Origin of the sequence: Streptomyces sp. NPDC007095 (genome assembly GCF_040634475.1) — a bacterium.
GTDB lineage: Bacteria > Actinomycetota > Actinomycetes > Streptomycetales > Streptomycetaceae > Streptomyces.
In genome coordinates, this window is record NZ_JBEYFS010000069.1 from 1 (window position 1) to 53,129 (window position 53,129).

The 53,129-nt window shown below is 70.5% G+C and carries 52 protein-coding genes and 3 pseudogenes; 19 read left to right on the plus strand and 36 right to left on the minus strand.

Translation table 11 applies throughout. The features are described 5' to 3' along the window. The 6 genes from ABZ656_RS23660 to ABZ656_RS23685 form a co-directional block, all read right to left on the minus strand. On the minus strand, positions 1-109 hold a 109-nt coding region (locus ABZ656_RS23660; protein WP_360270341.1), incomplete at its 3' end, for a twin-arginine translocation signal domain-containing protein. 6 nt (positions 110-115) lie between these two features. Then, the gene (locus ABZ656_RS23665) at positions 116-2,869 is read right to left on the minus strand and encodes a bifunctional YncE family protein/alkaline phosphatase family protein (RefSeq protein ID WP_360270287.1); all 2,754 of its coding nucleotides are present in this window, start codon (positions 2,867-2,869) and stop codon (positions 116-118) included. Positions 2,870-2,873: 4 nt separating this feature from the next. After that, on the minus strand, positions 2,874-4,232 hold the full coding sequence (locus ABZ656_RS23670; protein ID WP_101403049.1) for an ABC transporter permease: 1,359 nt from the start codon (positions 4,230-4,232) through the stop codon (positions 2,874-2,876). Next, a complete protein-coding gene (locus ABZ656_RS23675) occupies positions 4,229-5,170 on the minus strand; it encodes an ABC transporter ATP-binding protein (protein WP_360270289.1) in 942 nt (313 codons plus the stop codon). Before ABZ656_RS23675 ends, ABZ656_RS23670 begins: the two co-directional genes overlap by 4 nt. Before the next feature lie 358 nt (positions 5,171-5,528). Further along, positions 5,529-5,810 carry a hypothetical protein gene (locus ABZ656_RS23680; protein WP_360270347.1) on the minus strand — a complete coding sequence of 94 codons (282 nt, stop codon included), beginning with the start codon at positions 5,808-5,810 and terminating at the stop codon, positions 5,529-5,531. A 621-nt stretch (positions 5,811-6,431) separates the two neighbouring features. Further along, positions 6,432-9,806, minus strand: a complete 3,375-nt coding sequence (locus tag ABZ656_RS23685; protein ID WP_360270291.1) for a pyruvate carboxylase — start codon at positions 9,804-9,806, stop codon at positions 6,432-6,434. Between the two features lie 378 nt (positions 9,807-10,184). Here ABZ656_RS23685 and ABZ656_RS23690 point away from each other — a divergent pair, with 378 nt between their 5' ends. The 6 genes and pseudogenes from ABZ656_RS23690 to ABZ656_RS23715 all read left to right on the plus strand — a co-directional run bounded on the left by ABZ656_RS23690 (position 10,185) and on the right by ABZ656_RS23715 (position 15,840). Further along, positions 10,185-10,658 (plus strand): hypothetical protein, encoded by a 474-nt coding sequence (locus tag ABZ656_RS23690; protein WP_360270293.1) that lies wholly within the window; start codon positions 10,185-10,187, stop codon positions 10,656-10,658. 175 nt (positions 10,659-10,833) lie between these two features. After that, positions 10,834-11,568, plus strand: coding sequence for a carbonic anhydrase (locus ABZ656_RS23695; RefSeq protein ID WP_180362277.1), 735 nt, complete (start codon positions 10,834-10,836; stop codon positions 11,566-11,568). A gap of 83 nt (positions 11,569-11,651) precedes the next feature. Then, positions 11,652-12,224 carry a hypothetical protein gene (locus ABZ656_RS23700; RefSeq protein ID WP_360270296.1) on the plus strand — a complete coding sequence of 191 codons (573 nt, stop codon included), beginning with the start codon at positions 11,652-11,654 and terminating at the stop codon, positions 12,222-12,224. A 144-nt stretch (positions 12,225-12,368) separates the two neighbouring features. After that, positions 12,369-13,041: pseudogene (locus ABZ656_RS23705) on the plus strand (hypothetical protein). Continuing rightward, positions 13,038-13,421, plus strand: a complete 384-nt coding sequence (locus ABZ656_RS23710; RefSeq protein ID WP_360270298.1) for a nuclear transport factor 2 family protein — start codon at positions 13,038-13,040, stop codon at positions 13,419-13,421. The pseudogene ABZ656_RS23705 and the gene ABZ656_RS23710 overlap by 4 nt, the downstream one beginning before the upstream one ends. A 127-nt stretch (positions 13,422-13,548) precedes the next feature. Then, positions 13,549-15,840: an FUSC family protein gene (locus ABZ656_RS23715; RefSeq protein WP_360270300.1), complete on the plus strand. Its 2,292-nt coding sequence runs from the start codon at positions 13,549-13,551 to the stop codon at positions 15,838-15,840. Positions 15,841-15,861: 21 nt separating this feature from the next. On the opposite strand, the gene ABZ656_RS23720 is transcribed toward ABZ656_RS23715, so the two are convergent. Then, positions 15,862-16,182: a hypothetical protein gene (locus tag ABZ656_RS23720; RefSeq protein WP_101403044.1), complete on the minus strand. Its 321-nt coding sequence runs from the start codon at positions 16,180-16,182 to the stop codon at positions 15,862-15,864. A gap of 41 nt (positions 16,183-16,223) precedes the next feature. Between ABZ656_RS23720 and ABZ656_RS23725 the strand changes: the two genes are divergently transcribed. From ABZ656_RS23725 to ABZ656_RS23740, 4 genes are all read left to right on the plus strand, one after another. Next, the gene (locus ABZ656_RS23725) at positions 16,224-16,427 is read left to right on the plus strand and encodes a hypothetical protein (protein WP_360270302.1); all 204 of its coding nucleotides are present in this window, start codon (positions 16,224-16,226) and stop codon (positions 16,425-16,427) included. A 30-nt stretch (positions 16,428-16,457) separates the two neighbouring features. After that, positions 16,458-17,204, plus strand: a complete 747-nt coding sequence (locus ABZ656_RS23730; protein WP_360270304.1) for an ATP-binding cassette domain-containing protein — start codon at positions 16,458-16,460, stop codon at positions 17,202-17,204. Positions 17,205-17,277: 73 nt separating this feature from the next. Then, positions 17,278-17,877, plus strand: coding sequence for a S26 family signal peptidase (locus ABZ656_RS23735; RefSeq protein ID WP_360270343.1), 600 nt, complete (start codon positions 17,278-17,280; stop codon positions 17,875-17,877). Further along, positions 17,874-18,170 (plus strand): hypothetical protein, encoded by a 297-nt coding sequence (locus ABZ656_RS23740; RefSeq protein ID WP_360270306.1) that lies wholly within the window; start codon positions 17,874-17,876, stop codon positions 18,168-18,170. Before ABZ656_RS23735 ends, ABZ656_RS23740 begins: the two co-directional genes overlap by 4 nt. A gap of 109 nt (positions 18,171-18,279) precedes the next feature. Here ABZ656_RS23740 and ABZ656_RS23745 read toward each other — a convergent pair whose 3' ends face one another. Continuing rightward, a complete protein-coding gene (locus tag ABZ656_RS23745; protein WP_101403040.1) occupies positions 18,280-18,783 on the minus strand; it encodes a MarR family transcriptional regulator in 504 nt (167 codons plus the stop codon). 128 nt (positions 18,784-18,911) lie between these two features. Between ABZ656_RS23745 and ABZ656_RS23750 the strand changes: the two genes are divergently transcribed. Then, positions 18,912-20,705, plus strand: a complete 1,794-nt coding sequence (locus ABZ656_RS23750) for an FAD-dependent oxidoreductase (RefSeq protein WP_360270308.1) — start codon at positions 18,912-18,914, stop codon at positions 20,703-20,705. A 172-nt stretch (positions 20,706-20,877) separates the two neighbouring features. Here the strand turns inward: ABZ656_RS23750 and ABZ656_RS23755 are convergent, their stop codons facing one another. Further along, complete coding sequence (locus tag ABZ656_RS23755; RefSeq protein ID WP_095850419.1) at positions 20,878-21,222, minus strand: MerR family transcriptional regulator; 345 nt, start codon at positions 21,220-21,222, stop codon at positions 20,878-20,880. Between the two features lie 546 nt (positions 21,223-21,768). Here ABZ656_RS23755 and ABZ656_RS23760 point away from each other — a divergent pair. Then, positions 21,769-22,143, plus strand: a complete 375-nt coding sequence (locus ABZ656_RS23760) for a hypothetical protein (RefSeq protein ID WP_101403038.1) — start codon at positions 21,769-21,771, stop codon at positions 22,141-22,143. Positions 22,144-22,268: 125 nt separating this feature from the next. Here ABZ656_RS23760 and ABZ656_RS23765 read toward each other — a convergent pair whose 3' ends face one another. From ABZ656_RS23765 to ABZ656_RS23780, 4 genes are all read right to left on the minus strand, one after another. Further along, on the minus strand, positions 22,269-22,598 hold the full coding sequence (locus ABZ656_RS23765; protein ID WP_101403037.1) for an SCO5918 family protein: 330 nt from the start codon (positions 22,596-22,598) through the stop codon (positions 22,269-22,271). A 66-nt stretch (positions 22,599-22,664) separates the two neighbouring features. Next, on the minus strand, positions 22,665-22,985 hold the full coding sequence (locus ABZ656_RS23770; protein ID WP_101403036.1) for a CBS domain-containing protein: 321 nt from the start codon (positions 22,983-22,985) through the stop codon (positions 22,665-22,667). Positions 22,986-23,031: 46 nt separating this feature from the next. Next, on the minus strand, positions 23,032-24,558 hold the full coding sequence (locus ABZ656_RS23775) for a DEAD/DEAH box helicase (protein ID WP_360270311.1): 1,527 nt from the start codon (positions 24,556-24,558) through the stop codon (positions 23,032-23,034). Between the two features lie 395 nt (positions 24,559-24,953). Continuing rightward, positions 24,954-25,157, minus strand: a complete 204-nt coding sequence (locus ABZ656_RS23780; protein WP_030872951.1) for a cold-shock protein — start codon at positions 25,155-25,157, stop codon at positions 24,954-24,956. 304 nt (positions 25,158-25,461) lie between these two features. Between ABZ656_RS23780 and ABZ656_RS23785 the strand changes: the two genes are divergently transcribed. Then, complete coding sequence (locus tag ABZ656_RS23785; protein ID WP_360270314.1) at positions 25,462-25,911, plus strand: cupin domain-containing protein; 450 nt, start codon at positions 25,462-25,464, stop codon at positions 25,909-25,911. Between the two features lie 54 nt (positions 25,912-25,965). On the opposite strand, the gene ABZ656_RS23790 is transcribed toward ABZ656_RS23785, so the two are convergent. Next, entirely contained in the window at positions 25,966-26,805 is an 840-nt protein-coding gene (locus tag ABZ656_RS23790; RefSeq protein WP_360270316.1) for an oxidoreductase, read from the minus strand. 144 nt (positions 26,806-26,949) lie between these two features. Between ABZ656_RS23790 and ABZ656_RS23795 the strand changes: the two genes are divergently transcribed. The 3 genes from ABZ656_RS23795 (at position 26,950) to ABZ656_RS23805 (ending at position 28,391) form a co-directional block, all read left to right on the plus strand. After that, positions 26,950-27,591 carry a TetR family transcriptional regulator gene (locus ABZ656_RS23795; RefSeq protein WP_101403033.1) on the plus strand — a complete coding sequence of 214 codons (642 nt, stop codon included), beginning with the start codon at positions 26,950-26,952 and terminating at the stop codon, positions 27,589-27,591. A gap of 144 nt (positions 27,592-27,735) precedes the next feature. Further along, positions 27,736-27,855, plus strand: coding sequence for an Ada metal-binding domain-containing protein (locus ABZ656_RS23800; protein WP_101403032.1), 120 nt, complete (start codon positions 27,736-27,738; stop codon positions 27,853-27,855). Beyond that, positions 27,852-28,391, plus strand: coding sequence for an ABC transporter substrate-binding protein (locus tag ABZ656_RS23805; protein WP_360270319.1), 540 nt, complete (start codon positions 27,852-27,854; stop codon positions 28,389-28,391). Before ABZ656_RS23800 ends, ABZ656_RS23805 begins: the two co-directional genes overlap by 4 nt. Positions 28,392-28,599: 208 nt before the next feature. Here ABZ656_RS23805 and ABZ656_RS23810 read toward each other — a convergent pair whose 3' ends face one another. The 12 genes from ABZ656_RS23810 to ABZ656_RS23865 all read right to left on the minus strand — a co-directional run bounded on the left by ABZ656_RS23810 (position 28,600) and on the right by ABZ656_RS23865 (position 41,099). Then, positions 28,600-29,526, minus strand: a complete 927-nt coding sequence (locus ABZ656_RS23810; RefSeq protein WP_360270321.1) for a DJ-1/PfpI family protein — start codon at positions 29,524-29,526, stop codon at positions 28,600-28,602. Next, positions 29,523-30,074 (minus strand): isochorismatase family protein, encoded by a 552-nt coding sequence (locus tag ABZ656_RS23815; RefSeq protein ID WP_101403029.1) that lies wholly within the window; start codon positions 30,072-30,074, stop codon positions 29,523-29,525. The genes ABZ656_RS23810 and ABZ656_RS23815 overlap by 4 nt, the downstream gene beginning before the upstream one ends. A gap of 127 nt (positions 30,075-30,201) precedes the next feature. Continuing rightward, a complete protein-coding gene (locus ABZ656_RS23820) occupies positions 30,202-30,399 on the minus strand; it encodes a hypothetical protein (RefSeq protein WP_075030871.1) in 198 nt (65 codons plus the stop codon). A gap of 197 nt (positions 30,400-30,596) precedes the next feature. Beyond that, the gene (gene pflA, locus ABZ656_RS23825) at positions 30,597-31,325 is read right to left on the minus strand and encodes a pyruvate formate-lyase-activating protein (protein ID WP_101403028.1); all 729 of its coding nucleotides are present in this window, start codon (positions 31,323-31,325) and stop codon (positions 30,597-30,599) included. 5 nt (positions 31,326-31,330) lie between these two features. Next, positions 31,331-33,589: a formate C-acetyltransferase gene (pflB, locus tag ABZ656_RS23830; RefSeq protein WP_101403027.1), complete on the minus strand. Its 2,259-nt coding sequence runs from the start codon at positions 33,587-33,589 to the stop codon at positions 31,331-31,333. Between the two features lie 145 nt (positions 33,590-33,734). Then, the gene (locus tag ABZ656_RS23835) at positions 33,735-34,658 is read right to left on the minus strand and encodes a carbamate kinase (RefSeq protein ID WP_360270324.1); all 924 of its coding nucleotides are present in this window, start codon (positions 34,656-34,658) and stop codon (positions 33,735-33,737) included. Between the two features lie 3 nt (positions 34,659-34,661). Continuing rightward, positions 34,662-35,663 carry an ornithine carbamoyltransferase gene (gene argF / locus ABZ656_RS23840; protein WP_360270326.1) on the minus strand — a complete coding sequence of 334 codons (1,002 nt, stop codon included), beginning with the start codon at positions 35,661-35,663 and terminating at the stop codon, positions 34,662-34,664. Positions 35,664-35,744: 81 nt separating this feature from the next. Next, a complete protein-coding gene (locus ABZ656_RS23845; protein WP_101403024.1) occupies positions 35,745-36,959 on the minus strand; it encodes an arginine deiminase in 1,215 nt (404 codons plus the stop codon). A gap of 52 nt (positions 36,960-37,011) precedes the next feature. Next, positions 37,012-38,421 (minus strand): amino acid permease, encoded by a 1,410-nt coding sequence (locus tag ABZ656_RS23850; RefSeq protein ID WP_360270345.1) that lies wholly within the window; start codon positions 38,419-38,421, stop codon positions 37,012-37,014. A 283-nt stretch (positions 38,422-38,704) separates the two neighbouring features. Further along, entirely contained in the window at positions 38,705-39,145 is a 441-nt protein-coding gene (locus ABZ656_RS23855; RefSeq protein ID WP_101403023.1) for a pyridoxamine 5'-phosphate oxidase family protein, read from the minus strand. Between the two features lie 160 nt (positions 39,146-39,305). Further along, the gene (locus ABZ656_RS23860) at positions 39,306-39,992 is read right to left on the minus strand and encodes a pyridoxamine 5'-phosphate oxidase family protein (RefSeq protein WP_101403022.1); all 687 of its coding nucleotides are present in this window, start codon (positions 39,990-39,992) and stop codon (positions 39,306-39,308) included. A 36-nt stretch (positions 39,993-40,028) separates the two neighbouring features. Further along, positions 40,029-41,099, minus strand: coding sequence for a zinc-dependent alcohol dehydrogenase family protein (locus ABZ656_RS23865; RefSeq protein WP_101404065.1), 1,071 nt, complete (start codon positions 41,097-41,099; stop codon positions 40,029-40,031). 309 nt (positions 41,100-41,408) lie between these two features. Here ABZ656_RS23865 and ABZ656_RS23870 point away from each other — a divergent pair, with 309 nt between their 5' ends. Continuing rightward, positions 41,409-41,993 carry a DUF3592 domain-containing protein gene (locus ABZ656_RS23870; protein ID WP_101403021.1) on the plus strand — a complete coding sequence of 195 codons (585 nt, stop codon included), beginning with the start codon at positions 41,409-41,411 and terminating at the stop codon, positions 41,991-41,993. 213 nt (positions 41,994-42,206) lie between these two features. On the opposite strand, the gene ABZ656_RS23875 is transcribed toward ABZ656_RS23870, so the two are convergent. Together ABZ656_RS23875 and ABZ656_RS23880 are read right to left on the minus strand one after the other, a co-directional pair. After that, positions 42,207-43,712, minus strand: a complete 1,506-nt coding sequence (locus ABZ656_RS23875) for an AAA family ATPase (protein ID WP_360270330.1) — start codon at positions 43,710-43,712, stop codon at positions 42,207-42,209. Further along, positions 43,705-44,580, minus strand: coding sequence for a universal stress protein (locus tag ABZ656_RS23880; RefSeq protein WP_101403020.1), 876 nt, complete (start codon positions 44,578-44,580; stop codon positions 43,705-43,707). Before ABZ656_RS23880 ends, ABZ656_RS23875 begins: the two co-directional genes overlap by 8 nt. A gap of 395 nt (positions 44,581-44,975) precedes the next feature. Here ABZ656_RS23880 and ABZ656_RS23885 point away from each other — a divergent pair, with 395 nt between their 5' ends. Further along, complete coding sequence (locus ABZ656_RS23885) at positions 44,976-45,932, plus strand: pyridoxamine 5'-phosphate oxidase family protein (RefSeq protein WP_360270332.1); 957 nt, start codon at positions 44,976-44,978, stop codon at positions 45,930-45,932. Between the two features lie 20 nt (positions 45,933-45,952). Then, a pseudogene (locus ABZ656_RS23890) lies at positions 45,953-46,158 on the plus strand (nitroreductase); the annotation flags it as partial. 61 nt (positions 46,159-46,219) lie between these two features. Here the strand turns inward: ABZ656_RS23890 and ABZ656_RS23895 are convergent. The 8 genes and pseudogenes from ABZ656_RS23895 to ABZ656_RS23930 all read right to left on the minus strand — a co-directional run. Then, complete coding sequence (locus ABZ656_RS23895; protein ID WP_360270334.1) at positions 46,220-46,900, minus strand: V-type ATP synthase subunit D; 681 nt, start codon at positions 46,898-46,900, stop codon at positions 46,220-46,222. Continuing rightward, positions 46,897-48,279 carry a V-type ATP synthase subunit B gene (locus ABZ656_RS23900; RefSeq protein WP_101403018.1) on the minus strand — a complete coding sequence of 461 codons (1,383 nt, stop codon included), beginning with the start codon at positions 48,277-48,279 and terminating at the stop codon, positions 46,897-46,899. The genes ABZ656_RS23895 and ABZ656_RS23900 overlap by 4 nt, the downstream gene beginning before the upstream one ends. Then, positions 48,276-50,108, minus strand: a complete 1,833-nt coding sequence (locus ABZ656_RS23905; RefSeq protein ID WP_360270336.1) for a V-type ATP synthase subunit A — start codon at positions 50,106-50,108, stop codon at positions 48,276-48,278. The genes ABZ656_RS23900 and ABZ656_RS23905 overlap by 4 nt, the downstream gene beginning before the upstream one ends. Further along, positions 50,096-50,620 carry a V-type ATP synthase subunit E gene (locus tag ABZ656_RS23910; RefSeq protein ID WP_101403017.1) on the minus strand — a complete coding sequence of 175 codons (525 nt, stop codon included), beginning with the start codon at positions 50,618-50,620 and terminating at the stop codon, positions 50,096-50,098. Before ABZ656_RS23910 ends, ABZ656_RS23905 begins: the two co-directional genes overlap by 13 nt. Continuing rightward, positions 50,617-50,838: a V-type ATP synthase subunit F gene (locus ABZ656_RS23915; protein ID WP_360270339.1), complete on the minus strand. Its 222-nt coding sequence runs from the start codon at positions 50,836-50,838 to the stop codon at positions 50,617-50,619. Before ABZ656_RS23915 ends, ABZ656_RS23910 begins: the two co-directional genes overlap by 4 nt. A gap of 11 nt (positions 50,839-50,849) precedes the next feature. Next, a complete protein-coding gene (locus ABZ656_RS23920) occupies positions 50,850-51,269 on the minus strand; it encodes an ATP synthase subunit C (RefSeq protein WP_101403016.1) in 420 nt (139 codons plus the stop codon). Beyond that, positions 51,266-52,687 carry a V-type ATPase 116kDa subunit family protein gene (locus ABZ656_RS23925; protein WP_218978009.1) on the minus strand — a complete coding sequence of 474 codons (1,422 nt, stop codon included), beginning with the start codon at positions 52,685-52,687 and terminating at the stop codon, positions 51,266-51,268. Before ABZ656_RS23925 ends, ABZ656_RS23920 begins: the two co-directional genes overlap by 4 nt. Next, positions 52,674-53,129: pseudogene (locus ABZ656_RS23930) on the minus strand (hypothetical protein); the annotation flags it as partial. The gene ABZ656_RS23925 and the pseudogene ABZ656_RS23930, both read right to left, overlap by 14 nt.

The following is a 53,129-nucleotide window of genomic DNA, read 5'->3' on the forward strand; positions in this document are numbered from 1 at the left end:
TGGGGCCCGCGCCACCCGTGAGACCCACGTGGCGCAGGAAGGAACGCCGGCTCGTGCCAGGACCGCGGGCCGGCGGTGACGCCGGCCAGGGGCCCCTTGACGCGATCAGCCTGCGTCAGCCGTCGGACTCCGAGGAGGGGATGTAGGCGCCCGGGACGTCCTTGGGCGCGAAGATCTTGTCCTCGCCGGGGTAGGGCTTCGTCCACCCGTGTGTCTGGTACCACGTGAAGTGGTTCATCTGTGCGGGGTTCGCGAAGTCGGGAATGGCGCCCGGCCCGGTCAGCCGCTGGTGCGTCTTCCATTCCTCCCACTTCGCCGCGAGTGCCTGCTTGTCCGCCGGCACCTTTGCCGAGGGCACGGCCGCCGCACTGGGGTCCTGCGGCGCCGGGGTGTCCACGCCGCAGGCGGGCGGGGTCTTCAGGCCGTCGGTCAGCGAGGTCCGGTTGGGCAGCGCCTTGAACGGCGTGAAGTCGGCGTGCTGGGTGAACGCCCCGCGCATCGGGCTGGCCGCGCTGTCCTTCTGGTTCATCGGATGGATCCCGAGGATCTGCTCGATGGTCCGGATCAGCGTGATCTGCGAGTAGTAGCGGCTGTCGACGGTGCCGTGCTGGGCCCAGGGGCTGATGATCTGGATCGGGGCACGGTGGCCGTCGACGTGGTCGAGGCCGGCCTGGGAGTCGTCCTCGACCACGAAGATCGCCGAGTCCTTCCAGTACTTGCTGTGCGAGATCTCGTCGACCATCCGGCCGACCGCGAGGTCGTTGTCCGCGACCTGAGCGGCCGCGTTCGCCGGACCGCCGGTGTGGTCGTTGGAGAGCCAGAACATGTTCAGGTTCGCCGGACCGTTCTTCTCGAAGTCCTGCTTCCAGATCTGCTCCTTGTAGATGTCCGGGATGCTGGTGTCGAACAGCGGGAAGCCGGGCACCGACACCTTGTTGAGCGACGGGATCGCCGAGCCCGTTTGAATGGGGTAGGCGGTGTCCTGCCCGGTCGCCTCCATGTTCTTGGTGTCGCAGTACAGGTTCTGCCAGGACGCGCCGGCCGGCTTGCTCTCGAACGACTGGAACTCGCCGAAGTCCTTGACGGACTTCCCAGCCGCCTGCGCACCGGTCCAGATGAAGCCGGACTTCTGGTGGCCGAGAGCGTCGTCCTCGGTGTCGTAGCTGCGCGTGTACTCACCGGCCGATGACTCGGTGTACTCCGGGTCGTCGGCCTGCATCAGCCAGTTGTGGCCCTCGGCGGAGTTCGTGCCGATGTCGTACGTGTTGTCGTACAACCCGAACTGCGAAGCCAGCGCGTGCTGGTTCGGCGTCACGTTCTCGCCGAACTGCGTCACCGACGGGTCGCCGTTGCCCTGCGGCATGTCACCGAAGACCTGGTCGTAGGTGCGGTTCTCCTTGACGATCATGAAGACGTGCTTGATCGTCGAGGGAGCGCCGAGCCGCGCCGGGACCGGCACCGGCCTCTGGTTGCCCTTGCCCTTGGACAGCGGGACCGAGCCGCGGGTCCAGCCGTTCTGTTTGAAGACCTTGCCCGTCTGGGACCTGATGACGCTGTCGTCCGGCAGTGTGAACTGGGTCAGGCTCGACGTCGTGTCGTGGGTGCCGTGCCCGGCTTTGCCGGTGGGGCGGCGGGCGTCGATACCACGGGTGTTGGAGACGACCACCTTCTTGCCCACGGTGGTGATCTCCGCGGGGAAGTAGTCCGTCGGGAGCAGGCCGACGTAACTGGCCGGCTCCTGCGGAGACTTGTACCGGTAGACGGCGACGGCGTTGGCGCGGCCGAGGGTGACCAGCAGACGACCGTCGTCCGTGAGCGTCACCGCGTTGGGCTCGTAGCCCACCGACGCCTCCGGCCACGGCTGGGTGGCGATGGTCTGCACGACCTTGTTCTTGCGGGTGTCGATGACCGACACATTGTTGTCGGCGGTGTTGGTGACGAACAACGCCCCGTTCTTCGCGTACAGGGCCGTCGGGTGCAGACCGACGTCGATGCTCCCGACGGCCGCAGTCGGGTCCGCCAGGTCGATGACACTGACCGTGCCGGTGGTGGTGGCACCGGTCTCCGGGTCGGCCGGAACCTGGGTGCCGTAGGAGTTGATCGTGGTGTCGCCGGCCTTGGCCGGACGCCCGCCCTCGTTGCTGACGTAGAGCTTGTTGCCGACCGCGGCGATGCCGCGGGGTGCGTTGCCAACGGCCCAGCTCTGCTTGATGGTCCCGGTCGCCGCGTCGATGGCGGCCACCCGGTTCTGGCCGTTGACCGCGCAGTACACGGTGGAGCCGTCGGCCGAGAACACCGCGGCACCCACCAGGGCGTGCTTGGAGCCGTCGGCCGGGATCGAGATGGTCGTCGGGTTGGCGAGGGTGCCGTCCGAGTTCACGGTGAACCTGGTGTAGCCGTCGCTCTGGCCCAACCACAGCTGCGACCCATCGGGCGAGTACGTCGGGCCCTCCTGGCCGACGGCGCCGCTCGTGATGCGCAGGTCGTCCGTCGAGGCGGTGCCGACGCGCTGCTTCACCTGCCCGGTCTTGAGGTCCATGACCACCAGCGACGCATCACCGTCGGCGATCGAGGCCGCGAGATGGCTGCCGTCCGGGCTGACCGAGGACGACATGATCTTGCCGTTGTTGATGACGGTGCGGCTGCCGTACGGGGCGATGTACTGGTCGCTCGAGATGACCTGGCCGTGATCGGTGACCTGGCCGACCTGCTGGGTGCCGAACTGGCTCGTCGAGGCAACAGCGGTGCCCGTGACGGCGAGGGCCACAGCGATGCCCGCCGCTACCAGAGTGCTCCGGCGGCCGACGCGTCTGCCAAAAAGGTTGATCTGTTCCTTCTCATTGCTCCGACGCTGCCGTGCTACCTGCATGGAGTTATCCCTTCGAGGCGGTGTCGAGCAGGTCGACGCTGCCGTCGAACTGCCAAAGCGGGTTGGGTGCGTCCCCGGTCGGGGTGCGGACCAGGAAGTAGCCGTTCACTTCCTTCGGTCCGTCACCGTCGGCCATGAAACGACCGTCAGGTGTGACGTCGAGCTGGTAGATCGCCGTCCCCACGACCTCGACGCCAGGGAGATGCCAGGACACGACGCAACGCCAGTCGTTGCCCGGCCCCTCGGCGGCGACCTTGACGCTGCCCTTGTCGCACGTCGCCGTGGCCTTCAACTGCGCTTCTGTGACGGCGGGACGGTTGAGCTGCTCGGTTTGCAGGCGATAGAGATGGGCGAACGCCGTGGCGACCGAGCGCTGGACTTTGTCCTGCTCGATCCCGGAGCCGGTGACCCCGGTCGCCGAGGCGAGCACCGCGACCGTGACGGCGACCAGCCCGACGAGCGGCAGGACTCCGGCGGTGACCGCGCGGCGCCCCGAGCCGTCGTAGGTCGGGTTGGTGAAGTCGCGCCGCAGGAATAGCACGTAGGCCAGCACGCTTGCGGTCACCGCCCACAGCAGGCTGACCACGATGCCGATCAGGAGCGGGCCGGGCTGCGTGGGGCTGGTGAACAGACCGTTCCAGGCGATGAAGGCGTAGCTGGGCAGGGCGAGGCGTACGGCGACGGGCAGCGGCATCACCTGGGCGAGCTGCATCGCGAGCGCGACGAGCGCGGGCAGCAGCAGTCCCATCGGGGACCGCCCCAGCGTGACGGACCCGAGCAGTCCGATCGCGGCGAGAGCCAGGGTCGGGGCGAGTACGCAGACCCAGGCGAGCAGGACCTTGCCGGCGGCGTCCGCCGGGGTCAGCAGGTGGCCGTCGAGGCCTGCCAGCGGCTGGTTGCCGACCGCGACGATCCCGCCGGCCGTGCTGGAACAGGCCAGCCCGGCCACGAGCAGCAGGATGACGGTGAGGCTGGCCAGTGCCTTGGCGGCGAAGATCCGCCCAGGCGAGCGCACCGCCACGAGCAGGTGGCGCCAGGTGCCGAGCCGGTCCTCGGAGGCGAACACGTCGCCGGCGACCACCGAGGTCAGCAGCGGGAGTGCCCAGGTGCCCGCGAAGCCGAGCATCACCAGCGCTCCGGCCCACCCGGTGGCGTGCATCCAGCGGCCGAAGAGGGTGTCGGAGGGTAGCGTGCTCTGCCGGCTCACCGCGGCGACGAAGAGCGCCGGCGCGATCCAGCAGGCGAGGACCAGCAGGCGGATCCGCCATTGCGAGACCAGCTTGACCAGCTCGAAGCGGTAGGCGCGCGGAACCGAGACGCGGCGGGCTGCGGCAACGTTGTCTTCGGCGATGGTCGCGGTCACCGGCCGTTCTCCTTCTGCTCGGTGAGGGCGAGGAACGCGGCTTCGAGCGGCGACACCAGGGGGGCGAGCTCGCGCAACGCGATGCCCGCCTGCACCAGCCGCACCACCAGTTCGTCGAGGGCGGGCACCGGCGCGCGCACGACGAGGACCTCGGCGTCGTGCCGTGCCCCGGTGTCGTCGACGACGCGGATTCCGGCCGTGCCGAGGGCCAGTTGGCGGGCGGCCTGCGGGTCGGAGGTGAGCAGCCGGTAGTCGAGTTCACGGTTCTCGGCGGCCAGCTTGCTCAGCGGGCCGGTGAAGACGACCCGTCCGGTGGCGACGATGGTGGCCTCGGAGCACAGTGCCTGGAGGTCGTCCATGCGGTGGCTGGAGAGCACGACGCTGGTTCCGTCCGCCGCGAGCCGGGTGAGGACACCGTGTACGTGCTTTTTGCCGGCCGGGTCAAGGCCGTTGGACGGTTCGTCGAGCACGAGCAGCCGGGGCTTGGTGAGCAGGGCGGCGGCAAGCCCGAGCCGCTGACGCATGCCGAGGGAGAAGCCGCGGGCCTGGTCGTCGGCGACATCGGTGAGCCCGACCTGGTCGAGCACGTCGTCGACCCCCGCGGTCCGCGCGTCGCGGCCTCGCAGAGCGGCCAGCGCGGCGAGGTTCTGCCGGGCGGTGAGCGAGGGGTAGAGGCCGGGCCCGTCCACGAAGCCGGCGACACCGTCGGGGGCGGCGAGCGCACGCCTGAGCGGCGTGCCCAGGATCTGGAGGCGGCCGCTGTCGGCGACGGCCAGGCCGAGCAGGAGACCGAGCAGCGTCGTCTTGCCGGCGCCGTTCGGTCCGACCAGGCCGTGGATCTGCCCCTGCGCCACCTCCAGATCGACGCCGTCGAGTGCCACGACGTCGCCGAAACACTTGGTGATCCCGCGAGCCTGGACTGCGAGTGGTGTGTCCATGAGCCCCTTCTTCCGAAACACTCAGGGACCTTAGGGACGGCACACAACGCGGGCACAGGCGACTGGTTGAACGTGCAGGAAACGGATCGTCAAGGCGTCGGCAAGTCCGGGTGCACAAAATAGCCAGCATCGAGCCAGAGTTGGGCAACCGTTCCTATGGGCTCAGTGGGAGTGAGTCCTGTTGAAGAAGGTGCGACGGTGTGCGCGGCCGGCCGGCCCGGCTTGCCGCGCGGGGGAGGCGGAAGTGCCGATCGCTCGCACCTGCCCGCTGGAGCGGGTGCCAGACGCGTTCCGCGAGCTGGAACGGCGGCACACCCGCGGCAAGATCGTGCTCGGGCCCCAGAAGCTGTCCGGCCGGTCATGCTTCCGTTCCGTGATCAGTCGCAGCCGCCGACTGCCCGGTTTCCCGCTGCGTGTTCTCCACCGGGAAGTGGATGGGGCTGATCAGGTACTGTGCCCGCTCAGGGCTCGGCCGGTTGGCCAGTCTCGGCGCGATGGCTGCGCGGAGCTCACCGGTCAGTTCTTCCAGCTCTGCTGGGCTGAGCCAGAGTGCGTGTTGCCGGTAACCCACTTGGTCGGCGACCGGGTCGGCCCCTTCGCGGGCGAGATAGGCGTTGAACTCGGCCAGCAGGGCGGTCATCGCGGTGGCGAATGTCTGGCGATGGTCCGCCGGACTGGCGGTGACAGCCTGTCGAGCGCAGGTAAGACCGGGACTCGTTCCGGCGCAGCGCGAAGAAGCAGGAAGCCACGGAATCCGCACCGGGGTTCGTGTCGCGCAGCGGCACAGCACCCGGTGCGGAAGACCGGAATCTCCCTGTTTCAGCAGGGGGAGCAAGTCAATACCGCGACGAGGCCGTCCAGCCGGGTGCCGGGTGGACCTGCGCGTCGAGTTCGGTGCCTGTTCCGTCGTCTGGTGGGTCAAGGGCGATCGCGCCTGCGCCGACCGGCGGGCGTGGGGAGGAGCTGGAACGCCTACCTCATCGTCAACCTGTCCGTCTGCGCCGGGCGTTACCACCCACCGTCGGTCCCCGGGGTCTCCGAGACGGCGTTCGAGGTGGCGCAGCCACTCGTCCACAGACCGAGCATGGTCGGCGACTGCCTCTGGCGTCGGCACACGACCGGCCGTGACACCGTCGCACCCCGCGCCCCGACGCCGTAGCACCTCGATTGCCGCCCGTCTGTCGAAGATCGGGCGGGCGGCCGCAGGTCGGTCCCGACGGAGCACGCGTGCTTCACGCACGCGTGCTCAGCGACACGAGCCTCAGCCGACCTCGATGAGCAGGTCGCCGCCTTCCACCTGCTGGATCCGGTTGATGGCCAGCCTGGTCACCCGGCCGGCCTTCGGGGCGGTGATGGAGGCTTCCATCTTCATCGCCTCGATGGTAGCCACGGTCGCACCGGCCTCCACCTCGTCGCCCTCGGCGACCGCGAGCGTCACCACACCGGCGAACGGCGCCGCCACGTGCCCGGGGTTGGCCCGGTCGGCCTTCTCGGTCACCGGTACGTCGGAAGCCGCCGCGTTGTCACGGACCTGGATCGGCCGCAGTTGGCCGTTCAGGGAGGACATCACGGTGCGCATACCGCGTTCGTCTGCCTCGCCGATGGCCTGGAGCTCGATGAGGAGCCGCACTCCGGGTTCGAGGTCGACGGCGTACTCCTTGGCGGGACGCAGCCCGTAGAAGAAGTCCTTGCTGTCCAGCACGCTCGTGTCGCCGTAGGCCTGGCGGCGGGTGTCGAAGTCGCGCGTCGGCCCGGGGAACAGCAGCCGGTTGAGGGTCGAACGCCGGGTCTTCTCCAGACCCGTACGGTCCTCTGCGGTCAGCTCAGGTACGGGCTTGGCCTCTGCACGGCCCTGGAGCGCCTTGGTGCGGAAGGGCTCCGGCCAGCCGCCGGGCGGGGTGCCCAGTTCGCCGCGCAGGAAGCCGATGACGGAGTCGGGGATGTCGAACCTGTCGGGTGTCGACTCGAAGTCCTCCGGCGCCACCCCGGCACCCACCAGGTGCAGGGCGAGGTCACCGACGACCTTGGAGGAGGGAGTGACCTTGACCAGGTGGCCCAGGATACGGTCGGCCGCCTCGTACATCGCCTCGATGTCCTCGAAGCGGTCACCGAGGCCGAGGGCGACCGCCTGGGTGCGCAGGTTGGACAACTGGCCGCCGGGGATCTCATGGTGGTAGACGCGTCCGGTAGGCGAGGCCAGGCCCGCCTCGAAGGGCGCGTAGATCCTTCGGACGCTCTCCCAGTACGGCTCCAGGTCACCGACGGCCCCCAGGTCCAGGCCGGTGGGCCGGTCGGAGTGGTCGGTGGCGGCGACGATCGCCGACAGCGACGGCTGTGAGGTGGTGCCCGCCATGGAGGCGACCGCGCCGTCCACCGCGTCGGCGCCGGCCTGGATCGCGGCGAGGTAGGTGGCGAGCTGACCGCCCGCGGTGTCGTGGGTGTGCAGGTGCACCGGCAGATCGAACTCGCGGCGCAGCGCCGACACGAGCGTGGCCGCGGCGGGTGCCCGCAGCAGACCGGCCATGTCCTTGACGGCAAGGACGTGCGCGCCGGCGTCCACGATCTGCTCCGCGAGGCGGAGGTAGTAGTCCAGGGTGTACAGCCGCTCCGACGGGTCGGACAGGTCGGAGGTGTAGCACAGGGCGACCTCGGCGATCGCCGTCCCGGTCTCCCGTACGGCGTCGATGGCCGGGCGCATCTGGCCGACGTCGTTGAGCGCGTCGAAGATGCGGAAGATGTCGATGCCGGTGGCCGCGGCCTCCTGGACGAAGGCGTCGGTCACCTCGGTCGGGTAGGGCGTGTAGCCGACGGTGTTGCGGCCGCGCAGCAGCATCTGGAGGCAGATGTTGGGCACGGCTTCGCGCAGGGCCGCCAGGCGTTCCCAGGGGTCCTCGGCGAGGAAGCGCAGGGCGACGTCGTAGGTGGCGCCGCCCCAGCATTCCAGGGACAGCAGCTCGGGCAGGGTCCGGGCCACGGTCGGGGCGACGGCCAGGAGGTCCTTGGTGCGCACCCGGGTGGCGAGCAGGGACTGGTGGGCGTCGCGGAAGGTGGTGTCGGTGACGCCGATGGTCGGCGACTCGCGCAGCTGCCGGGCGAAGCCCTCCGGGCCGAGTTCGACGAGGCGCTGCCGGGAACCCGCGGGCGGCTCACCGGCGGGCAGCGGTGGCAGTTTGGTGACGGGGTCGATCAGGTCGGGGCGTTCGCCGTGCGGCTTGTTCACCGTGACGTCGGCGAGGTAGGTGAGCAGCTTGGTGCCGCGGTCGGCGGAGTGGCGGGCGGTGAGCAGGTGGGGCCGCTGTTCGATGAACGACGTCGTGACCCGCCCGGCCTGGAAGTCGGGGTCGTCCAATACGGCTTGGAGGAACGGGATGTTCGTGGCGACGCCCCGGATGCGGAACTCGGCCACGGCACGCCGGGCCCGGCCGATCGCGGACTTGAAGTCCCGGCCCCGGCAGGTGAGCTTGACGAGCATCGAGTCGAAGTGCGCGCTGATCTCCGTACCCGCGTGGGTGGTACCGCCGTCCAGGCGGATACCCGAGCCGCCCGGCGAGCGGTAGGCGCTGATCCGGCCGGTGTCCGGGCGGAAGCCGTTCGCCGGATCCTCGGTGGTGATACGGCACTGGAGAGCGGCACCGCGCAGGGTGACCGTCTCCTGGGAGAGCCCGAGATCCGCCAGCGACTCGCCCGAGGCGATGCGCAGCTGGGCCTGGACGAGGTCGACGTCGGTGACCTCCTCCGTCACCGTGTGTTCCACCTGGATGCGCGGGTTCATCTCGATGAAGACGTGGTTGCCGTCGCGGTCGAGGAGGAACTCCACGGTGCCCGCGTTGCGGTAGCCGATCTCGCGGGCGAACCGCACCGCGTCGGCGCAGATCCGGTCCCGCAGCGCCGGATCGAGGTTCGGCGCGGGCGCCAGTTCGATCACCTTCTGGTGGCGGCGCTGCACCGAGCAGTCGCGCTCGAACAGGTGGATGACGTTGCCCTGTCCGTCGGCGAGGATCTGCACCTCGATGTGGCGCGGATCGATGACGGCCTTCTCGAGGAAGACGGTGGGGTCGCCGAACGCCGACGTCGCCTCGCGGGAGGCCGCCTCGATGGACTCACGCAGTGCGGCCGGGTCCTCGACCCGCCGCATGCCGCGCCCTCCGCCGCCCGCGACCGCCTTGACGAACACGGGAAAGCCGACGTCCTCGGCGGCGCGAACCAGTTCGTCGACGTCGTCGGAGGGCGCCGAGGAGCCGAGGACCGGCACGCCGGCCGCCCGGGCCGCCGCCACGGCGCGGGCCTTGTTTCCCGTCAGCTCGAGAGTGGCGGCGTCCGGGCCGACGAACGTGATGCCCGCCTCCTCGCAGGCGCGCGCCAGTTCCGGGTTCTCCGACAGGAACCCGTAGCCCGGGTAGACGGCGTCCGCACCCGCCTTGCGTGCGGCACGGACGACCTCCTCCACGGAGAGATAGGCCCGTACCGGGTGCCCCGGCTCGCCGATCTCGTAGGCCTCGTCGGCCTTCAGCCTGTGCAGCGAGTTGCGGTCCTCGTGAGGGAAGACGGCCACGGTTCGCGCGCCCAGTTCATAGCCTGCGCGGAACGCGCGAATCGCAATCTCGCCGCGGTTGGCGACCAGCACCTTGCGGAACATCCTGGATCCCTTCGGCCTGCCGGTGACGAGGACCATGCTGTCGGTGACGCCCCCGTTATGCCATGTGAACCGGGCCACTCCCGTCCATGTCCCGCTCGGAACACCGTGAATTCGGGGTGGGCCGTCCAGGGCGGACGTACGTCGTCGCCCGCACGGGTGGTTCCCGCCACCATCATGGTGCCCCGCGATCTCCGACGGATGCGTACCTTCCGCCGCGCGACGGGGTCTCGGGCGGCTTCCTGGTGAACCGGCGTCAAGAAGCAGCCGTCGGCCGCGGGTGGCAGATTGCCGCCGTTGACCCGTATGTACCGGACATGACAGCGTCGGCCCTGCCCGGGCGGCAGGCCCCGGACGCATCCGCAGAGGGGACCGATCAGCATGGGCGGCAGACGGGCCGTGTACACCGTGGCGGCGGCCGCAACAGCCGCACTGCTTCTCGGAGTCTCGGGCACGGCGGCCACGGCCGCCGCCGGACCTTCCCCGGCCGGGACACCCCTGGCAGCCCTGCACGCCTTCGGCCGGAGCGACTTCTCCCCGGAGGAGGAGGCGCACCTGCGGGAGGTGGCAGCCTCCATCTGGAACGCCGACCTGGCCGCCGGCTGGAACATGAACCCCGACGTCGCCGACGTCCTCTCCCAGGCGACCGGGGAGATCCTCCGGTGCTCCGAGGCCTTCGCGCTGGTACCCCGGCCGCCCGGTTTCCTCCCCGGCGTCGGCTATCTGCTCAGCTACTGGAAGAACCTCAAGGACTACTTCCTCGTCGTGAAGGACAACCGGCCCTACCGGGCCTGCGTGGTGACCGCGGCGGCGAACTACCGGTCGGCGATCGAGATGGCGTCGATGGGCATCTGACCTGCCGGCTGCGAAGCTCCGCCGCAGACCGTTCCAGGTCTCGCGGTCGTGGGCCATCGGTGGCAATGAGGCCTGCGCCCCCGTGTGCCTCCCGTCCGTTTCGATTACCGCACTGCACAATCGCCCCTGGTCAAGGCGTACGGAGACATCTCGGCGGACTGAGAGGTCAGGGCTGATGGACAGAGCGGGACATCCCGATCGCAGAGTTCTTCTCGTCGGCGGTCTCGCGGCCGCCACGGTCATACTTACGGGGTGTGTGCCGACGAGCGCCGCCCCGTCGGCGACCAGCGCCTCGCCGGAACCGCGGCCGACCACGCCCGCCTCGGCGTTCACCAGACTGATGGAAGGCAACAAGCGCTGGGTGAGCGGCGATCTTCGACATCCCGACCGGGATCCGGTCCGGCGCGAGTTCGTGGCCGAGAAGCAGGAGCCCTTCGCGGCGATCCTCTCCTGCATCGACTCCCGGGTGCCGCCCGAACTCCTCTTCGACACCGGGCTGGGTGACCTGTACGTGATGCGTACGGGCGGGGAGGCCATCGGCCCGGTGGTCACGGGTTCCGTGGAGTACGGGCCCATGACGAGCGGCACTCCGCTCATCGTGGTTCTCGGGCATCAACGCTGCGGCGCCGTCGAGGCGGCGTACAAGTCCATCCGTGACGGCAAACCGCTGCCCGGCAATCTGGAGGCGATCGCCAAGGCCCTGCGCCCGGCGTACGAGAAGGCGGTCCATATGGGCGGTGCCGACCCGGTGGACTCCATGGCCCGAGCGCAGGTGACGCTGACCGCTGCCGACCTGCGCTCCAATCAGGACCTGGCCCCCCTCGTGAAAAAGGGCGCGCTCGCCGTGGTCGGCGCCTACTACTCGCTCGACACCGGCAAGGTGGAAGTCCTGTCCGGAGCGCCCGCCTGACCGGTCCGAGCCGCTGGCGAAGGACACGGCCCGCATGACAGGGTCAGCCTGATCGGAAACAGGCGGGCGATGAGGGTGAGTTCATGGATGCACAGACGTGGGACGCGCTGGTGGAGTCGATGAAGAGCGCGTACGCCGCGGGGCTCGCCGAGGGCGCCGTGCCACGGCCGGTCATCATGCCCCTGGTGCGCGGCGAGTTGGTCGGCCTGATCTGGGTACGGCCGACCGAGCCCGGCAAGGACGCGCTCACCGGCATCGCCGAACTCGCGAACATCGCCGCGGCGGCCGGCGCCGACGAGGTCGTTCTCGCCTGGGAGACCCACGACGTCGCCACCGCCTGCCAGTTGCCGATCACCGGCCCGGTGCCGTGCCTGAACATGGTGCACGCCACGAAGGACGGCCATGTGCTCCATCAGTTCCCCTACACCGAGCAGCCCTCGGCCCGCTCCCCCGAGGGCCGGGACTCGACCGAGCCCGCATGGCAGCCCGCCATCGAGCCGCAACCGGGCGGCGAGTTGGTCCTTCCCGTCCAGGCCGCGGTCAACTACTCCTTCATCCCGCTCGAACTGGACCATCCCTCCCCGTTCGGCGTCACCGTCGTCCTCATGGAAGAAGACGGCTACAACGTCCGCCTGAACGAGGCGTTCGCTCGCTGACCGCGCTTCCGGCTCACTCGACAGCAGGAAGTCACCGCGTGCGCAAAATGACAGGCCGAGCTGTGCCGGGGAGCGCTGTTCGGGGGTGCGACAGGGCCCCTACATGCCTCCCGCGCCGGTCGAGGCGCCCGCAGACCGGGACGCATGACGAGTGAGCAGCAGAACGGCACCGAGCTGGGGCGCTTCCTGCGTGCCCGCCGGGCCCGGGTGACCCCGGAGGAGGCCGGGCTGACCGCCGGCGCCGGCCTGCGCCGCACGCCCGGGCCCCGCGCACGTCGTCAGCCGTACCAGCGACCTCCTCGCCACCAACCCCGCGGGGCTGCGACTGCTCACCGGCATCGAGGACTGGCCCGCCAGACAGCGCAACATCGCCCGGTACGTCTTCCCCCACCCCGTCTCACGCGACCTCTTCCACGACTGGGGCAACCAGGTCCGCGGCTGTGTCGCCCGCCTGCGCGCCCTGGCCGGCACCCACCCCGACTCCGCCGACCTGGCCCGGCTCGCCGGGGAACTCCTGCTGAAGAGCCCGGAGTTCGCCCGGCTGTGGGAGCGCTACGACGTGAAGGGAAGCACGCACGGTCGTAAGACCTTCCACCACCCCGAGGTCGGCGACCTCACCCTCGGCTACCGGTCCATGGAGCTGGAAGGCACCCCGGGCCACCGCCTCGTCGCGTACTACGCCGAACCCGGCACTCCCGACCACGACGCGATCGTCCTCCTCGACCTGCTCTGGCAGGAGCAGTACGCGGACCGGCCGGTGCCGGGCGACGGCGGGCCTGTTTCCGAACCCGGTACCGCCAAGGAGTCAAGCCGATGACGACGTGGACGAGCGACGAGCTCACCCGGATCGAGCACGCGGAAGTCGTCAACGCCTACCGCGCCCACCTTCAGGCGATGACCGACGGCGACACCGACACCCTCGACGACGGGTTCGCCCTCACCCACATCACCGGGTACGTGCAGCCCAAGGCCGAGTGGCTGTCGCAGATGCGCGCCGGACGGTTCGACTACCACCACGTCGACGAGAAGGACGTCACCGTGGGCATCGAGGGCGACACGGCACGTCTCGTCGGCCGGATCATCGCGGATGCGACGGTCTACGGCGCCCACGCGAACTGGCCACTGCGGCTGACCATGGACTACGCCCACGAGGGTGACACCTGGACCGCTCTCCGCTCCGTCGCCACGACCTGGTGATCCACCCGGTGCGGGCACACCCCGCCCGGGTGGATCACGAGCAGGGATCGCGTTCGGGTGACGTCGCTCCGGCACGGACGTCACACTCGGTGGGGCGTAGGCCTGTCGACAGGAGGTGGGCGGACACGTGCGGACATCCAGCCGAATCCGTCCCGGGTCGGTCGCGTCGTGGCTGCGCGACCGCGATCCCGAGCTTGCGGCGACCCGGCGTGCCGGGCGGACGGCGCTCGTCATGCCCGCGCTGTTCGCCCTGTGCAGCCAGGTCATCGGCTCACCGACGATGGCGACCTTCGCCGCGTTCGGTGCGTTCTCGATGCTGCTGCTCGTGGATTTCACCGGTCCGATGGTGCAGCGGCTACGCGCCCACCTCGGCCTCGCGGTGGCCTGGGCCGTCCTGATCTGTCTGGGTACGCTCGTGGCCGACGAGACCTGGCTCGCGGTTACCACCATGGTCGTCATCGGTTTCCTGGTGCTGTTCTCCGGGGTGGTCAGCTCGGTCCTCGCGGGCGCCTCGACCGCGCTGCTGTTGGCCTTCATCCTCCCGGTGACCTCGCCCGTCCCGTTCGCGGAGCTTCCCGCCCGGCTCGCGGGAGCGGGCCTCGCGGCAGCCGCCTCGATGCTCGCGGTCACCCTGCTGTGGCCCCGTCCCAGCAGGGACCCCCTCAGCGCACCCGCCGCCCGGGTCTGCTGTGCGGCCGCCGAACAGCTGCGCACCGACGCGTCCCTCCTGGCGGGCGGTCCTGCCGCGCCGAGCACAGGTCAGTGCCGTACCAGAGCCGACGAGGCCGCAGCCGCCGCGGCCGAGCTGCGCACCGTCTTCGACGCCACCCCGTACCGCCCCACCGGCCTGTCCACCAGCTCGCGCGCCCTCGTCCGCCTGGTCGACGAACTGACCTGGCTCAGCAGCATCCTGGCCGACAGCGCGCCCCCGCTCGACGGTCGAACGGCCTGCGACGTCGACGCCCAGTCCGTACGGCGGGCCGCCGCGGCCGTGCTCGACGAGGTGGCCGCGCTGCTCGACACCCCGCTCGGCTCGCCGGACGGGCTGCACGCGGCCTCGGAGAGTCTGCGCAAGGCCATGGCCGGCATGGAGCGCAACGCCACCACCCGGCTGCCCGTGCGCCAGGGCGGTGCCGGCACGCCTTCTCAGGTGCACCCCGTCATCGGGGCGCTGGACCTTTCGTTCCGCGCACAGGAGCTGGGTTTCGCGACGCTTCAGATCGCGGACAACGTGGCCCTGGCCGCAGCCGCCGAACGCCGCGGCTGGTTCGAACGCCTGCTGGGCCGCGAGCCCGATGCCGTGACCCGACCGCTGGCGGCGGCGCGCGAGCGGGCCGCCGCCCACCTTCAGCCGCAGTCCGTCTGGCTGCACAACAGCCTGCGGGGAGCGCTCGGCCTCGGCATCGCGGTCGGCCTCGCCAACGTGACCAGCGTCCAGCACTCGTTCTGGGTGCTCCTGGGAACCCTGTCGGTGCTGCGCTCGAACGCCCTCAACACCGGGCAGAACGCGGTCCGCGCCCTGGGCGGCACCCTCGCCGGTTCGATCATCGGCACCGGGCTGCTGCACCTCATCGGCCACCACGGCACGGCGCTCTGGTTCCTGTTGCCCCTCGCCGTGTTCGTCGCCGGTATCGCCCCCTCCGCCATCTCCTTCGCCGCCGGTCAGGCGTCCTTCACCATCACCCTCGTCATCCTGTTCAACATCGGCCAGGACCCCGACTGGCACATCGTGCTGCTGCGGATCCAGGACATCGCCATCGGCTGCGCGGTGAGTGTGCTGGTGGGCCTGTTCTTCTGGCCGCGCGGCGCCACGGCGGCCGTCGACCGGGCGCTCGCCGAGGCCTACACGGACAGCGCCCGGTATCTGGCGGGCGCGGTGCAGTACGCCATCGGCCACTGCGGCACCGCGCCCGTGTCGGACGAGGTCGCGCTGCGGGAGGGCGTCGAAGCGGCCGCCGCCGCACGCAGGCTCGACGACGCGTTCCGCAGCTATCTGGCCGAACGCGGCGCCAAACCGGTACCCCTGGCCGACATGACCACTCTGGTGACCGGCATCGTGGGGCTGCGCCTCGCGGCGGACGCGGTCCTCGGGCTGTGGAGACGCGCCGGCGAACTGGACAGCGCGCCGAACCGGGCGGAGGCCGGCCTCGTCCTGCTGAGCGCCGCCGGCCAGATCTCCAGCTGGTACCGGGATCTGGCCGCCGGTCTCGGGCACAACGCCTCCGTCCGGGATCCGCTGCCGCGCAACCCCGCGGCCGAGGCACAGCTGGTCGAATCCCTACGCCGAGATCTCAGCGACGAGCGCGGACAGGCCACGGACACGGCCGTCCGCGTCATCTGGACCGCCGACCACCTCGACGCCGCCCGCCGGCTCCAGCCGAGCCTGGCCGCCGCGGCGAGACCCGACGGTCCGTCCTGACCCGGGGGGCGGTGCCCGGGGTCAGACCGTGGCCTTCGAGGGCGCCGGCAGGCGGCCGGGGTCGAAGGCGGTGGCACTGAGGGTGCCGTCGACGGTGATCAGGCCGAAGACCGGGTACCCGGTGATGTCGAAGGCCTCGCCGAGCGGCCCGTCGCCCGGCTCGACCACGACATGGGCGACCTCGGACAGCGCCGCCACCTGCTCGCGAGCCTCCTCGTCGGTGCCGTGCACGACGGCGAGGACGCTGCGACCGGTCTCGCGGGCCGTGGTGCGCGCCTGCTCCACGAAGAGCGGCAGCCGCTCCTTGCAGGCCCGGCAGTCGGGCGAGAAGAAGCCCAGCATGGTCTCGCCGAGGCCCTCGCGGGTGATCCACGATCGGCGATGTGACGCTGTTCATCGCCGCCGCCGCGGGAGTGCAGGGGGCGTTCACCGGGATCGTGCTCCAGGCCGGATCGGCCGCGGAGGGCGTGCGGCTCTTCGGCCACTATCTCGACCTGCTCGACACCCCCGACGACCTGCCTCGGGGCGAGGCCCCCGCACCGGCCCTCACCGGACGAATCGAACTGCGCGACGTCTGGTTCCGCTAAGACACCTCCGGCCCCTGGGTACTGCGCGGGGTGAACCTGACCGTCCCGGCGGGCACCGCGATGGGCCTGGTGGGCCGCAACGGTGCCGGCAAGAGCACCCTCATCAAGCTGCTCTGCCGGTTCTACGACCCCGAACGCGGCGCGATCCTCTGGGACGGCACCGACATCCGGACCATGGACGTGGCCGAGCTGCGCCGTCGGATCGGCGTCACGTTCCAGGACTACATGACGTACGACCTCTCGGCGGCCGAGAACATCGGCATCGGCGATCTGCCGTACCGCGAGGACCTGGAGCACATCCGCGACAGCGCGCGGCTCGCCGGCATCGACGCGACCCTGCGCGGCCTCCCTGACGGGTACGAGACCCAGCTCAGCCGGGTCCACCTCGACGAGGAGGACGGCACCCCCGGGGTCACCCTTTCCGGCGGCCAGTGGCAACGGGTCGCGCTGGCCCGCTCGTTGATGCGCGGCGACGCCGATCTGCTGATCCTGGACGAGCCCAGCTCGGGCCTGGACCCGGAGGCCGAGCACGAGGTGCACCGCACACTCGGTCGCCACCGCCTGGGACGGACCGCGCTGTTGGTCTCACACCGGCTCGGCGCCCTGCGCGACGCGGACGCGATCGCCGTGCTGGTGGACGGCCGGATCGCCGAACTCGGCTCCCACGACGAGCTGATGGCACTGGGCGGCGGGCACTACGCCCGGCTGTTCGGCCTGCAGGCGGCGGGCTACGCCGAGCGCGGCGACCGCGGCAGAACCACGGAGGCGGCCACATGAGCCGCCCGGAACGGAAGGCGGCCACATGACGGGTGCGGGGCGGACGACGGTGGCGATGGCAACGAGCGCGGGCATGCTGCTCCTGTCCGTACGCGTACTGCGTTCACGCCTCGCCCTCATCAGGGTCACCGGGTCGAGCATGACCCCGGCCTTCGCGGACGGCGACCGGCTGCTCGTCCGCCGTACCACGCGCGTGCGACGCGGCGACGCGGTGGTCTTCCGCAACCCCGTCCCGTTCGGCGACGGCGACGACGCCCTGGCCTGGCTGGTCAAGCGGGTCTCCGCCCTGCCCGGCGATGCCGTGCCGCCCGATGTACGCGAGATCGTCGGGGCCCCGGACGGCGCACTGGTGCCCCCCCGGTTCCCTGATAGTCCGGGGCGACGCCGCCCGCACACAGGACTCCCGCCACTTCGGTTACGTCCCCCGGTCGTCCCTGCTGGGCGTGGTACTCACCCGCCCAACTCCCCTCGGCCGCTCCTGAACCCACTGCTCACGGCGGTGTCCGCTCGGCACATCCGCGGACTGCCGCGCTTTTCGTGTGCCCCTTGCATACGCGCTGAGCACACCCCCTTCTTTCACGACGTGAACTCACCTACACCGGAAGGGCTTTCCCGACTTCACCTCTTGACGTACGGAGTGACGGGGAGCACATTGTCCGCGCAGCTGCTGTGAGAGCGCTCTCACAAAGCGCCGGAGCGCTCTCAACCCCACCCGCGCTCCGCACTCCGCACCCGAAGAGGCACCCGTACGAGAAGAGCGGCCCGCTCTACGACACCCCGCACTTCTCCTACGTCATCGGCAGCGGGGGCGGCGGAGGGAGCGGAGGCGGCAGCTTCCTCCACACCGTCGGCCTCGACCGGCGCGCCTATGCCTTCCCCTACGACGACATCAACGACCAGTCGTCCGTGCAGATCCTGGACAACGCGAACCCGCCGACCAGGCTGACGCTCGGCATCGGCTGGTGATCCACACGCGGTGAAGAGGGGGCGGCCTCGCAGGTCCGGCGCCGGAGAGCCAGGCGTCGTCGCTCGAGCCGCCCCCTCCCCCAGCAGGAGCGGGTTCTCCGAGGCCCGGTCAGCGGGGTGCGGTGCGCAGGTCGATACCGCGGCGGTGGGCGTCGGAGGCCACGACCTGGGCCGCCAACTGGGACAGCCGCTGCCGGTCGGCGTCCGAGAGCGGCGCGACGGACAGCTCGATCCGCTCGGCGAACTGTGCCGCGAGCTGTTCGACGAGCTGTCGGCCGGCGTCAGTGATCGACACCTGGAACGCGCGGCGGTCGCTCGCGCTGACGGTGCGCGTGACCAGGCCGCGACGCTGCGCGCGGTCGACCAGGCCGCTGATCGAGGACTTGTCCAGGCCGAGCAGCCGACCGAGCTGGTTCATCGTCGGCTCCCGGTCCCGCAGTACCCCGAGCAGTCGCGTCTGGATGATCGACAAGTCATGCTGCCCGGCGATCTCGTCCAGGGCGCCGTGCACCAGAAACGACAGCTGGGCGAGGGCGTCCACGTCCACCGGCCCGGGATCCTCACCTGTGCGTGACGGTGCGACCGGGGGCGGCGTGCAGTTGGGCGAAGTCATACTCCGATTCTACTTGCAAAGGTTCGTGCCGCGAACTAGTTTAGTACGTGCCACGAACCAATCTTGGCGTGTGGCCTTCGGGCGTGCTGAAACCGCCCGGTCAACTACTGCCTACGGAGAGCTGAGCCATGACTCACACCCCGGACACCGACGTGATCATCTGCGGAACGGGAGCGGCCGGATTAACCCTCGCCATCGACCTCGCCCGCCGGAATGTCGGATTCCTGCTGATCGACAAGGCGGCGCATCCGTTCATCGGCTCCCGCGGCAAGGGCATTCAGCCCCGAAGCCAAGAGGTGTTCGAGGACCTCGGCGTGATCGACCGGATCGTCGCCTCCGGGGGTGAGTACCCCGTCCAGCGGTTCCACACCGCCGAGGGACCGGTCGACAAGGCCACCGTCGAGATGTCGGATCCGACGCCGGACGAGCCGTACCAGATTCCGCTGCTCGTCCCTCAGTTCCTCACCGAGCGCCGGCTGCGGGAACGGCTGACCGAGTTCGGCCACGCCCCGCACTACAGCCACGAACTCGTCGGCTTCGACCAGGATGCCGACGGCGTGACGGCACGGATCGCGACCCCTGACGGCGAGCGGACCGTGCGGGCCTCATACCTGATAGGCGCCGACGGCGGATCGAGCTTCGTCCGCAAGGCCCTCGGCATCGGCTTCCCCGGCAAGACCCTCGGCGTCCGGGCGGTCGTCGCGGACGTACTGGCCGATGGCGTCTCGTCGGACGCCTGGCACCGCTGGGGCGAGGACACGGCGGCGCAGGTGTCGATGTGCCCGCTCTACGGCACCGACATGTTCCAGCTCCAGGCCCCGATCCCCTTCGATGTCGACATCGACCTTTCGGCGGAGGGGCTCACCTCGTTCCTCGGCGAACGCACCGGCCGGAACGACGTCGTGATCCGTTCGGTGTCCTGGGCGTCCGCATTCGAGATGAACACCCGGCTGGCCGAAACCTACCAGCGCGAGCGGGTGTTCCTGACCGGGGACGCGGCACACTGCCATCCGCCGACCGGCGGACAGGGCCTCAACACGAGCGTCCAGGACGCCTACAACCTCGGCTGGAAACTCGCCGCCGTGCTCGACGGCGCTCCGGAATCGTTGCTGTCGACCTACGAGAAGGAGCGGCGGCCGATCGCCGAGGCCGTCCTCGGTCTCTCCGAGAGGCTGCTCGAAGCGGCCAAGAACCGAAACACCCACCGGGGCCGCGAGGTGAGTCAGCTCGATCTCGGCTACCTGGACTCACCCTTGTCGATGAGTGGTCCGGACCGCGACAACGGCGTCCGGGCCGGCGACCGCGCCCCCGACGCGCCCGTGACCGGCGCGGGCGGCCTCCCCACGCGCTTGTTCAGCCTGTTCCAGGGCCCCCACTGGACCCTGCTCGGCTACGACGTCGACGATGCACCGGCGCCGCGCCGTGGCCTGCACATCCACATCATCGGCGGTGGGGGCGACATCCTCGACACCGGCGGCCATGTCCACAGCGCATACGGGCTGTCGTCCGAGGAATGGGTGCTGGTCCGTCCGGACGGGTACGTCGCGGCCGTGGTCGGCACGGCCGACCTCGGCTCACTCGCCACCTACCTCGACGCCGTCGGCATCCGCCCCGTGACGGTGACGCAGCCGCACCACGTAGACACGAGCGCCGACATGCCCGCACCGAGCCCTTCGGCCGTCCCCCGCACCCGACGTGAGCACCGTCGGATCCGCAGCGCCGCCGAGCAGCGACTCGCCACCGCCCAACGCGAGCTCCATCAGCTCTCGCGCCAGGTCCAGCGCGACCTGCGCAGCGTCCGCAGGCAAGGGGAGACCACCGCGATCGTCGCCCGCTCGAACTTCGCCGAGCTCGCGGTCCAGAGCATCACCCGATTGGCGGCCAACCTCCGCACCGACCCCAGCGACCGGAACGGCCAGTAGCTCCTCGGCCGCCCCGGCGCCGACGAGGCGAATGCCCCATACGGGTGATCCTCCACACGGCGCGTCAACTCCGTTGCACTGCGCAGCCCACCACGGAGCACGGCCGTGGTCCCGTTGAGGGACCCACGGTTGGGCGTACGTGGTTGGGCATTCGTGACCGGGCCGTTCGCGCTCAGCCGGAACCGGAAGTGTCGGACACCTCGTTCGCGGCGCGACGGTACTCGGCGTTGATGCGCTGCGCTTCCTCGAGTTGGTCCTCGAGGATGACGATGCGGCAAGCGGCCTCGACGGGAGTCCCCCTGTCGACGAGCTCGCGGGCGCGAGCGGCGATCCGGAGTTGGTAGCGGGAGTACCTCCGGTGCCCACCCTCCGAGCGCAGCGGTGTGATCAGGCGGGCTTCGCCGATGGCCCGGAGGAAGCCGGGTGTCGTGCCGAGCATCTCGGCGGCCCGGCCCATCGTGTACGCGGGGTAGTCGTCGTCGTCCAGACGACCACTCAGTGGAGTATCTGCTGTCATTTCACCTCGTTGTGCAACGCGTCGAGGGGCCCCGATGCCGTACGGCACCAGGGCCCCGAAGGAAATTGAACACCATCTGTCGGCACTACCGCTCTGCCGACCTCTTGTTTCCGCTACCTGGCCCCAGTGCGGGGCGGGAATGCGGGGATCGCGGATGCGTGACCGGGGACCACCTTCCATTCCGGGGTCTTGCGGCACCCGACCTCGTGCTTGTCGGCCGGGCGATCCTGATGGCGTCGGCTCCTTCCGTTCCTCCGCTGGATCAACTCACTTGTCAGGCGGAGCGACCGTCCGTCTCGTCACCGTCCTACGGACAACTCGGCTTCGAGACTCCACAGTCACCCCGGCCTGCGAACTTCTGCACTACGAGAGAAACACTAATCATGCCACCGCCCAATGTCTACTCTGTCAAACATAGATTTTAGGTTGCCCAAGGCACGGATATTCTCTGTCGTGCGGGCCATATGAGCAGGTGGCAGTGGGGACGCGGCGATCGACTCGACCGACTCCAGCGCTCGGATCGCGCACCGAATAGAATCGGCTCTCATGTCGAACCCTGACGAGCTGCTCGTGGATCTCTGCGCCTTGGTGGAGTCCGAGCAGAGCAATCAGATGTCATTGACCGTGGTGGTCGGCGGTACCGTCATCACCGGGCGGCTGGCTCCCGAAGCCGTATGGAGGGAGCGCGTGTCGGAGGTCCTGAAGGACTCGGACCGCCTGGGCCCCTTCTCCGACGTCTTCTCCGCCGACCGGACAGTGGGCCGACCCGAACCCGGCCAGGCCCCCACACATCTACACTTCCACCTCGCCCGGATCCTGCAGGGCAACATCGGAATTCCCGAGACGGGCGGAATGTATCGCGTCGCGATCAAGGACGTCAGTGCCTGGACCGTGGGCGACTTCAGTTACTCCGACCAGTGAGGCACCGTACGCGGACCGCTCCGGCCGGCCGGGAGCCGTCGACCGGACGGTGACATGCGATGGGGCCCTGCCGACGCGCGTCGGCAGGGCCCCATCGCTGTCCTGGTGTCAGCTTCCGTCGGTTCTCACAGTCCCAGAGGCGTGGGGCTGCCGAGCATCGCCGACGCGGTCTGCAACGGCGTAAGGGTCCGCATGGCGGTCGCCGACTCACGGGTGGGCTCCTGAGTGCCTCGGCAGGTGAAGCCGAGGCGAGCCATGGCCCGGGTGACTTCCCCGCTGGTGAAGTCGCGGGGGTCCTGCCGGGTGATGACCACGCCCACCTGCTTGGCGGGGTAGTGGCGGCGGCCGATGAGAACGGACTCCCCCGTGATGGGCTCCGGCTTGACGCCCTTCATCGAGGCAAGTACCCCGCTCTTGGTGAGGTCGAAGGGGAACCGGGCGATGACGCAGCGCATGATGCCTCGCAGGGAAGGGAGAAGGGAGAGGGAGGAACGGGGCTGATGCCGATCGGGTGAGCCGGATCAGAGGGAGACGGTGCGGGCGAGGGCGCCAGGGCCGCGGCCATGCGGTCCGCCGGTGCCGAGGACGTCCCGTACACGGATCCGGTCCGTGTAGGCGGGGCTGTCACGGACCACGGCGAGTTGGGCCCGCGTGACCGAACCTGTGCAGTGTTCGTCCTGGTCGCAAAGGAGCAGGTACTCGACACGGGCACTGGCCATGAGGAACAGGGCCACCTCGACGGTGATGTCGTCACCGACTCGCGGTCCGGATGCGTCCAGGGCGTCGAACACGGTCGTGGGAGCGGGACCGACCAGGCGTTGCTGCGTCTGAACCAGTGTCAAAGGGGGCCTCCTGGATGGATGGGTGAGGTTTCCGATCACGAAGGTTCTAGGCCGCCGCAGTGGCTGCGGACGACCGCCGCGGCGTGCGGCGTGCCGCCTCGCCCGCGGATCGGCCCTGGCCGGTACGGCCGCGGCGGCCCCGGGACGGGGAAGAGGAGCCGCGCCGAGGACGTTCCACGACCGGCGCGGTGATGGTGACCGCGATCCCCGAGGGGGCCTGGGCGCCGGTGATGCGACTCAACTCGGCTTCACCCGAGCGCACTTGGGTGGTCTGGGGGGTGATCCCGGCGGCAGTCATCAGTCGGCTCATGTCGCGTCGCTGTTGAGGCGTCACCAGGGTGACGACGCTGCCGGACTCGCCGGCGCGGGCAGTACGGCCGCCCCGGTGCAGATAGTCCTTGGGGTCGCTGGGCGGGTCAACGTTCACGACCAGGTCGAGGTTGTCGACGTGGATCCCGCGCGCCGCGACATTGGTCGCCACGAGCACCGTCACATGCCCGGTCTTGAACTGGGCCAGGGTCCGTGTGCGCTGCGGCTGGGACTTGCCTCCGTGCAGGGCCGCGGCGCGGACGCCGCTGTTCAGCAGGTGTTCGGTCAGCCGGTCCACCGCGTGCTTGGTGTCCAGGAACATGATCACCCGGCCCTCGCGTGCCGCGATCTCGGTGGTCGTCCGCTGCTTGTCCGCGCCGTGCACGTGGAGTACGTGGTGCTCCATGGTGGTGACCGCACCCGCGGAAGGGTCGACGGAGTGGACCACGGGGTCGCTCAGGTAGCGGCGGACCAGGAGGTCGACGTTGCGGTCCAAGGTGGCCGAGAACAGCATCCGCTGCCCCTCGGGACTCACCTGGTCGAGCAGCGCGGTGACCTGGGGCATGAAGCCCATGTCGGCCATCTGGTCGGCCTCGTCGAGGACGGTGATGGCGACCTGGTCCAGACGGCATTCACCGCGGTCGATGAGGTCCTTGAGCCGGCCCGGCGTCGCTACGACGACCTCGGCCCCGCCGCGCAGCGCACTGGCCTGCCTGCCGATCGGCATCCCACCGACCACCGTGGCCAGACGCAGTCGCACGGAACGGGCGTACGGAGTGAGCGCGTCGGTGACCTGCTGGGCCAGCTCTCGGGTGGGTACGAGGACCAGGGCCAGCGGCAGCCGCGGCTCGGCGCGTCGACCGGCCGTACGGGCCAGCAGGGCGAGACCGAAGGCGAGGGTCTTGCCGGAGCCGGTGCGGCCACGGCCGAGTACGTCACGGCCCGCGACGGAGTTCGGCAGGGTCGCCGCCTGGATCGGGAACGGTACGGTCACACCTGCGCGGCCGAGCTCGGCCAGCAACGGCGTCGGCAGGGCGAGATCGGCGAACGCCTCGACGGCGGGCAACGCGGGCGTGATCGTCGTCGGCAGCGCGAACTCACCTTGCGGTGCGGCCTGTTGGCGTCCGTACCCCTTGGTACGGCTGGGGGCAGTGGAGCGGCTGGAGGACGCGGCTCCGAAGCGGCTGCCGCCCCTTTGGGAACCAGAGTTTCCGGTGCGGGTGCGGGTGCGGGCGAAGCGATCATTTGTGCGCGTGCGGTTCATGTGGAACCTTCCTTGATGTGGCACGTATCAAGGAATTCCCGCAGCGAATGAACAGCGCAGAGAATCGCAAGAACGAGCCGAAAGTAATGGGGAGCCGAATCGGTCGGATCGGTCAGATCGGTGGGATCAGTCGGATCAGTCGGATCGGCTGGGAATGGTCTCGGAATACGCCGCCGAAGAGAGCAGCGTGATCTCGACAGTGAGACCGGTCATTCCATGAGTGAGGCCTTGGCGGATTTGCATCCGGAGCGTTGGGGTGGAGCATCCCCGGGGAATTCGGAGGAGCTCGTGGGTGACATCACCACGGCCCTGAGGGAGCGACTGCGCCCCGGAAAGCGGCGAGCTGGGGCCCGCACCCCAAGGTGCGGGCCCCAGCTGCTAAGTACGTGTCAGCGTCAGGCGGGAACGATGTTCTCAGCCGTCGGGCCCTTCTGACCCTGCGCGATGTCGAAGGTCACCTTCTGGCCCTCCGACAGCTCGCGGAAGCCCTGGGCGGCGATGTTCGAGTAGTGGGCGAAGACGTCCGCGCCGCCGCCGTCCTGCTCGATGAAGCCGAAGCCCTTTTCCGCGTTGAACCACTTCACGGTACCGGCTGCCATGTAAAATCTCCTTCGGGACGGTGTTCGGAGTTTCGCACTGTGCGCACTCCGCGTCGCCGTGATGATTACCCCGCCGGAAAAATCACCGGAGCCGAAAAGAGCGCCACCGGCAGATGAAACCGGTGAGGGCACTTGCAAGATTTCGGGAACCACAACTGCAACTGGGATCTACAGTAGCACGTTGCGATCGATCACGTGCGGTAAATAACCGCGCTCCGCCTGTCGATACAGTAAACCTCGTTGTGCCTTCCGCCATTTTCTCACTTCACGGGCACAGATATTGGCTCGCCCCGAGGGGTGACGGATGACGCGGCCGGGGCTGCGGCTCCATCGAACGGTTCCTGCCGGAGCGCGACTGCCGCCCACGGCAGAAAAACCGGTGGGGCGGGACGACGTTCGGTTGATGGAGGAGCTGACACCGCTGACGCAGTACCCGGGTCGGGTGCAGGTGTTCAAGCAGGTACTGGCTCCCCGCGAGCCGGCGTTGGTGACCCATGACGGCTACGAGTGGCTCTACGTCCTCGCGGGCGAACTTCGCCTCATCCTCGGACAGCGGGACTGCACACTCCACCCGGGTGAAGTGGCCGAGTTCGACACCCGAGAACCGCACTGGTTCGGTCCGGCGAACAACAGCGGCGTCGAAATCCTGCACCTGTTCGGACCGCGAGGCGATCAAGCCGTGGTCCGCGCGAAACCGTCCGTATCCGATCCCGACCGAGCGAACGCCACAACCCCGCCGTCAACAACGTCATGAGTCGAGGCGCCGCGGGGGCGGATCCGGTGGACGCGCTCCGCCCCGTCACCTCCGTCATTCGCCTGCGGGAAAGTCCGCCGAGCGGCTGACGTCGGCCCATCGCTCGGCTTCGGCTGCACGCGTACGGGAGGCGGCGGCCGCCATCTCGACGGCTCCGGCGCCGAGCAGCAGGCGCAGCGGCGGCTCGTCGAGCCCGACGAGGTCGGTGATGATCCTGGCTGCCCGGGCCGGATCTCCGGGCCAGGTCGCGGCGGTCTGTTCGCGGTAGCGGTTCATCGCGCCAACGGTCCCTTCGTAGGCGGGTCTTACGGGCAGGGCGGTCATGGACGAGCCGCCCCAGTCGGTGCGGAAGCCACCGGGCTCGATGATGGTGACCTTGATACCGAGGGGCCCGACCTCGGCGTTGAGGACTTCGGAGAAGCCTTCGACGGCGAACTTCGCGGTCTGATAGGCGCTCAGGCCCGGTGATCCGCCCACGCGTCCGCCGATGGAGGAGAACTGGAGGAAGTGGCCGGAACCCTGTCGGCGCAGTACGGGCAGGGCAGCCTTGGTGACGTTGACGACGCCGAACAGGTTCGTCTCGATCTGGGCCCGGAAGTCCTCGTCCGGCATGTCCTCGATGGCGGCACTGTTGGCGTACCCGGCGTTGTTCACGACGACGTCGAGCCTGCCGAAGGCGTCAAGGGCGAGTTGCACGGCGGCGCGGGCGGCCGCCGGGTCGGTGACGTCGAGGGCGACGGCGCAGACTCGGTCGCCGTAGCGCTCGACGAGGTCCTTGAGCTGCTCAGGGCGGCGGGCCGTGGCCACGACACGGTGGCCGTTGTCGAGGACGTGGCGGGCGAGTGCCCTGCCGAAGCCGCGGGAGCTGCCGGTGATGAGCCAGGTCTTGGTCATGAGGTGTCTTCGCTTCCGGGAGGACGGTGGCTGGGGAAGGCCGGGAACCGCAGGGCGGGACCCTGCTAACTAAACAGTCATTTATATAGTGCGACCGCTCGTGGGGCGTGTCAAATAAACAGTTGGTTGCACTACTCTGGAGGCATGCGCCAGCACCAGCCCCCCGCCCGCCCCCGGGACTCCGAGGCTTCCAAGGCCCGCCTGCTCAAAGCCGCGACGGACGAGTTCGCGGCCCGCGGTATCGCCGGTGCCCGAGTGGATCGCATAGGCGCTGCGGCAGAGGTGAACAAGGCCCTCATCTACACGTACTTCGGCAACAAGGAGCAGTTGTTCGACGCCGTCATGGATGCGCATGTCGCCCGCGTCCTCGACGAGGTCCCGTTCACGCCCGAGGACCTGCCGGGCTACGCGGGCCGCCTGTTCGACTTCCTCCTCGCCAACCCGCACCAGCTCCGGCTGGCCACCTGGCACCGCCTCGAACGTTCGGGCACGGACCGCGAGCCTCAAGGGCTGGAAGCCTCCATGCGGCAGAAGACCGCTGCGATCACCCAGTCGCAGACCGACGGCCTGCTGACCACGGCCTTCTCCCCCGAAGACCTGCTCGTCTTCACCCTCGCCCTCGCCAACGCATGGATGCCCACCAGCCCCATGGCCACCAACGACCAGGCTGCCGAGCAGACCCGACAGCACCGCGACGCGGTCGTCGAGGCCGTCCGACGCCTCGTCGCGGGAACGTCGGCAACCCAGCCTCTTCAGGAACTGGGCACCGCCGTCTCCACAACGTGACGTCCGAATCCCGCCGGGCAAGGCGATCCACAAGGCGCAAGGTTGGGGGTGCGACACCACTTGTGACTTTGGACAGGGAGGGATCGAGGTCGATGACGCGCCCCGCCGCGCACCGCACGTACGCACTGCTCGGTCCGGACGGGCGTGTTCTTTCCGGACGAGGCCACCGCGATCGCGGCCGGATACCGGCCCTGCGCGGTCTGCCTGCCAGACGAGTACGCCCGCTGGAAAACGACCCGAGAAAGCAGTAGCGCGTCGTCATGAGCATCCTCTCCGAGCGGGAGCGGTCCCGCTCACCCCTGATCGGTGCCGCCGAGCTGGCCGAGTTCAACGACCTGCCCGCACCCACGCCGCACACTGACGCCGAACTCGCCGCCCTCATAGGCCTGTTGACCGTTCCGAAGTCACGGATCGAGACCGTGGCCATCGGTCACAGCCGCGACGCGAATTCCCTGGCGGCTGCCGAAGCCTTCGCCGCCGCGTGGGAGGCGCGTGGCGGAAAGGTCCTCGCGTCGGTGGACTGGCCGGAGACCGCCGCATCCTGGTTGCGCCCCGCCAGAAGGCTGACTGCCGAAGCACCCGACGCCTGGGTCATGGCCGGGGCCCCGCTCGGCTTCGCCCAACTCGCCCGCCGTCTGCGCCACTCCACCGACTGGGACCCGGCGCGCACCTTCGCCTTCGCCTCTCTGCGGGACTCCCGTCTCCCCGCGCTCGCAGGCCCGGACACCCTGCACGGCCTGCGCGCGGCGACCGCCGACGGCGGCGCCTGGCATGTCCGCCACCGCTGGGTCATGTCCTAGGTCCTGTCGTCAAATTCCCGTCGTCCGCCCGGAGGGCGGGCCCTGCGGCGTCAGGTGCGTGCTCTCGGCGTGCCGGGCACAGGCCCTCGTACTGGACGTACTCGGGTCTGTGCCTGGTGCGGTGAGAGTGCGTGCATGGCGTCGCGGGGCGGACGGGAATTTGACGACAGGGCCTAGGCCATGAGAGGCCGTGTCGAGCCGGAAAGGCTCACCCCGTCGTCTCGGAAGGGGCCCGGGAACGCAGACGGCGGAGCATCCGAACGTCCTGGAAGCCCACCTCGCGGGCCGCGGCTTCCACCGTTGTGCCGTGGCCGATCAGGTGCTCAGCGCGTTCCAGTCTCAGGGTCTGCTGGTAGCGCAGCGGGGTCAGGCCGCCGGTGGCGCGGTGGAACATCCGGGTCAGCGTGCGTTCGCTGACGCCGACGCTGGCGGCCACGTGGGCCAGCGGCAGTGGTTCGGCGAATCGCGCGTCGATGAGGTCCTGAGCACGGTGGACGGTGTCATCGAGGTGCGAGCGGTGCCGGAGCATGGCGCTGGCCTGCGGCTCGTGACCGTTGCGGCGGGCGTAGACCACCATGTCCCGCGCCACCTGGGCGGCGAGTGCGGGACCGTGGCGGACGGCCAGCAGGTGCAGAGCCAGGTCGATGCCACTGGCGATGCCGGCCGACGTCACCACCCGGTCGTCGGTGGTGAACAGCACATCCCGCACCACGATCGCCCGGGGATGGCGGGCCGCCAGCTCGTCCTGGAGGTGGTGGTGCGTGGTGCACCGGCGCCCGTCCAGCAGCCCGGCACGGCCCAGGGCCTCGGCCCCGGCGCACACGCTGGCGACAACGCCCCCGGCGGTGTGGTGGGCGCGCAGTCGCTCCAGCACGGACCGGCTCAGCTCCGGCCCGGCGCGCAGTGTGGACGCCCTCCACCCCGGCACCACCACCAGGTCGTCGGCGCCCAGCTCCGGCCACTGGGTGCGGGCGGCCAGCGGCAGGCCCTGGGCGCTGCACACCTGCTCCTGGTCGGCGACGTAGCTCAGCCGGTAGGGCTGTCCGAAGTCCCCCGCCATGCTGAAGACCTGGGCCGGTCCGGCGAGGTCGAGCAGGTGGACGCCGGGTACGAGGACGAAGACGACATGGCTCACGCCTCGGATGCTCCCAGCTCCGCCTCCCGCTCGGCCACCGTGGAGATCCGGGCGAACCGGTCGCGCAGGACGGCCTCCGTGCGCTCGATGATCGCGTCGGCGCTGAGCTCGCCGATCGGATTGGTGGTGGTGGCGTCGGTGACCAAGACCATCCGGTATCCGAGGTCGCTTCCCACCCGGGTGGTGGTTTCCACGCACTGCTCGGTACGGATGCCGCAGACCGTCAGCTCGCGCACGCCCGCCTCGGTGAGCAGTTGTTGCAGGTTGGTGGTGGTGAAGGCGTTGTGAGAGGTCTTGTGCAGGACCGGCTCACCGGACTGCGGCTGCTCCAGTTCGTCCAGCAGGCGGACATGCCCCTGGGCCGGGTCGAAGACGCCGCCGCTGCCGGGCTCGGTGTGGAGGACCCAGACGACCAGGTCGCCGTTGGCGCGGGCGAGTCGCACCAGACGGTTGACCGGCTCCGCGATCTTCGGATTGGCGATCTCCTCCCACAGCGGGCGGGCTCGGAAGGATTCCTGGACATCGATCACGATCAGCGCTCGGTTCATGTCTCCCATTCTGGCCTGGGCAGATGCCGGATCCGCAGGCCTGATCCAGGCCGGCACCGGAACGATCCGGTCACGGCCTGACATCCATGGCCGTGCATCGCGCCCCCGTCCGCCGGAGCTCAAGCCCTCAGTGTCCGACCGGCACACGACGGTCCTCGGGCGCCGGGCGGGGCAGCGCCTGGGCGGGGGGTTTGGGTGTACGACGGCGGAGCAACCGGACGGCAAGCGCGTCCAGTGCCGCCGTGGCGATGAACGTCACTCCCATCGCCGCCACCAGCAGTACGGAGAACAGCCTCCAGAACTCCGGCGTGAGACTCGTACCCACTGCCCTCACTCCCTTCGAGTCGTCGTCATTTCCTTCACTTTCAGTCAACTCCGTCACAGGCTTGGGCACATGAGCCGAGCGGCTCGACCTCAGGTCTGGTGGGTCCCTTGCGTGCCCCGGCCGAGGCGTTGCCACCAGGAACGTCGGCCCGTGTACGAGGCCAGTGGTCCGCGCGGCCTTCGACCCGGGTGCGCGGTTCAGTACGCGACGAGCCCGCACTCCCTGAACTGCTCTCGCACGCGCTCGGTCAGCCCCGGTTCGGGAACCGGGGTGTCGCGCAGCGGGAAGGGGATACCCAGGGCTCCGTACTTCGAGGCGCCCAGCTTGTGGAAGGGCAGGACGTCCACCCGCTCGACGTTGCCGAGGCCCGCGACGAAGCGGGCGAGCCCGGCGACGGCCTCCGGGGCATCGGTCCAGCCGGGGACGAGGACATAGCGGATCCACGTGGGGATGCCGAGGCGGTCCAGGCGGGTGGCGAAGTTGAGCGTGGGCGCCAGTTCTCCGCCGGTCAGTCTGCGGTACGTACGGATGTCGAAGGACTTGATGTCCAGGAGCACCAGGTCGGTGTCGGCGAGGAGTTGGTCGGTGGCCCGGGCGCCGAGGAAGCCGGAGGTGTCGAGGGCGGTGTGCAGGCCGGCCTCCTTGCAGCGGCGCAGGATTTCGGCGGTGAAGGCGGGCTGCAGCAGCGGTTCACCGCCCGTGACGGTCACCCCTCCCCCGGCCGTGGTGACGAAGGCCCGGCACTTCTCGATCTCGGCCATCACCGCCTCGACCGTGACCTCCTTCCCGTCCCTCATGTGCCAGGTGTCGGGGTTGGCGCAGTAGAGGCAGCGGAGGGGGCAGCCGCTGACGAAGAGGACGAACCGGGTCCCGGGGCCGTCCACGCCGGTGGACAGGTCCCAGGAGTGGATCCGGCCGGTCGCCATGGTCCTCACAGCGATCCGTGGAAGGTGCGGCTGATCACGTCGAGCTGCTGCTCACGGGTCAGACGGACGAAGTTGACGGCGTAGCCGGAGACACGGATGGTCAGCTCCGGGTACTTGTCGGGGTGTTCCATCGCGTCCTCCAGCGTCGCCCGGTCCAGGACGTTGACGTTCATGTGGAAGCCGCCGGAGGCCGTGTACGCGTCGAGGATGCCGACCAGGTTCCCGACTCGCTCGCCGGGCGCGTGCCCCAGCCCCTCCGGGGTGATCGTCGTCGTCAGGGAGATGCCGTCGCGGGCCTGCTCGTAAGGCAGTTTGGCGACGGAAAGGGCGGAGGCCGCCACACCGTGCCGGTCACGCCCGTTCATGGGGTTGGCCCCGGGTGCGAAGGGCTGTCCGGCGCGCCGGCCGTCGGGGGTGTTGCCGGTGTGCTTGCCGTAGACGACGTTCGAGGTGATCGTCAGTACGGACTGGGTGTGCTCGGCCTCCCGGTAGGTCGGGTGCCGGCGCACCTTCGCCATGAAGGACTCGACAAGGCCGACCGCGAGGGCATCGACACGGTCGTCGTTGTTCCCGTACGCCGGCCAGTCGCCCTCGGTCTCGAAGTCGACGGCCAGCCCGGTGACGTCCCGGATCACCTTCACCCGGGCGTGCCTGACGGCGGACAAGCTGTCGGCGGCGACCGACAGACCCGCGATGCCACAGGCCATGAAGCGGTGGACCGGGTGGTCGTGCAGCGCCATCTCGACGCGCTCGTAGGCGTACTTGTCGTGCATGTAGTGGATGACGTTGAGCGTGTTGACGTAGGTCGCGGCGAGCCAGTCCAGCATGCGGTCGTACGCCGTCGACAACTCCTCGTACTCCAGGTACTCCCCGGTCAGCGCGGGCGTCTCGGGGGCGATCTGCTCGCCGGTCAGCTCGTCCCGGCCGCCGTTGATCGCGTACAGCAGGGCCTTGGCGAGGTTGACCCGTGCCCCGAAGAACTGCATCTGGCGGCCGACCGCCATCGCGGACACACAGCAGGCGATCGCGGTGTCGTCCCCGGTGCGCGGACGCGTCAGCTCGTCGGACTCGTACTGGACGGCGCTGGTGTCGATGGACACTTTGGCGCAGAACTCCTTGAAGCCCGTGGGCAGCCGGGGCGACCAGAGCACGGTCAGGTTGGGTTCGGGGGCCGGGCCGAGGTTGTACAGGGTCTGCAGGAAGCGGAAGGAGGTGCGGGTGACCAGCGGCCTGCCGTCCGTGCCGATGCCGCCGAGGGACTCCGTCACCCAGGTCGGGTCGCCGGAGAACAGGGCGTCGTACTCGGGGGTGCGCAGGAACCGTACGATCCGCAGCTTGATCACGAAGTCGTCGACCAGCTCCTGGGCGCGGGTCTCGTCGAGGATCCCCTCCGCCAGGTCCCGTTGCAGGTACACGTCGAGGAAGGTGGAGGTGCGGCCGAGCGACATCGCGGCGCCGTTCTGTTCCTTCACGGCGGCGAGGTAGCCGAGGTAGAGCCACTGCACGGCCTCGTGGGCGGTGGTGGCGGGGCGGGAGACGTCGCAGCCGTACGTGGCCGCCATCCGCGTCAGTTCGTCCAACGCCCTGATCTGCTCGGCGAGTTCCTCACGATCGCGGATGACGTGCTCGGTCGAGGGCTCGGCGTCCAGCAGGGCGCGTTCGGCGCGCTTGGCCGCGGTCAGCCGGGTGGTGCCGTACAGCGCCACGCGCCGGTAGTCGCCGATGATCCGGCCGCGGCCGTAGGCGTCGGGCAGTCCGGTGATGATCCCGGCCTTGCGGGCGGCGCGCATCTCGGGGGTGTAGGCGTCGAAGACACCGTCGTTGTGGGTCTTGCGGTAGGTGCCGAAGACGCGGGTGACGAAGGGGTCGGGCTCGTAGCCGTACGCCTTCAGGCTGTTCTCGACCATCCGCAGGCCGCCGTTCGGCATGATCGCGCGCTTCAGCGGGGCGTCGGTCTGCAGGCCGACGATCAGCTCCCGCTCGCGGTCGATGTACCCGGGTGCGTGCGAGGTGATCGTCGAGGGGGTCGCCGGGTCGACGTCGAGGATGCCCCGGCGCCGCTCCTCCGGGAAGAGGGCGCTGACCTTGTCCCACACGGTGCGGGTGCGGTCCGTCGGTCCGGTCAGGAAGGCCGCGTCGCCCTCGTACGGCGTGTAGTTGGCCTGGATGAAGTCGCGTACGTCGACGTGCTCGCACCATCGCGTCCCGGCGAAGCCGCGCCAGGCCTCGGGGGCGCGCGTCCCGGCTGTCACTGTCGCTGTCATCGCCGCTTCTCTCCCTTGCTCCGCACTGGAATGTCTCCCTTTCGATACTCGTGCGACGCGATGGCCGCCGGGAGGGCCGGGCAGGGCCCGTGTCCTGGCCTTCCGGCCTTCGGCGAGGGCCGTTCGGCCCTCTGGTCACGGGCGTTCACGCGACGGTCAGGTCCGGCCTGACGAGGGTGCCCGACCTGCCGTGGACGATCTCGTACGCGGCGTCCAGCGATCCGATCGCGGCCAGTCCCCCGGTGCGTTCGACGAACCGGGCGGCGGCCTCGGTCTTGGGACCCATCGAGCCGTCGGGGAAGCCGCCGCGGCGCAGTTCGGCGGGGGTGGCGCCGAGGACGGGCCGCTGGTCGGGGGTGCCGTAGCCGGCGTAGACGCAGGGTACGTCGGTGAGGATGAGCAGGAAGTCGGCCTTGAGGTCCTCGGCGAGCAGCGCCGCGGTGAGGTCCTTGTCGATGACGGCCTCGGCACCGGTGAGTGCGCCGGTGTCCTGGTCGGCGGTGACAGGGACGCCTCCGCCGCCGGCGCAGATGACGAGTGTGCCGCTGTTCAGCAGTTCGTGGACGGTGTCGGTCTCCAGGATGCGTTCGGGTGCCGGCGAGGGGACGACGCGGCGCCAGCCGGTGGTGTCGGCTGCGATGTGCCAGCCGCGCTTTCTGGCGAGCGTGGAGGCGACTTCGTAGGGGTACACCTGGCCGACGAACTTGGTGGGGTGGTCGAAGGCCGGGTCGGCGGCGCGGACAAGGGTGTGGGTGACCAGCGCGGCGATCCGCCGTCCGGGCAGGGCGTCGTGCAGGGTGCGGGCCAGCAGGGAGCCGATCATGCCCTGGGTCTGGGCGCCGAGCAGGTCCAGCGGGTAGGGGGTGCTCAGGGCGGGGTCGGCGGCGCTCTCGACGGCGAGCAGACCGATCTGGGGGCCGTTTCCGTGGGTGATGACGATCTCGTGTTCCTGGGCGAGGGCGGCGATCGCGGTGGTCACCCGGTCGATGTTCGCCTCCTGGACGGCCGCGTCGGGGCGTTCACCGCGGTGCAGCAGGGCGTTGCCGCCGAGGGCGATGACGATGCGCATGGCTCAGTCCTCCAGGGTGGCGACGAGTACGGCCTTGATGGTGTGCAGCCGGTTCTCCGCCTGGTCGAAGACGACGGACGCGGGCGAGGAGAAGACCTCGTCGGTGACTTCGAGGCCGTCGAGGCCGTAGGTGTCGAGCAGTTCGCGGCCCAGGCGGGTGCTGTGGTCATGAAGGGCGGGCAGGCAGTGCATGAACCTGACGTCCGGGTTGCCGGTGAGGGCGAGCGTCTTGTCGTTGACCTGGTAGGGCGCCAGTAGTTCGATGCGCTCGCGCCAGGTGTCGGCCGGTTCGCCCATGGAGACCCAGACGTCGGTGTGCAGGAAGTCCGCGCCGCGTACTGCGGTCTCGACGTCCTCGGTGAGGGTGATCCGGGCCCCGCTGCCCTTGCCGAGCGCGCGGCAGGCGGCGACCAGCTCCGGCTCGGGCCACAGCGCCTTGGGCGCGGCGATCCGTACGTCCATGCCGAGCAGGGCACCCATCGACAGCAGGGAGTTGCCCATGTTGTTGCGGGCGTCGCCGAGGTAGCAGTAGCCGATGTCCTGCAGTGGTTTGGGGCTGTGCTCGTGCATGGTGAGGACGTCGCACAGGCTCTGGGTGGGGTGCGCGGTGTCGGTCAGGCCGTTGTAGACGGGGACACCGGAGCGGGCGGCGAGTTCGGTGACGATCGACTGGGCGGAGCCGCGGTACTCGATGGCGTCGAACATCCGGCCGAGGACGCGGGCGGTGTCGGCGATGGACTCCTTGCTGCCGACGTGGGTGTCGCCGGGGCCGAGGTAGGTGGTGGCGACGCCCTGGTCGGCGGCGGCGACCTCGAAGGCGCAGCGGGTGCGGGTGGAGGTCTTCTCGAAGATCAGCGCGAGATGCTTGCCGGTCAGCCGGGGCTGTTCGGTGCCGGAGTGTTTCGCCGCCTTGAGCTCGGCGGCCAGGTCGAGAAGGTGGTGGATCTCGGCGGCGGTGAAGTCGAGTTCGCTCAGGTAGGAGCGGCCTCGCAGGTCTGTGGTCATGGGGTTCCTCGCTGGTGCGGCTGGTGCGGGCGGGGGCCGGGGTGTCGTCGGGGCGTACGGCCGTGTCGGTGACGGCGTCGCTCAGTCGGCCGGGTCGCGTTCGATCGGGCAGCTCATGCAGCGCGGGCCGCCCCGGCCGCGGCCGAGTTCGGCGCCGGCGATGGTGACGATCTCGATGCCCTGCTTACGGAGGTAGGTGTTGGTGGTGACGTTTCGCTCGTAGCCGACGACGACTCCGGGCGCGAGGGCGAGGAAGTTGCTGCCGTCGTCCCACTGTTCGCGCTCGGCGCCCGCCATGTCCTGCGGCGCGGAGAGCATCCGCACCTTGTCGAGGTCGAGGGCCTCGGCGAGCGCGGTCGCCAGGTCGGAGTCGGGGGTGACGTCGAAGCCGGTCGCGTGGGATTCACTGGGCCGCAGGGTCCACGAAAGCAGGGCGTCGGCGAGGCCCGGGTAGATGGCGAAGGCGTCGCGGTCGAGCATGGTCAGCACGGTGTCGAGGTGCATGTACGCACGGGTGGAGGGGAGTTGGACGGCGATCAGCCGGGTGGCCGTGCCGTCGGCGAAGAGCCGCCCGGCCAGGTTCTCCACGGCCTGGGCGGTGGTCCGCTCCCCCATGCCGACCATGACGGCGCCGTTGCCGAGGACGTGCACGTCACCGCCTTCGAGCGTCCCCACGGGGCCGTCGAGGATCGGCTCGGGCGCGGCCGAGGCGAACATCGGGTGGAACCGGTAGATGGCCTCGGCGTGCAGGCTCTCGCGCCGCCGGGCGTGCTTGGCCATCGGGTTGACCGACAACCGGTCGTACATCCAGCAGGAGTTGTCGCGCGGGAAGAGGTGGTTGGGCAGTGGGGCGAGCGCGAAGGCGTCGGTGTCGAGCGCGTTCCAGACCAGGCTGTGCGGGGTGGCGAGCGGCAGGTCGCTCTTGAGCATGCCGCCGATCAGGTAGCCGGCGAGGGTCTCGCCGTCCAGCTCGGCGCAGTGCTCGCGCACCGGGTCCAGCAGGGCGGGGCCGACACTCGCGCGGGTGACGACCCGGTCCAGGAGCCAGTCGCGGGCCTCCGGGACGTCGAGGGTCTGGGCCAGCAGCTCGGCGAAGTAGTGCACACGGGCTCCGTGGTCGCGCAGGACCTGGGCGAAGGCGTCGTGCTCCTCGCGGGCCCGCTTGGCCCAGAGGATGTCGTCGAAGAGCAGGGCGTCGACGTTGCGCGGGGTCAGCCGGGAGAGTTCGAGTCCGGGGCGGTGCAGGATCACCTGGCGGAGACGGCCGACTTCGGAGTCGACGTGGAAGGTGTTCATGGCGGGGCTGCTCCTGTGGGCGTACGAATGCCGGGCGGGTGGAGTGGTGCGGTCAGTCGTGGTGGTCGAGGGGGCTCTTCAGGAAGCCGCCGGTCCGGCCCGCCCGCAGGCCGCGGGAGAGTCGCTTGGCCGTCACGGCGGTCTCCAGGGCCCGCACCTCAGCGGGTTCGGCCGCGAGCCGCGGGCCGCCGGTCTCGCCGTACTCTCCACGGTCGCGCTTCAGCCACACGTACACCGGCAGTCCGAGCAGCAGGACGAACAGCCCGTAGTAGACGGTCTGGTAGCCGCTGCCCTGGATCGACCAGTACGAGAAGGCCATCGCCAGCGCGGAGACGGTGACGTCCCGGGCCAGCCGCCGGGGAGTGAGGTTCTCGCGGCCTCGGACCAGCAGCCAGTACAGCTGGGCGGCGGCGGAGAAGAGGTACGGGATCACGGCGGTCAGCACGCTCAGCAGCACGATCTTGGTGAAGACGTCGTCGAAGCGGGTGTAGCTGAAGACGGTGATCAGCGAGGCGAGGACGGTGGAGGCGACGATGCCGAAGACCGGGACGCCGTTCTCACCGCGCAGCTTCGCGAAGGCCCTGGGGAAGAGTCCGTCGCGGGCGGCGGCGTACGGCATTTCGGCGCAGAGCATGGTCCAGCCGTTGAGGGCGCCGATGCCGGAGATGATGGCGGCCACCGCCACCGTGTCGCCGGCCCAGGTGCCGCCGAAGATGTTGTTGGCGGCGTCGGTGAACGGCGCGGTGGAGGCGCCGAGTTCGCTGTGTGACACGGTGCCGAAGACGGCGAGGGTGCCCAGGATGTAGATGACCGCACAGGCGAGGGTGCCGTACACGGTGGCGCGGGGCACGTTGCGGCCGGGCTCGCGGACCCGGCCGGCGACCACGGAGGCGGCCTCCAGGCCGAGGTAGCTGAACAGGGCGATGGCCGCGGCGGCCGAGATCGCTCCCAGCGCCGACTGACCGCCGGCGTTGAAGGAACCGAAGTTGTGCGCGTCCACGAACAGCAGCCCGACCGTGGCCATGAAGACCAGCGGGATGAACTTCAGCACGGTGGTGATCACCTGGAAGGCGCCGATGTTCCGTACCCCGGTGAGGTTGATCGCGGCCGGGATCCACAGCCCGACCAGCGCGATGAGCACCGACATCGCCGTGCGGTGGCCGGTGTTGACGAACACCTCGACGTATCCGACCCACGCCACCACGATGGCGGCGTTCCCGGCCCACGCGGTGATCCAGTACGACCAGGCGTTGAGGAAGCCGGCGAACTCGCCGAAGGCCTCACGGGCGTACACGTACGGCCCGCCGCTCGCCGGGACGCGCTTCGACAGCGCCCCGAAGGTGACCGCCAGCGCGAGCGCGCCGAGTGTGACGACCCCGAAAGCCACGAGCGAGATCGGCCCGTACGGTGCCAGGGCCGAGGGGAGTGCGAAGACTCCGGTGCCGATGATGCTGCCGATCACGAGGGCGGTCGCCGAGGGGAGGCCCAGTGCCGCCTTGGGGGTTGGTTTCTCGCCGCTGTTCGGGGTGCTGGACATGGCTGTGCTCCTTGCGCGGGTCGCCGGGGACGGGCTGCGGATGAGTCGATCCGGGAACGATCCTGCTGGGCTGCCGTGATCGTGGTCAGTGGCCACCCGTCCCCCACGGGGGCCATTGGTCCCTGCCGCGTCACCCCGAACGGCCCAGTGCGCCGCCCCCGTCGACCGGGGAGGCGGCGCACTGGGCCGTTGCGTGCGGCGGAGCAGCTCAGGAGGAGAGGTCGACGCCGTATACCGTGCGCCCTGCGACGAGTTGACGGCCGGTCACCAACTCGGGCTCGATGCGGATGAAGACCTCCTTGGGCGAGGCCACCCATGAGCGCGGGCCGATCCTCGTCAGCCGGCCGTGCTCCACGGGATCGGTGACCACCGTCGCGCGGCCGGTGACCACGACACTCCAGCCGGAGTGCGCCGCCGCATCCACCTCGTCCGCTTCGAAGGCGATCACCACGCCGTCGATCGCGGCGGCCAGTTCCGAGTCGGCGGACGTACGCATCAGTACCGCGTAGTCGATGTCCAGGCAGAAGTTGACCGGCAGGACGGCGGGCAGGGCGTGGCGCGTGTGGACGACGCGGCCGATCGGTGCCCGCTCCAGCAGACGCAGGCACTCCTCGCGGTCGAGTTCACGGAAGCCGTCGTTGGGATTCATCACCGGGTTCGACTTTCACGGGGTGGACGGGCTCAGCCGTCACGGGGTACAGCGGTACGCATTCCATCCTGCGGGGGACGGGGGACAGGGGGCGAGGGCCGTTCGGTCCAGGGCGGCCTGAGAGCGGCCACCCTTTTGTGCCCACAACCGACCCATCACGTCACCGCACGGCGATTCGGCGCCCGGTGATGTCCGCGGGCTCGATGCGCACCCATACGTCACGCTCGCCGCCCGCCCATGGACCGCTGTACGCGAGCTCCGTCAGCCGACGTACGGCGTCAGGGTCCGTGACGGCCCGGGCGAAGCCGCGGATGAGCACGCTCCAGCCCTGGCTGAGCGCCTCGTCGATGTGGTCGACCTCGAAGGCGACGTGCGCCCCGACGGCTGTGGCGGGCACGGCGTCAGGCGCCGTCCTGAACATGACCGCATCATCGATCACGGTGTAGTTCAGGGGGACGACGATCGGCCCGTCGGGCGTGTCCATCGCGATCCTGCCGACACCGTGCATGGAGAGCCGTGTGCGGCACTCCTCGGCGCTGAGTTCGACCAGCTCGGGGTGGAGAGCGGCCCGGCCCACGCCGGGTGGCAGATCGGCGTCGCCTCCGCGCAGGGCCGTCACACTCGTGCTCAGCGCGTCCGCGAGCCGGATGAGGACGGCGGTCCCGGGCATCGCGGTGGACTGTTCCTCCAGGTACTGGACGTAGCCGGGAGCCGTGCCCGCCCGGGAGGCCGTCTCCTCCCGGGTCAGTCCCAGTTCCTCACGTCGCTGAGCGATGCGACGTCCGATGTCGCCCTGTGCGCTGTCCGCGGTGGCGGACGCGGCGTTCGGAGATGTCTGTTCGCACATGGCCGTTCACTTCCTCCTGTCGAGGCGTCCTGACTGTCAGGGCGTCCTGATCGTCAGGGCATCGTGCTGCGGCCCGCCCAGGACGACCTTGAGCGCGCCGGTGTTCGCGGCCCGCGAGAAGACCTCGTACGCCTCCTCCATCGCGTCCAGCGGGAAGGTGTGGGTGACCAGGGACGACGCGGGGAGCTGCCCGGCGGCCATCATGCGCAGCAGGGTGGGCGTGGAGTACGTGTCGACCAGGCCGGTGGTGATCGTCACGTTCTTGATCCACAGGTCTTCGAGGTGGAGTGTCGCGGGCTTGCCGTGCACCCCGACATTGGCCACGTGCCCGCCGGGCCGCACCATCCGCATACACGCCTCGAAGCTCGCCGGCACCCCCACCGCCTCGATGACCACGTCGGCCCCGAGTCCCTCGGTGAGGTCGGCGACCAGCTGCTCCGCCTCCTCCCCCGCCGAGGCGACGGCGTCGGCGCCGAGGCGCTTGGCGGCGTCCAGCCGGGCCGGAGCCGTGTCCACGGCGATGATCTTCTCCGGGGTGTAGAACCGTGCCGTGGCGATCGCGGCGAGCCCGATGGGCCCCGCCCCGACCACCACGACGGTGTCCGCGGGCCGTACCCGCCCGTTCAGCACGCCCACCTCGTAGGCGGTGGGGAAGATGTCGGCCAGCAGCACGGCGTCCTTGCTCTCCACCGCGCCTGGCAGCAGATATGTCGACAGATCCGCATGCGGTACGCGGACGTACTCTGCCTGCGTGCCGTTGATCAAGTGGCCGAGGATCCAGCCCCCGCCCGCACGGCACTGCCCGTACGAGCCTTCTCGGCAGTAACGGCAGCGACCGCACGCCGTGATGCACGAGACCAGAACACGATCACCTGGGCGGACCGTGCGGACGTCGCTTCCCACTTCGACGACCTCCCCGACGGCCTCGTGTCCGAGCACCGTTCCCGGACGCACCTCCGGTACGTCGCCCTTGAGGATGTGCAGATCGGTTCCGCAGATCGTGACGGCGTCGACACGGACGATCGCGTCGGTGGCATCCTGGATACCGGGGTCCGCGACGTCCTCCCACGCGGACTTTCCGGAACCGTGGAACACGAGTGCTTTCATGACGACCCCTTTCTGGGCCAGGCAGACGCCGGTGGCGGGGGACAACGGCGTGCGAGCGCCCCGATGCGTGCGACCACCCCTCCTCGTCGACATCACCGACTTCGAGGGCGGTGGGACGCAGCCACGCGGCCTCCCCACCCGCGGGTTGGCCTTGTACGTCCAGCCTGAGGGCGACGTTGCCCGTCCGCTTGGGCCGATCGGTCCCCATCGCGGGACCGGGCGGGGCCGCGATGCCGCCTGGTCGGCCCCTGCCGCCGCGCGTTCCCCAATGGCACCGTCCAGTCCATGACGATGAGGAGGTGCGGTCGGATGCGCAGAACCAAGCGTGTGAGGCAACTGCTCTGGCGGTGGCGGAGCAATCCGTTGCGACGGCACGACGACCTTGTCGAGGGCTGGGTCGTGCTGGCCATCTGGCTGGTCATCGCGATCGGCGGCACCCTGACCGGCCTGCTGACGGCCCATGCCGCCGACGCGTCCTTCGCACGGCTCCGGCACGAGCGGCATCCGGTCCAGGCCGTCCTCGTCGCGAGCAAGGTCCAAGTGGTGGGCATCGGGACGGATACGCCCTACAACCGTGTCCGAACGACGGTCCGCTGGACGGCGACGGACGGCTCGCCCCGTACCGGCCAGGCCATGGTGGACTACGGCCACCGGGTCGGCTCGAAGGTCGTCGTCTGGCTGAACGGCAAGGAGCAGCTCACCACGCAGCCGCCGACCGCCTCGGCGGCCTCCGCCGAAGCGGCCTTTCTCGGTGCCACGGCCGCGGTCGCCTTCGGCGGCCTGGCCTTCGCCGCCGGACGCGTCGCACAGTGGCGGCTGGACCAACGGCGCTACGACCAGTGGGGGCGTGAGTGGGACCAGGTCGGACCTCAGTGGCGGCGCAAGACCACGTGAAGCGCGAGGAACGTCCTGGGAACGTCCTGGTCGTGACGCTCAACGCCGCCATGACCATGGCCTTCACCGGGAAGTACCCGAAGGACCTGTACGAGTTCGTCCTGGGCCACAACCGCCGGTTTCTCCGGGTCACCGCGTACGCCGCCCAGATGACGGACGCCTACCCGCCCTTCCGCTTGGACACGGGCGGCTCCGAGCCCGGTGGGTCCGGTCTTAGTCCGGCTCCATGTAAGGGCGCCGGAAGACCGGGGCCTGGCTGGTGGCGTAAGGGCGTACGGCCGCCAGTGCCCGGACGACCGCGGCCTCCAGGGAGCCGCTCGTGTCGATGACGACGGCTTCTGGCCAGGGCGGTTCCGTGGCCGCCATCGTGGTGGCCACGTCGAGGTCGGCGTCGGATGCTCCGGGTGCACGGGTGGTCAGGCGGGCCGCCGCGACATCATCCGGAACCTGGCAGTGCAGGGCCACGAGGTCGGCGCCTGCCTGTTGGGCCATGCGCAGGGCGGCTTCCCGCTGCCTCGCCCCGGTCCAGGTGGCGTCCAGGACGACGGACTCGCCGTCGGCCAGCAGGGCGGACGCGCGATCGAGCAAGGCCGCGTAGGTCTTGTCGGTCCACTCCGGTGTGTAGAGGCCCTCGCCGTACCCGGCCGACGCGGGCTCCTCGGCCGGAATGCCCGCCAGCTCCTTGCGGACGCGGTCGCTGCTGAGCAGGGTGACGCCCAGCCGGTCCGCGAGGGCGCCGGAGAGCGTGGACTTCCCGCTGCCCGGAAGGCCGCCGACGAGCGTCAGGCCGACAGCGGACGTACGAAGGTGCCGCAGGGCCGTCGCGATCAGTCGGCGTGCGTCCCCCTCCGCGCCGGGCGCGCCCTGGCGCGCCTGGATGAGCGCGACCTTGGCACGGACGAACGCGCGATAGGCGACGTAGTGGTGACGGAGGGAGGACGGTGCCGGGTCGCCGGAGTACTCGCTGTACGCGGCGAGGAAGAGTGCCGCCGTCTCCGGGGCACCGAGCTGTTCCAGGTCCATGGCGAGGAAGGCGGCGTCGTCGAGGCCGTCGACGTAGCGCAGCCGGTCGTCGAACTCCAGACAGTCCAGGACGCGTGGGCCGTCGTCGAGGCAGAAGATGTCGTCGGCGAGCAGGTCGCCGTGGCCGTCCACCACCCGCCCCCGTTCGATGCGCATGTCGAACAGCCGTTTTCGGCCGGCGAGATAGCGGCGCACGAGTCGCTCGACCTCCTCCACGCCCTCGGGCACGAGACCGTCGTCCGCCAATGCCCGGACCTGTGCGAAGCTCGCTTCCCATCGTGCCGCGAGGGCATCCCGTGTCCCCTGCGCGTCCACGTCCCGGGTCCGGGAGGAGCCGGCGTGCCGGGTGGCGAGCAACCGGGCCACAGCCCGCAAGGCCTCGTCAACGTCCGTGCCCTCCTTCACCAGCCGGGAAAGGCGGCGTTCCGCCGGCATACGGCGCATCACGACGAGGGGTTCGGGCGTGTCCGTCTCCGGGCTGTGGAATTCCCCCAGGCCGAGGTAGACGTCGGGGGCGAAGCGACGGTTCAGTGCGACTTCCCGCTCGCAGGTCGCCCGGCGCGCCACCACGGTGGTGTGGTCCAGGAACCCGAGGTCGACCGGTTTCTTGACCTTGTAGGCACGGTCCCCGACGAAGAACACCACGGCGGTATGGGTCTCGCGCACCTCCGCACGCGGGCCGCTCGGCTCAGTCATGGGGGACGACGGCGACCGGGCAGCGCGCGTGGTGGGCGGCGGCCTGCGTCACGGGGCCCAGGTGTGATGCCGGTCCGGGGAGGTGCTTGCGTCGGCCCACGACCAGCAGCCCGGCGCCGTCGGAGGCCTGAATCACGGCTTTGGCGGGGCTTTCGAGTGAGACGCGGTCGACCACCTCCACACCTGGGAACTTCTCGCGCCAGGGACGCAGGGCCAGGCTCAGGTGCTTCTGCGCGTCCCGCGTGATCTCTTCGGTGACGGCGTGGTCCGTACCCCAGGGCACGTGCGCGTGAAGCGGCAGGCTCCGGCCGTGGACGGCCCGAAGCGGCACGCCCCGCGCCGCGGCACTGACGAAGGCGAATTCGAGCAGGTCGTCGGACGGGCCGTGCAGTTTCAGAGCCACGACTACGCCACCCGCCGTACGCGGAGCGGGCCGTGGCCCCGCTTCGCGGGTTTCGGCGCGCACGAGGACCACCGGGCGATCGGCCCGTGCCACGACGGGCATGCTGATGTCACCCAGGAAGTAGCTCCCGACGGCCCCGAGCCCGCGTGAGCCGAGCACGGTCATCTCGGACTCCGATGCCGCTTGCAGCAGGGCGTCCTGAGCGTCTTCGGCGACCAGATTGCCGACGATCGAAAGGCCCGGATGGCTCGCCTGGAGTTCCGCCCGCGCGTTGTGCACGATCCTCTTCGCCCAGTAGTTCTGATCCACCTCCGCGGGGGCACGGGGCGGTTCCGGCGCCAGCAGGGGCCATGCGTGCAAGAGACGCAGCGTGAGCCGCCGCCGCTCGGCCTCGTCGGCTGCCCAGTGGGCGGCGGCAAGGCTCTCGGGTGAGCCGTCGAGGCCCACGGTGACCACTGGCTCCATGGCGACTACCTTCGTCTCGTAAGAAACCGGAAATGACGGTGAGCGGGTCCGCTTGCCCGCCGCTCGATCGTCTGCGCCGACGCGCCGTACACGGTTGCCTCTCATCCGAGGAGTACCCGAAATCTGCTCGCGGCGCATGCGGACTCCGGTGCGCCAGGTCTCGGCCATCCAGGCCCCGACGGGCGTGGCCTGGATGGCCGCCCGCCGAGGACCTTCGGCCCTATGACCGAGGCTCGCCGTCGTTCGACCGTGGTGAGGAACGGAGCGGACCCGCCCGTGTGAAGCCGGGCCCGCTCAAAGGCGGAACACCCCTGGTCGGGCTGTCCGGGCGATGCGGCGGGGCCGTGCGCGTGGCACGTTGGATACAGCACCATTCTGAGGAAGGGGCGGCGACCATGCGAGCTCACCTCGGCGATCAACTCGTTGTCGAAAGCCCGGCCACCGGCGTCACCAGGCGCGACGGCGAAATCGTGGGGCTCCATCACGAGGACGGAACCCCTCCGTACGACGTGCACTGGTCGGACACGGACGAGGTGACGCTCGTGTTCCCCGGGCCCGACGCGCACATCCGTCACCTCGAACACGGGTCAGAGGGGAGCCCTCACCCGGTTTCCCCTGCCGTGGTTTCCCGGCCGAGCGCGGACGAGGCACGTCGGCGGACGGGTGCCGGGTCCGACACGCCCCCGCCGGACAGGGCATCCCACGCCGGTGACATCGGCCGCCGCGTGGCCGCCGAACGCCGGCGGCAGGGACTGACCCGGGCGGAGACAGCCCGGCGTGCCAAGATGGCGCCGCAGTACCTGGCCTACCTCGAAGAACGGTCGGCCGACCCGAGCCTGGCGACTCTCATCAGGCTGGCCGCCGCGCTGGGCACCTCCGTCGCGGCCCTGCGCGGCGGCGGAATCGATCTCCCGCCCGGCCAGGGCCAGGCACTCCTCGATCCCGTGCTGCGGGACCTCAGCCCGGACGAATGTCGCGCCCGGCTCTCCTCGCACGGCCTGGGGCGTGTCGCGGTGTCGACGCCCGGCGGCCCGGCTGTCGTTCCGGTGAACTACGAGGTCGTCGACGACGCGATCGTCTTCCGGACCGCGCCGGACTCGGCCCCGGCGGCGGCCGTGGGAACGGAGGTCGCCTTCGAGGTCGACCACGTGGACGAGGCCATGAGCCAGGGCTGGAGTGTGCTGGCCGTCGGTCCCGCCCGGACGATCACCGAGCCCGACGCGGTGCGACGGCTGGCCGATCACGCACACAGCAAGCCATGGGCGGGGGGCGAACGCGAGCTGTGGGTGTCGATCAGGCCCACACAGCTCACGGGGCGTCGCATCAGTCCGTCCGATCGGAGCGGGCGCTGACTGCGCTTGTGCCTGCGGGCGAGCACGTGCTGCTGCTGGCCGCCCTCGAAGGTCTGTCCAGCTCGTTCGTCACTCAGGCCCTGGAGTGGCCGGACCTGCGCTGGCCGCTGCGAGACCATTGTCGGGCTCCGCCCATGTACAGATGGTGCTTCGCCTCGGCTACGGGCCCGGGGGCCCCGGCACACCACGCCGCCCGGTACCGGAGGTACTCGACATCCAGCACTGAGGGTCGGCTCGACACTCGACGTCCACGACACCTTCCATGGCCTGGACGAGGCACGCGGCGTTCAGCGCCGGGCACTTCGGTCTGCGGACCGTCCATCCCGTTCGGTCGGCCGTTCCATCCCCTTCAGTACCTGAGCGGCCCACCGCCGCCGGACCGAGTCCTCGTGCTCGCTCTGTTCCAGAGCGAGGTCCCCGTGGGCCAGTGCCTCCTGCAGGCGCGGGATCCAATGGCGCCGGAGCGCGCGGACCCGTCGGCTCGTGCTCGCCACCTCCGCGCCGACGATGCGGGCGGCGGCCCGTGCGCAGGCGTGGTCGGCGGCGGCCCGTACCGCTTGCCGGTAGGCGTCCTCGGCGTGGACCAGGGCGGTGTTGCCCGGTGTGGCTGCGCTCGGCGGGCGTGCGGGGACCGTGCACGAGATCCCCGAGGGGCGGCGCACCCCCATGGACGCGGTCCAGCCGACGGTGACGTCCGCCGGAGCGAGACCGGCCGCCGCCGAGTGCAGGGCGTGCTCCCCGCTCAGGACAAGCCCGCGTGACAGCCAGATCTCGGCCTCCCGCAGCCGCTCCCGCCAGGCGGCGGAGCAGGCCTCCTCGGCCTGTACGAGACGCTGGTGTTCCGTGCGCAGGATGCGCAGCTTCTTCTCCAGGAGATCGGCTCCGCGCGCGGCGACGGCCAGGCGGTGCAGCAGGTGCTGCCGCCCGGCACGCCCGGGCGGAGTGCGGATGGGGGCCACCGCGTTCACCCCAGCTCCGCGCCGTGCGCGTCCAGCAGCGCGGACGGCAGCATGGCGAGCTGACCGCGGGGCAGGGTGAGCAGCACCCGCCAGGCGCTTTCCAACGTCTCGTCGAGGGTCCGCAGTTCGTCGCGCCGCTGGTCCACGAAGCGCCGCAGGAAGGCCTCGTCGAAGTCGAGGTACCGGCGGTCGGCCGGGCTCAGCGCGGTCTGCCCGACCAGGTCGGCGAACTCACGTACCTGCCGGGCGCGGGCCAGGGCGGCGAGCATCTGCGCGGCGACATCGAGGTGGTCGGGCCGGGTACGGCCGGGACCGGCGCCCTTGCGCATCAGGCGGGAGAGCGAGGACAGGGCGTCCACGGGTGGATAGACACCCTGCGCGTGCGTCTCGCGGGACAGCACGATCTGCCCCTCCGTGATGTAACCGGTGAGGTCGGGGACCGGATGGGTGATGTCGCCGGCGGGCATGGTGAGCACCGGGAGGACGGTGACGGAGCCGGGCCGGCCGCGGATGCGGCCGCAGCGCTCGTAGAGGGAGGCGAGGTCGCTGTAGAGATAGCCGGGGTAGGCGCGGCGGGCGGGGATCTCGCCGCGCGCCGCGGAGACTTCGCGCAGTGCCTCGGCGTAGCTGGTCATGTCGGTCATGACCACGAGCACGTGCCTGCCCATGTCGAAGGCGAGGTGTTCCGCGACCGTCAGCGCGATCCTGGGGGTGAGGATCCGTTCGATGACCGGGTCGTCGGCGGTGTTGAGCAGGAGCACCAGTTCTCCGGCGGCGGACCTCTCCTCCAGGGCGTCGCGGACGAAGGACGCGTCCGCGTGGGTGAGTCCCATTCCGGCGAAGACGACGCTGAAGGCCTCTCCGGCCGCCGTGGACTGGGCCGCGATCTGCGCGGCCAGCTCCAGGTGCGGCAGGCCCGCGACGGAGAACACCGGCAGTTTCTGGCCTCGTACGAGGGTGGTGAGCGCGTCCACGGCTCCGATGCCCGTGAGCACCGGGTCCGCCGGCGGTTCACGCCGCACCGGGTTGATCGGATTCCCGCCCACCGCCGCGGTGGTGGACCCGAAGACCGGCGGCCCGCCGTCGACCGGTTCACCGCGGCCGTTGCAGACCCGGCCCAGCCAGCCGGAACCGACCGGGATGCGCAGTGGTCCCCCGGCGAAGGCCATCCTGACCCGCGCCGGATCCATCCCGGCGGTGTCCTCCAGGACCTGCACCACGGCGAGTCCACGGTCCACCTCCAGCACGAGGCCGTGCCGATGCTCCCCGGAGTCGAGCGTGATCCGGACGTACTCGTCCCAGCCGACCCCGGTCACCCCGTCGACGACGGCGAGCGGGCCGCGCAGTTCGCGGATCGCCGTGTATTCGACCTCGCTCCAGCAGGTCATACCCTCTCCCCCTCCGCCCCGTCTACGGTCCCGTCCGTCGCCGTCTCGTGCGGCGCGGTGAGTCCGGCGAGCGTGGCGAGCATGGCGTCCCGTCGGGTCGACACGACCGCGGCGTCGTTCGGTCCGGCGTCCTCGCGGGCGCGCAGCAGCGGTCCGAAGTCCACCTCCTCCACGACCGCGGCGGCCACGCCGGTCTCGACGAGCTCTCGGCACCGGTCGACGACCGCGAGCACCGCCTCGACGAGCGCCGCGCTCTTGTCCGCACCGCAGTAGGAGTCCTGAGCGGACAGCGCGCTCTGTTGGAGGACGCCCTCACGCATCAGCCGTCCGGCCAGCACGCTGACCCGCTCCTGGTCGGGCAGCGCGGTGATGCCGATCAGGTCGACGAGGTCGGCCAGCCGGTCGGCCTCGGCCAGCAGACCGGCGGCCCTGGCACGCCGGGAGGACCAGTCGGCGTCGCCGGCCACCGCGTGGCCCGGGGCGAGGATCTGCGCGTCGCGCGAGAAGGATCCCGCCCAGGACACCGCCGGGTAGTGGCGGGCGTAGGCGAGTTCACGGTCGAGGGTCCACAGACAGCGTACGAACCGTTCGGTGTGGGCGGTGACCGGTTCGGTCATGTCGCCGCCGGGCGGGGAGACGGCGCCGATCACGGTCACCGAACCCCGGGCGCCTCCGAGCGTGGTCACCGCACCGGCCCGTTCGTAGAAGGCGGCGATCGCCGAGGCCAGGCCCGCCGGGTACCCCTCCTCCGCGGGCAGCGCTCCGGTGCGGGAGGCGAACTCGCGCAGCGCCTCGGCCCAGCGGGAGGTCGAGTCGGCGATGACCACGACGTCGAGTCCCATGTCGCGGAAGTACTCGGCGACCGTGGCGCCGGTGTAGATGCTCGCCTCGCGGGCCATCATCGGCATGTTCGAGGTGTTGGCGATGGTCACCGTGCGATCGGCGAGTCGGCCTCCGGTCCGTGGGTCCTCCAGCGCGGCCAGTTCGGTGATGACGTCGGCCATCTCGTTGCCGCGCTCTCCGCAGCCGACGTAGACGATGACGTCGGCGTCGCACCATTTGGCGATCTGCTGCAGCAGCAGCGTCTTGCCCGTTCCGAAGCCACCGGGCACAGCGACGGTACTGCCCCGGGCCACGGGAAACAGCAGGTCGATCGCGCGCTGGCCGGTGTTCAGCGGCTGCTCCGCACTGAGACGTTCACGGACCGGGCGCGGACGGCGGATGGGCCAGTCCTCGGTCATCCGCACCTCGGTGCCTCCTACGACGGCCACGACCGCGTCCTCGGGAAACACGTCCTCGGGGGCGATCCGCTCCACCGCGCCGTCGGCACCGGGCGGTACGAGAATCCGCAGGTGCACCGGACCGGTTCCCCGGATCTCGCCCAGGGTCTCGCCCTCCGACACCCGTTCCCCTGCGGCCACCCGGGGAGTGAACCGCCACCGGCGCCCTCCGTCCTCGGAAGCGCCGGCACCGGGGAGGAGCCAGTCGCCACCGCCGGACAGCGGGCGCAGCAGACCGTCGAAGATCCCGCCGAGCAGACCGGGGCCGAGGCGGGCGGCCAGCGGCATGCCTCGGGGACGGGCGCTGTGCCCGGGGGCCAGGCCGCCGGTGTACTCGTACGCCTGGATCGTGACCACGCCCCCTTCGATCGCCACCACCTCGCCGGGCAGCCCGGATTCGCCGAGGGAGACGACGTCGTACATGGCGGTACCGACCGCGTACTCCATTTCGACCAGGGGGCCGGCCACCCGCAGGACGCGGCAGGGTCGCTCCCGGCCGCTGCCGGGGGTGACGGTGGCCGCGTCGGTTGCGCCCTTCACGGTGCCCACAATGTCTCCGTCTCCGCGCCGAGACGGTCCAGGGCACGGGCGGCCAGGGCATCCAGGGTGCAGTCGGCCCGGCGGCCCGGCGCCCGGGCCACGATGCCTCCCGAGGAGTGCTCGGCGACCTCGCAGTCCGGTCCGAGGAGCTGTCTGGCACGTCGGGCCAGCCGGTCGCGCATGGCCGGGTAGTCGGGCCTGTGCCGCAGTCCCCCGACCCGTTCGGCGGTGCTGCGGCCCAGCTCCTCGTAGGCCTGCCGCCGGATGTCGAGTTCGCGGGCTCGGATGGTCCTGCGAACCCGGGTGAGTTCCGCGGCACGGGCTTGAGCCGCGTCGGCCTCGCCCTGCCGGCGGGCGTCCTCAAGGATCGCGGCGGCCTGGGCCCGGGCGCCCTCCAGCAGCGCTTCGGTCTCCTGGTCCGTGCGGGCGAGCAGTTCCTCTGCGTCCGCGCGGGCCGAGCCCAGCAGCCGCTCCCGCACCGGTTCGAGGGCGGAGGCCGCGGCGTGGGCCGGGGGCCTCATACCGGCAGCACCGGCAGTACCGCTGTGAGCGGCCGGGCGCCGTCCAGCAGCCCGGAGCCGAGGGTGTCGGCGGCGGCCGGGGTGACGATCACCAGGGCGACATCCCGCGGCAGGTCCTGCCATGCCCGGTGTACGGACTCCGGTTCCTCGGCAACCAGGACGGTCACACCGGCCAGGGCCAGTCCCGCCACCCTGGTCCGCTCTCCGATGGCTGCCACGCGTCCCACGGTCAGGCCTTCCCGATGAGGATGATCGCGACGACGAGGCCGTAGATGGCGATGCCCTCCGCGAGCCCGACGATGACCATCGCCCGTCCGAACAGCTCGGGCCGTTCGCTCAGGGCCGCCAGCGCGGCGGCTCCGGTGTAGGCGACCGCGATGGCCGCGCCTATGGACGCCCCGGCCACCGCGATCGCGGCCCCGATCAGGGCCGCCGAGCCGGAACCCGAGGTCTGGGCTGCCTGGCTGCCCGATGCCTGGGCGGGGGCGCCGCTCAGGGCCACGGTCAGCAGCGCCAGTGCACCGACGAGCAGAGCCGCGTCGGCGGCGACGATCAGTCGGACGGCGGTCCGGCCGCGGCGCTGCAGCAGCAGGCGGGTGCCGAGGAAGGCTGCGGCGACGACGGGCAGGGCGATGAGCCAGGCGATCACGACGCCACCTCCGTGTGCGGTACGGGTGTGTGCTGTACAGGAACCTGCCAGGGACGGAACGGGCGGCCCTGGGTCTCGAAGACCCGGGAGAACAGTTCGTAGAACTCCAGCCGCAGCGCCTGCACCCCGGCCACCAGCGCCTCCAGCGCGAAGGCGAGGGCATTGCCGACGGTGAAGACGAGCACGGCCATGAGCAGTGCCGCCGGTCCCCGCTCGGCCAGCCCCGTCGTGCCGTGCCACACGATCTCGCCCAGCGCGGCGTGGGTGAGCCCGAAGGCCGCCAACCGTGCGAAGGAGACCACGTTCGAGCCGATGCGCACCACGACGTCGAAGAGCTGGACGCCGGTCTGTACGGCCCCGCCGACCCCGCCCGCGGAGGTCGTGAACAGTCCTGAGCCCGCCAGCGCGAGACCGGTGAGCGCGAGCGCGCCGCCCCCCAGCGCGTAGGCGGCGCGGTCCAGGTAGGCACCGGCGACCAGCACGGCGAGACCGAGGAAGAGCGCAGCACCGGCGATGCCCGACGCGGCATACAGGGCGTTCGCGGGGCCGCCCTCCCGCCAGCGGTTCACGGTCCCCACTCCATACGCCAGCGCCAGGAGTACGGCGCCGAGCGCGACCGCGGCGGTGAGCAGCCGCATCGGCTGGTCCAGCGGGTTCAGCCACAGCACCGGAAGCACGCCTGTCGGCCCGAAGAACTCCCCGTACGCGATGCCCGCCAGCGTGCTGGCCAGCCCGGCTCCGGCCACGAACGGCCACAGCCGCCGCAGCGGTGACAGTCGGCGGGGTCGGCCGAGATACAGCAGCAGGGCGGCGAGGAGCAACAGCGCCCCGTGTCCCGCGTCGCCGAACATCACGCCGAACATCACCACGTAGACGATCCCCGCGGGCAGGGTCGGATCGACGTCCGCGTAGGGCACGGTCCCGTAGGTGCGCACCAGCGGGGCGAAGGAGCGACGCACCGGGCCGGTGATGCGCAGCAGCGTCGGAGGGTCGGTGCCGCCGGGGGTCGGCAGTGGCACCAGGACGCCTCCGATGTCGGTGAGTCGTGCGGCTGTGGGATGCACCTCGACGGCGGGACACCAGCCTGCGAGGGCCGCCACCGTCCCGCGTCGTACCGCGCCGGCGATCCGTTCCTCCAGCTGTGCCTCGCCCGCCAGCAGGTCGGCACGACCGGCCTGTTCAAGAGCGTCGAGGTCAGGCGGAGCCGCGCACAGGACGGCGTCGGCCGGCTGGGTGCGCAGTCGCTGAAGGCGGCGGGCGGCCGGACCCGGTGCCGCGTGCGCGGGGTCGTCGATCCGGTCGATCTCGACATTGCCCGACTCGGCGATGCGGACCAGCGCGTCGCGAAGGGTCGCCTGCGGCGCGACGATCGCGACGCGCTGCATACGGACCGGCCTCGCGACCTCAGGCCGGGGCATCGAGCACCTCCAGCGATCCGCCGCCACGTGCGGCCAGTTCGAGAGCGGCCCGTACCCGCCACGCGTCGGCCGAGAGCACGGCGACAGCGCCCACGACCGGCGAGGAATCGAGGCCGGAGCCGTGGAGCAGCTCAAGGCCGTCCTGCAGCAACCGCGACCACCACCGGGTCTCCGCCCGCCACAGATCCGCGGGGACGTCGATGCCGTCCACCGCCCAGCGTGCCGCGGCGGGCAGGTGTCGCAGGAACTCGGCGAACGAGGCCGCGTCCACGGCCTCGGAACCCAGCACCCGGGCGGCGCGGCGCGCGGTCGGCAGCGTCAAGGTGCGGTCGGCGAGGAACACTTCGCGGCCCACCAGCAGGCACGCCGAGGTCCTCGAACACCTCTTGGCTTCGGGGCTGAATGCCCTTGCCGCGGGAGCCGATGAACGGATGCGCCGCCT

Bases quoted from the DNA above. Each gene is read 5' to 3' on its own strand.
- ABZ656_RS23695 (WP_180362277.1), top strand. From the start codon at position 10,834: ATGGACAGAGCGGGACATCCCGATCGCAGAGTTCTTCTCGTCGGCGGT.
- ABZ656_RS23845 (WP_101403024.1), bottom strand. From the start codon at position 36,959: ATGAACACCTTCCACGTCGACTCCGAAGTCGGCCGTCTCCGCCAGGTG.
- ABZ656_RS23925 (WP_218978009.1), bottom strand. From the start codon at position 52,687: ATGCCCCGGCCTGAGGTCGCGAGGCCGGTCCGTATGCAGCGCGTCGCG.
- ABZ656_RS23690 (WP_360270293.1), top strand. From the start codon at position 10,185: ATGGGCGGCAGACGGGCCGTGTACACCGTGGCGGCGGCCGCAACAGCC.
- pflB (WP_101403027.1), bottom strand. From the start codon at position 33,589: ATGACAGCGACAGTGACAGCCGGGACGCGCGCCCCCGAGGCCTGGCGC.
- ABZ656_RS23790 (WP_360270316.1), bottom strand. From the start codon at position 26,805: ATGACCAAGACCTGGCTCATCACCGGCAGCTCCCGCGGCTTCGGCAGG.
- ABZ656_RS23785 (WP_360270314.1), top strand. From the start codon at position 25,462: ATGACGCGGCCGGGGCTGCGGCTCCATCGAACGGTTCCTGCCGGAGCG.
- ABZ656_RS23795 (WP_101403033.1), top strand. From the start codon at position 26,950: ATGCGCCAGCACCAGCCCCCCGCCCGCCCCCGGGACTCCGAGGCTTCC.
- ABZ656_RS23885 (WP_360270332.1), top strand. From the start codon at position 44,976: ATGCGAGCTCACCTCGGCGATCAACTCGTTGTCGAAAGCCCGGCCACC.
- argF (WP_360270326.1), bottom strand. From the start codon at position 35,663: ATGACCACAGACCTGCGAGGCCGCTCCTACCTGAGCGAACTCGACTTC.
- ABZ656_RS23855 (WP_101403023.1), bottom strand. From the start codon at position 39,145: ATGAATCCCAACGACGGCTTCCGTGAACTCGACCGCGAGGAGTGCCTG.
- ABZ656_RS23910 (WP_101403017.1), bottom strand. From the start codon at position 50,620: ATGAGGCCCCCGGCCCACGCCGCGGCCTCCGCCCTCGAACCGGTGCGG.
- ABZ656_RS23680 (WP_360270347.1), bottom strand. From the start codon at position 5,810: ATGACCGCCCTGCTGGCCGAGTTCAACGCCTATCTCGCCCGCGAAGGG.
- ABZ656_RS23780 (WP_030872951.1), bottom strand. From the start codon at position 25,157: ATGGCAGCCGGTACCGTGAAGTGGTTCAACGCGGAAAAGGGCTTCGGC.
- ABZ656_RS23880 (WP_101403020.1), bottom strand. From the start codon at position 44,580: ATGGAGCCAGTGGTCACCGTGGGCCTCGACGGCTCACCCGAGAGCCTT.
- ABZ656_RS23745 (WP_101403040.1), bottom strand. From the start codon at position 18,783: ATGACTTCGCCCAACTGCACGCCGCCCCCGGTCGCACCGTCACGCACA.
- ABZ656_RS23815 (WP_101403029.1), bottom strand. From the start codon at position 30,074: ATGAACCGAGCGCTGATCGTGATCGATGTCCAGGAATCCTTCCGAGCC.
- ABZ656_RS23875 (WP_360270330.1), bottom strand. From the start codon at position 43,712: ATGACTGAGCCGAGCGGCCCGCGTGCGGAGGTGCGCGAGACCCATACC.
- ABZ656_RS23735 (WP_360270343.1), top strand. From the start codon at position 17,278: ATGCTGCTCCTGTCCGTACGCGTACTGCGTTCACGCCTCGCCCTCATC.
- ABZ656_RS23900 (WP_101403018.1), bottom strand. From the start codon at position 48,279: ATGACCTGCTGGAGCGAGGTCGAATACACGGCGATCCGCGAACTGCGC.
- ABZ656_RS23765 (WP_101403037.1), bottom strand. From the start codon at position 22,598: ATGCGCTGCGTCATCGCCCGGTTCCCCTTCGACCTCACCAAGAGCGGG.
- ABZ656_RS23675 (WP_360270289.1), bottom strand. From the start codon at position 5,170: ATGGACACACCACTCGCAGTCCAGGCTCGCGGGATCACCAAGTGTTTC.
- ABZ656_RS23685 (WP_360270291.1), bottom strand. From the start codon at position 9,806: ATGTTCCGCAAGGTGCTGGTCGCCAACCGCGGCGAGATTGCGATTCGC.
- ABZ656_RS23760 (WP_101403038.1), top strand. From the start codon at position 21,769: ATGTCGAACCCTGACGAGCTGCTCGTGGATCTCTGCGCCTTGGTGGAG.
- ABZ656_RS23750 (WP_360270308.1), top strand. From the start codon at position 18,912: ATGACTCACACCCCGGACACCGACGTGATCATCTGCGGAACGGGAGCG.
- ABZ656_RS23870 (WP_101403021.1), top strand. From the start codon at position 41,409: ATGCGCAGAACCAAGCGTGTGAGGCAACTGCTCTGGCGGTGGCGGAGC.
- ABZ656_RS23865 (WP_101404065.1), bottom strand. From the start codon at position 41,099: ATGAAAGCACTCGTGTTCCACGGTTCCGGAAAGTCCGCGTGGGAGGAC.
- ABZ656_RS23710 (WP_360270298.1), top strand. From the start codon at position 13,038: ATGACGACGTGGACGAGCGACGAGCTCACCCGGATCGAGCACGCGGAA.
- pflA (WP_101403028.1), bottom strand. From the start codon at position 31,325: ATGGCGACCGGCCGGATCCACTCCTGGGACCTGTCCACCGGCGTGGAC.
- ABZ656_RS23755 (WP_095850419.1), bottom strand. From the start codon at position 21,222: ATGACAGCAGATACTCCACTGAGTGGTCGTCTGGACGACGACGACTAC.
- ABZ656_RS23860 (WP_101403022.1), bottom strand. From the start codon at position 39,992: ATGTGCGAACAGACATCTCCGAACGCCGCGTCCGCCACCGCGGACAGC.
- ABZ656_RS23665 (WP_360270287.1), bottom strand. From the start codon at position 2,869: ATGCAGGTAGCACGGCAGCGTCGGAGCAATGAGAAGGAACAGATCAAC.
- ABZ656_RS23835 (WP_360270324.1), bottom strand. From the start codon at position 34,658: ATGCGCATCGTCATCGCCCTCGGCGGCAACGCCCTGCTGCACCGCGGT.
- ABZ656_RS23775 (WP_360270311.1), bottom strand. From the start codon at position 24,558: ATGAACCGCACGCGCACAAATGATCGCTTCGCCCGCACCCGCACCCGC.
- ABZ656_RS23805 (WP_360270319.1), top strand. From the start codon at position 27,852: ATGAGCATCCTCTCCGAGCGGGAGCGGTCCCGCTCACCCCTGATCGGT.
- ABZ656_RS23700 (WP_360270296.1), top strand. From the start codon at position 11,652: ATGGATGCACAGACGTGGGACGCGCTGGTGGAGTCGATGAAGAGCGCG.
- ABZ656_RS23720 (WP_101403044.1), bottom strand. From the start codon at position 16,182: ATGCTGGGCTTCTTCTCGCCCGACTGCCGGGCCTGCAAGGAGCGGCTG.